Origin of the sequence: Kitasatospora sp. NPDC057940, assembly GCF_042887425.1 — a bacterium.
Lineage (GTDB): Bacteria > Actinomycetota > Actinomycetes > Streptomycetales > Streptomycetaceae > Kitasatospora.
Genome location: NZ_JBHVPH010000008.1, coordinates 113,863 through 171,533 on the forward strand (window position 1 = coordinate 113,863; position 57,671 = coordinate 171,533).

Here is a 57,671-nt window from a genome sequence, read left to right on the forward strand (position 1 = left end):
GCGGCCAGCAGGCCGGGGCCGTCGTCCCGGACCGCCGCCCGCAGCGTGTCACCGGTGAACCGCCAGCTCACGTGCAGCCTGGTCACGGCGTCCTGCTCCAGCATCACGAGGACGGCCGCCCGGACGGCGTCCCGGGCGGCGTGCGCGGTGTCCGCCGGCACGGACCGGTCGGCCTCCGCCGGCGGCGCCACGTCCAGCCGCACCCGGGTGTGCCGCAGCAGCGGGCGCAACTGCTGGTCGAGCCGGGCGAACGCGGCGTCGGCGGGCTCCTCGCTGAGCGCCCGGTCCAGGTCGGCGCCCCGGCGCAGGTCGAGCAGCGCCGTCACGGCCAGTTCGGTGGCGGCGCGGCGGGCGGTGGCGTCGTCCAGTGCGGCGGAGCGCAGCGGGGCGAGGATCGCGGTGAGCGCCGCGCCGTGGGAGCCGGTGAACTCGGCGATCGCCCGGGCCCGGGCGTTGGCGGAGGCCCGGGAGGCCACCGCGTGGGTGGGGCCGGCGTCGGTGGCGCGGTGGTGCGAGTGGGTGGTGACCAAGTCCCACAGCTGCTGGAGGACGGCGAGTGCCCCGGCCGCCACCGGGTCGGCGCCGCCGTCCCGGACCAGCACCAGCACCGCGGTGGTGGCGTCCGACGCCGACGCCGTGACCACCACGACGGACCTCGCCCGCCCGGCCAGCTGCGCCTCGCCCTGCCAGGCCCGGCCGTCGGCCGTCGCCGGGGTGGTCGTCTCGGCCAGCTTGGCGAGCTCCAGGCCGCTGACGGCGGCGGTCAGCTCGGGCGGGCCGTAGGCGAGCGTGGGGGAGTAGGTGCAGATGCCGCTGAGCTGGGCGATCGCGACGTGCGGGACGAGGGTGGCGACCACCTCGGAGAGCCGGTCCATCAGGTGCGGCCGGGGGGTGCGCAGCACCTCGACGGCCCGCGCCAGCGCCTCCTCGGGGCGGCCCCAGTGCTGCCGCCACCGCTCGTCCGCGCCGTCCCCGTTCCCGCCGTCCCCGTTCCCGGAGTCCAGGTCCCCGCCGTCCACGTCCACGTCCTCGCCCGTCTCGTCGCGCACGCCCTTGTCGGCGCCGGTGCCGTCGCCCATGCCGGCCAGCCTAGCCCGGGGGCCGCGGTGGCGGCCTGGCCGTTCGGACAGGTGGAACCGTCCGAACGGCGGGCCTGGCGCTCACCCCGGACGATCCAGGATGGAGCCGTCGGAAGAAACAACTCACCGAACCCGCAAGGACATTCCATGACCAAGGCGATCGCCTTCTCCGAGTACGGCGGCACGGACGTGCTGCGCCCGACCGACGTCGAGCTGCCCGCCCCGGGCCCCGGCCAGGTGCGGGTCGCGGTCCGCACGGTGGGCGTCAACCCGCTGGACCACAAGGTGCGCAGCGGCTCGATGGTGGCGGCCTTCCCGGTCTCCTTCCCGCACGTCGGCGGCTACGAGCTGGCCGGCGTGGTGGAGGCCGTCGGCCCGGACGTGACCGCGTGGGCGCCCGGCGACGAGGTGTTCGGCGCCGTCATGGGCGGCGCGTACGCCGAGCAGGCGCTCGTGGACGCCGACCTGCTGGCCCGCAAGCCCGCCTCGCTGAGCTGGGAGGAGGCCGCGGCGATCCCGGTGGCGGCCGAGACCGCCGAGCGGGTGCTCGGCGTCCTGGGCGTGCGGGCCGGCGAGACGCTGCTGGTGCACGGCGCGGCCGGCGGGGTCGGCACCCTGCTGCTGCAACTGGCCCGGGCACGCGGGATCACCGTGGTCGGCACCGCCGGCGAGGCCAACCACGGCTACCTGCGCGAGCTGGGCGCGATCCCGGTGGCCTACGGCGACGGCCTGGCGGACCGGGTGCGGGCCGCCGCCCCGGGCGGGGTGGACCGGGCGCTGGACGCGGCAGGCAAGGGCGGGGTGCTGCCGCTCTCCATCGAGCTGACCGGCTCCGCGGACCGGGTGGTGACGATCGTCGACTTCGCCGGCTCGGCCGAGTACGGCGTCCGCTTCAGCGGTGGGGTGGAGGGCGTCGAGCCCTACCACCAGCGCGCCTACGCCGCCGTGCTGGCGCTGCACGAGGCGGGCACCCTGCGGCTGCCGTTGCACCAGGTGCTGCCGCTGGCGGAGGCGGCCGAGGCGCACCGGGTCAGCGAGCACGGGCACCTGCGCGGCAAGATCGTGCTCACGGTCTGAGGCCGTCGGAGCCGTGAGTCGTCGGAGCCGTGAGCCGTCGGCGACCGGGCGGTCGGCCCGGTGTGTTGATCAACTGGTCGATGCACCGGGCTTCCTGACGCGGAATCGGTAGAGTCCGGTGGCATGGTGACTGAGAACGCAGCAGGGGAGTCGGCGGGCCGCCTGGCCGGGCGGTCCTGCGTGGTGACGGGCGCGGCCAACGGCATCGGCCGGGCCGTCGCCGAACGCTTCGTGCGCGAGGGCGCGTCGGTGGTCGGCACCGACATCGACGCGGAGGGCCTGCGCCGGCTGGCCGACCGGTTCCCGCACGCCGTCAGCACGGTGGTCGGCGACGTGGCCAGCGACGAGGACGCCCGCCGGATGGTCGACGCCGCCGTCGAACGGCACGGCCGCCTCGACGTCCTGGTGGCCAACGCCGGGGTGATCCCGCTCATGGAGGTCACCGAGGCCACCGCCGAGGAGTGGGACCAGGTCATGGCGGTCGACGGCCGCGGCATGTTCCTCACCTGCAAGTACGGCATCCAGGCGATGGCCGCCCAGGAGCGGCCCGGTGGGGCGATCGTCTGCGTCTCCTCCATCTCCGGCGAGGCCGGCCAGCGCGGCCAGGCGGTCTACGGGCCCGCCAAGTTCGTCGCCTCCGGCCTCACCCGGCACCTCGCCGTCGAATGGGCCGACCGCGGCATCCGGATCAACGCCGTCGCCCCCGGCACCATCGCCACCGACCGCGTCGCCCGCCTGTACGACGAACCCGGCGGGACGGAGTACCTCGCCGCGATCGAGAAGCGCCACCCCATGGGCCGCCTCGGGGCCCCGGCGGAGGTCGCGGCGGCCGTCCTGTTCCTCGCCTCCGACGACGCCTCCTTCATCACCGGCGCGGTGCTGCCCGTCGACGGCGGCTACCTCGCGCAGTAGCCGTCGGCCCTCGGCGTTCCCGACCGGGCGGGCGAGCCGGGGGAGCCAGGGGAGCCGGGGGGCTAGGGAAGCCGCTCGACGATGACCATCGCCGCGTCGTCGTCCAGCCGGCCGCCGACGTGGGCGAGCAGGTCGCGGCGCAGGTGGTGGAGCAGGGCGGTCGGGCGTTCGTCCTGCCAGGCGGTGACGCGGTCGGTGAGCGGGTAGAAGCGCCGGTCGGCGTCGCGGGCCTCGATCACGCCGTCGGTGTAGATCAGCAGCCGGTCGCCCGGGTGGAACGGGAAGGTCTCCACCTTGTACCGGACCGGGGCGAGCTCGCCCAGGCCCAGCGGCGGCGCCGGGTGGCGGGCGGCGAGCGTGGTGATGCCGTCGGGGCGCAGCAGCAGCGGGGGCGGGTGGCCGCAGTCGATCAGCCGGACGGCCGTGCCGTCGTCGGGGATGTCGAGCAGGACGGCGGTGATGAAGGACTCGCCGCTGTCCTCCGGCGGGGCCGCCTCGTCCGGGGCCTCGCCGCTCAGGCGGCGCCGGCGGGCCTGTTCGCCGAGCTGGGCGAGGTCCCAGCAGACGCTGCCGTCCAGGTAGGCGGCGAGCCCGGGCAGGTCGGCGTGCAGGTGGGCGGCGGCGCGGAAGGCGCCGAGCAGCAGGGCCGCGTCGCCGAGCGAGGACAGGCCCTTGCCGCGGACGTCGCCGACCAGCAGCCGGGTGCCGGTGGCGGTGCGGGCGGCCGCGTACAGGTCGCCGCCGACCTGTGCCTCGGCCTCGGCGGCGAGGTAGACGGAGGCCAGGTGCAGCGGCCCGATCCGGTCCGGCAGCGGGCGCAGCAGAACCCGCTGGGCGGCCTCGGACACCGAGCGGACCTGGGCCAGCTCGCGCTCGTACCGTTCGCGCAGCGCCCGCAGTCCGATGATCAGGGCGGAGACGACGACCTGCGCGCCCAGCTGGGTCTCGATGTTGGCGCTGGTGAGGCCGTCCCGGGTGATGCCGATGACGGTGAGCGCGGCGAGGGCCAGCAGGGCGACGCCGGCGGTGGCCCGGGCGCCGGCGTAGGAGGCGGTGAGCGCGGGGGCGACGATCAGCAGCGGGCCGAGGTGGATCTGCGCGGGGGAGAGGATGTCGACGACGGTGATCACGACGATCAGCGCGAGCGACAGCGCCGTCAGCGCGCGGCGGTCGGGCCGCCGGGGGCGGCGGCGGTCGCGCGGGCGGTCGCGGGGCTGCGGGTCACGGGGACGCTGCCGGAGTGGCACCTTTCCTCTGTACACCGTCGGGGCGGTGGGGCGCACCCCGGGCGCTCCTCGGGTGCACCCCGGAGGCCCCCGGCCGCACCCCGTACAGGGGGTCTCAGACCTCTTCGCCGTAGCGGGCCAGGTAGGCGGCGAAGCGGGCGACGTCCTCGTCGGACCAGTCGGTGAAGCGGGCGGTGAAGGCCAGCCGGCGCTGCTCGTTGGCGTCCTGCAGCAGGGCGAGCCCGGCCTCGGTGGCGCGCAGGATCTGGCCGCGCTGGTCGTCCGGGTCGGCCTCGCGCCGCAGCAGGCCGAGCTTCTCCAAGGCGGTGACCTGGCGGCTGACGGTCGACTTGTCGAGCATGAAATGGGCGGCCACGTCGGCGGCCCGGCAGCCGCCGCGCTCGGTGATCAGGTCGAGGATGCTGTAGGTGACCAGGGAGAGGTCGGGGTGCAGCTGGGAGGCCTTGTGCCGGGCGCGCCGGGCGAAGGCGGTCAGCTCGCGCTGGATGGCGTCGATGGACGACTGGCGGCCGGGCACGGGCGTTCCTACCTCCTCGATATTTGTTGCACTATACAACGGATTCCCTCGGGTCCGCGCGCCGCTCCGGGCCTCCCTGTCCCTGAGTGGCCTGCCAGGCGCGGGCGGCGGCAATCCGGCGGGTCGCACTCGGGTGAGTGGCGAACAGTAGCTCAAGCGCCCTCGGCGGGTCGACATCGGAGACGTTCGCCAAGGCCAGTCTGCGTTGCATCGCGACGAACTGCTCGGCGTCCGAGGTCAGTTCGAGCGCGTGCCGGTCCGCCCTGGCCTCGATCCGGCGGCTCACCGCGCACTGGGCCGGCCCCGACAGCGCCCCCAGCAGCGCCGCGCACGCCGCCAGCAGCGGCAGCGCCCGCGGATCGGCCGCATCCGTCGCCCCCGCCGCCGACAGCAGCGGCTGCCAGGATCCCAGCACCCCCAGCACGGCCACCGCCACCGCCGCGCCCACCGCGCCCAGCAGGGTGCCGAACGGCACGTCCCGGTGCTTCACGTGGCCCAGCTCGTGCGCCACCACCAGTTCCACTTCGCGCGGGGTGGCCGTCGACAGCAGCGTGTCGTACGCGACGATCCGGCGGGTCGCGCCCAGCCCCGACACGTACGCGTTGAGCGCGGTGGTCCGCCGCGAGGCGTCCGCCACCAGGACGTCCCGCACCCGTACGCCGTCCCGCTCGGCCAGCGCCAGCAGGGCGCTGCGCAGCGGGCCCGGCGGCATCGGAGCGAAGCGGTTGAACACCGGCTCGATCAGCAGCGGGTGCAGGAAGGACAGCGCCCCCGTCAGCACCGCCGCCGCGCCCGCCGCCGGCAGCCACCAGTGCCGCGGCGACCAGGCGGTCAGCGCGAACAGCCCGAGCGCGAGCGGAAGGACCAGTACGAGGGCCAGGCCCAGGCCGCGCAGCGCGTCCACCGCCCAGCCGGCCCAGCCCTGCGTCACCAGCCCGTACCGGGCCCGGACCACCCGCAGCCGGGCGCCGAAGGGCAGCTGCAACGCCTGGCCGAGCACCACCAGGGCCGCCGCGCCCGCCAGCACCCCGGCCGTCCGGGAGCCGCCGAACCAGCCGCCGACGGCCGAGACCAGGCCGGCCCCGGCCGGGGTCAGGCCGAGCAGCAGGGTGAGCGCCAGGCCCGCCAGCCGACCGCCCAGTGCCCAGGGCAGCTGGGCGCGGCGCAGCGCGCGGCCGCGGGCGCGCTCGGCGGGGGTGAAGTCGGCGGGCGGGCGGCCGGTGGGGCCGGCGGAGGCGGTGGTGTCGGTGTCGTCCATGGGGTGGGTGCGGCTCCGGGATCTGGCGGACGGGGGCGGTTCAGCATCTCCTACCGCGCGGGGGCGGCGCTCAGTCCTCGGCGCCCGGTGCTCCAGCCTTTGGTGTCCGGCCGCGGGTGTTCGGTCGCGGGTGTTCGGTGCCTGGTGCCCGGTGGTGGGGGTTCGGTGGTGGGGGTTCGGTGGCTGCTGGTGTTCGGGAGGGGGTGTTCGGGGGCGGGTGTCCGGCCCGCCGGTTTTGTGCTCGGAATGTTGCGGAACCGAGGCGGATGGGTGCGGAAGCCGTGCCGTAGGCTGACCGCTTCTGGATCGACCCGGGGGGAACCACTCATGCGCCGTGCCGCGGCCGCCGTCGCGCTGTTCGTCGGCCTGACCGCCGTCGCCGCCTGCGGGCCCGACGACCCCGCCCCGGCGCCGGCCGCCGCGCCAGGCTCGGCCGCGGCCTCCTCGGGCGGGGCGGCGGGCACCTCCACCAGCCCGGGCGCGACGCCGTCCGGAACCGCCGCCGGGAAGAACGCCGCGCCCCGGCCCGACGGCAGCATCACCGTCGCGTTCGCCGGAGACGTCCACTTCGAGGGCCGCACCGAGGCCCGGCTCGCCGTCCAGCCGCCCGAGCAGGCCCTCGGCCCGCTCTCCCGGACGCTCGCCGACGCGGACCTGTCCGTCCTCAACCTGGAGACGGCGATCACCGGGCGCGGCGCCCCCGAGCCGAAGACCTACACCTTCCGCACCTCGCCCAAGGCGCTCTCGGCGCTCAAGGACTCCGGCGTCGACGTCGTCTCCATGGCCAACAACCACGCCGTCGACTTCGGCGCCGACGGCCTCACCGACACCCTCGCCGCCAAGGACTCCTCGCCGATCCCGGTCGTCGGCGTCGGCCGCAACGCCAAGGAGGCGTACGCCCCGTACGTCACCACCGTGCGCGGTGTGAAGGTCGCCGTCGTCGCCGCCAGCCAGGTCGAGGACCTCACCAACCAGAAGTGGCGGGCCGGCGCAAACAAGCCGGGCATCGCCTCCGCGCTGGACGTCCCCGCGCTGGTCAAGGCGGTCGAGGCGGCCAAGCAGCAGGCGCCCGTCGTCCTCGTCTACCTGCACTGGGGCGACGAGGGCAAGGCCTGCCCCACCGGCCCGCAGACCGCCATCGCCAAGAAGCTCGCCACCGCCGGCGCCACCGCCGTGGTCGGCACCCACGCCCACACCATGGTCGGCTCGGGCATGCTCGGCAACACGTACATCGGCTACGGCTTCGGCAACTTCCTCTGGTACGGCACCTCCAACTACGCCTTCTCCAACGAGACCGGCGTCACCACCCTCACCCTCACCCGCGACGGCAAGGTCACCGGCGAGGCCTTCGCCCCGGCGACCATCGACGACAAGGGCGTTCCCGTCCCCGTCACCGGCGCCACCGCCGAGGCGGCCCGCAAGCGCCGCGACGGCCTCCGGGGCTGCACCGGCCTCGCCCCGGCCCCGGCGGCGCCGTCGGCTCCGGTGACGGGCGCTACGGGCGCGACGGGCTGAGTCGCCTCCGGGGGCCCGTGGCCCTCTCGTGATCCACCGGGAGCCGCCATCAGCTCCCGGTCGCCGTCCGGCAGTTCTCCGGCCTCCGGCCGCCGCGGCACCGCGGCTCCAAGAGGTTCGGCCTGCCGTCTCGGCGAGACGAAACGTCTCGTCCTGCTGTGCCCGGAAACGGCGGCGATCGGACCGGGGCCGAGGGGGTGGCGGTGAGTTGACGGCGACACAGGGAATCGGCGCAGCCGAACATATGTGTTAGGTTAGGCTTACCTAATATTGCTGGTCGGAGGGGATGTCCGTGCAGAAGTCCGAATTCGCCGGTGCCGTCGCGATGGTCACCGGGGCCGGGCAGGGCATCGGTGCGGCCGTGGCCCGGGCGCTCGTCGCCGAGGGTGCCGTCGTCGCCGCGGTGGACCGCAACCCCGGCCCGCTCGCCGCCCTCGCGGCGGAGTCGCCCGCCGTGCACCCGTACGTCCTGGACGTCGCCGACGGCCGGGCGGTGGACGACACGGTCGACCTGATCGAGCGCCGACTCGGGCCGATCGCCGCGCTGGTGAACGTCGCCGGGATCCTGCGCACCGCACCCGTCGTCGAACTCACCGACCAGGACTGGGCGGAGACCTTCGCGGTCAACACCACCGGCGTCTTCCACACCGGCCGCGCGGTCGGCCGCCGGATGGCCGACCGCGGCCGCGGCGCCGTGGTCACCGTCGGCTCCAACGCCGCCGGGGTGCCGCGCGCCGGCATGGCCGCGTACGCGGCGTCCAAGGCGGCGGCCACCATGTTCACCCGCTGCCTCGGGCTGGAACTCGCCCGCTCCGGCGTGCGGTGCAACATCGTCTCGCCCGGCTCGACCGACACCGAGATGCAGCGCGCGCTCTGGGCCGAGGACGCCGAGGCCGCCGAACGGCGGGTCATCGACGGCGACTTGGGCGCCTGGCGGGTCGGCATCCCGCTCGGGCGGATCGCCGCACCCGCCGACATCGCCGAGGCGGTGGTCTTCCTGGCCTCCGACCGGGCCCGGCACATCACCATGCACGACCTCTACGTCGACGGCGGCGCGACCCTGCGCGCCTGAGCGCCCTCGCCGTCCCCACGCCTTCCTCGCCGCTTCCCTCCGCTCCCTTCCGCGCCCCGGGCAACCCCCGGGCGTCGGCCATGCCCTGACCGCCCTCCCCGTCCTTCCACCCCGCCCTTTCACCCTGTCCTTCCGCCCCGACGCCCAGACCGTCCAGACCGTCCCAGACTGGAGACTTCACGGTGACCACGGTGCACCACGCCCCCGCCGGGGGTGTCGTCGAGCACGCCGCTCCCGCCCCCGCCGCCCCGGCCCCCGCCGCCCCGGCCCCCGCCGGGCCGGCCGACGCTTCCGCCCCGGCCCCCGACCACGCCGTCATCGGCGCGGCCAGCGGCCTGCTCGGCCAGTACCGGGCCGCGGCCGACGAGGCGTTCTTCGCCTCGCCGACCCGCACCCTGCTCACCGCCGGGGTGCACGCCCGTGTCCCGCAGGACGAGCGCCCGCTGCCCGTCCGGGTCGCCGCGACGCTGGCCGAGGCCCGTCGCGCCGGGGTCGAACGGCCGCTGGTGGTCGGCGCGGTGGCGTTCGACCACGACAGCCGGGTCGAACTCGCCGTCCCCGAGAGAGTCCGCAGAGCCGGGGCGCTGCGCGACGACCCGCTGATCGCGCTGCCCGCGCCGCCGGCCGAGCCGGTCGACTGGCAGGTGCGTCCGATCCCCGAGCCGGACGCGTACGGCGCGGGCGTCGCGGCGGCCGTCGAGCGGCTGCGCGGCGGCGAGTTGAGCAAGGTCGTGCTGGCCCGCACGCTGGAACTGACCGCCGACCGCCCGCTGGACCTGCCCGCGATCCTCCAGCGGCTCGGCCGCCGCGACCCGGGCGGCTACACCTTCGCCGTCCCCGCCGGCGGCGGGCGGACGCTGATCGGCGCCAGCCCCGAACTCCTGCTCTCCCGGAGCGGAACGGCCGTCCTGGCCAACCCGCTGGCCGGTTCGGTGCCGCGCAGCGCCGACCTCGGCGAGGACGTCCGGCGCGCCGCCGCGCTGCTGGAATCGCCCAAGGACCTGCACGAGCACGCCGTCGTGGTGGACGCGATCCGCGTCGCGCTGGAGCCGTACTGCCGCACCCTGGACGTGCCGGCGCGGCCGACCCTGGTGCGCACCGCCGCGATGTGGCACCTGGCCACCACCATCACCGGCGAACTGGCCGATCCGGCGGTCTCCGCCCTGGAGCTGGCCACCGCCCTGCACCCGACCCCTGCGGTCTGCGGCACGCCGACGGCCGTCGCCCGGCGGGTGATCGGCGAGGTCGAGCCCTTCGACCGGGGCCTGTACACCGGCATGGTCGGCTGGGGCGACGCGGACGGCGACGGCGAGTGGGTCGTCACCATCCGCTGCGCGGAGGCGGACGAGCGGACCCTGCGGGTGTACGCGGGTGCGGGCGTCGTCGACCGGTCCCGGCCCGAGGACGAACTCGCCGAGACCAGTGCCAAGTTCCGCACCTTCCTGGACGCCGCGGGGGTGTCGCAGTGACGGCGCCGACGAGCTTTCCGATGCAGGACCAGGGTGTCGTCGTGGACCAGGCCTCCGTCCAGGACGCCGCGTTCACCCCGTACCCCGCCGAGTTCGCCGAGCGCTACCGGGCCGCCGGGTACTGGCGCGGCGAGACCTTCGGGCGGATGCTGCGCGAGCGCGCCGCCGCGCACGGCGAGCGGATCGCCATCGTCGACCCGGCGGGGGAGGGGCGGCGCTGGACGTACGCCGAACTCGACCGCCGCGCCGACCGGATGGCCGCCGGGCTGCTCGCCCGGGGGATCGGGCGCGGCGACCGCGTGGTGGTCCAACTGCCCAACGTGGCCGAGTTCTTCGAGGTGGTCTTCGCACTGTTCCGGATCGGCGCGCTGCCGGTCTTCGCGCTGCCCGCCCACCGCTCCACCGAGATCGGCTACTTCTGCTCCTTCACCGGGGCGGCCGGCTACGTCGTCGCGGCCGTCGACAACGGCTTCGACTACCGCGAACTGGCCTCCAAGGTCAAGGCGGAGAGCCCGGCACTGCGGCTGGTCCTGGTGGCCGGGGACGACCCGGGCGAGCACCTCCGGCTGGCGGACGTGCCCTGCGACGGGCCTGGGCCGGCCGAGGAGCCGGAGCCCGGGAGCGTCGCCTTCCTCCAGCTCTCCGGCGGCAGCACCGGCGTGCCCAAGCTGATCCCGCGCACCCACGACGACTACATCTACTCGCTGCGCGGCTCGGTCGAGCTGTGCGCGCTCGACGAGGACAGCGTCTACCTGTGCGCGCTGCCCGCCGCCCACAACTTCCCGCTCAGCTCGCCCGGTTCGCTCGGCACGCTGTACGCGGGCGGCCGGGTGGTGCTGTGCCCGCGGCCCAACCCGGAGACGGCCTTCCCGCTGATCGAGCGCGAGGGCGTGACGATCACCGGCCTGGTGCCGCCGCTGGCCCTGCTCTGGCTGGACGCCGCCGAGCGCGACGCGGGCGGCCCCGGCGCGGGTGACCTGGACAGCCTGGAGGTGCTGCTGGTCGGCGGTGCCAAGTTCAGCGCCGAGGCCGCCCGGAGGGTGGGCCCGGTGCTCGGCTGCACGCTCCAGCAGGTGTTCGGGATGGCGGAGGGGCTGGTCAACTACACCCGCCTGGACGACCCGGAGGAGCTGATCACCACCACCCAGGGCCGGCCGATCTCCCCGGACGACGAGGTCCGGGTGGTCGACGACCAGGACCGCGACCTGCCCGACGGCGTCACCGGCCACCTGCTCACCCGCGGCCCGTACACCATCCGCGGCTACTGGAACGCGCCCGAGCACAACGCCAGCTCCTTCACGGCCGACGGCTTCTACCGCACCGGCGACCTCGTCCGCCGCACCCCCACCGGCCACCTGGTGGTCGAGGGCCGGGCCAAGGACCAGATCAACCGGGGCGGCGAGAAGGTCGCCGCCGAGGAGATCGAGAACCACCTGCTCGCCCACCCCGCCGTGCACGACGCGGCGGTGGTGTCGATGCCCGACCCCTACCTCGGCGAACGCACCTGCGCCTACGTCGTCCTGCGTACCGAGCACCGCGAACAGCCGCCGAAGAGCATCGAGTTGAAGCGCTTCGTACGGCAGCGCGGACTGGCCGAGTACAAGGTGCCGGACCGGGTCGAGTTCGTCGACGCCTTCCCCGCCACCGGGATCGGCAAGGTCAGCAAGAAGGACCTGCGCGCCGCCATCGCGGCCGCACTCCCTACTCACTGAAGGAAAGACCACCGTGGGCCTGCCCCGCATTCCCTCCTATCCCCTGCCCGCCGCCACCGAACTGCCCGCCAACCGGGTCGAGTGGACGGTCGATCCGGACCGCGCCGTGCTGCTGGTGCACGACCTGCAGAACCACTTCCTGGACGCCTTCGACGCCGCCGCCGCGCCGGTGCCCGAACTCCTCGGGAACGTCGGCCGGTTGGCCGAGGCGGCGCGCGCCCACGGCATGCCGGTGCTCTACTCGGCCCAGCCCGGCGGGCAGAGCCCGGCCGAGCGCGGCCTCCAGCAGGACTTCTGGGGCCCGGGCATCCCGGACGACCCGCGCGCGACGGCGATCGCCGATGCCGTCGCCCCCGCACCGGGCGACACGCTGCTCACCAAGTGGAAGTACAGCGCCTTCGTGCGCACCGATCTGGACCGGCTGCTGCGCGAGCACGGCCGCGACCAGCTGGTGATCACCGGCGTGTACGCGCACATCGGGGTGCAGGCCACCGCCTGCGACGCCTGGATGCGCGACCTGCCGGCCTTCGTGGTGGCCGACGCGGTCGCCGACTTCGGCCCGGACGAGCACCGCGCGGCGCTGTCCTGGGTGGCCGGCCGCTGCGGGCAGGTCACCACCACCGACGCCGTCCTCGCGATGCTGGAAGGGAAGTGACGGGCATGGCCTTCACCGTGGAGCGGATCCGGGCCGAGGTCGCCGACCTGCTCGGCGAGGACCCGGCGGACGTCCCGCTGGACGAGAACCTGGCCGACTGGGGCCTGGACTCGGTCCGGCTGATGGCGCTCGCCGAGCGCTGGCGGGCCGAGGGCGCCGAGGTGGCGTTCGTGCAACTGGCCGAGCGCCCGGCCGTCGAGGCCTGGGCCGCACTGCTCGGCGCGGCCTGATGGAGACCGTGCTGCTGGAGGCCGCCGGGCCGCAGGCGCCCCCGAGCACGGACCGGGCGGCGAAGTACCCGCCGACCACCGTCGTCGGGCCGGTCGAGGCGCAGGCCGCCCGGACCCCGGACGCCCCCGCCGTGCTGCTCGCGGGCGGCGCGGTCGTCACCTACCGGGACCTGAACGCCGCGGCCAACCGGCTGGCGCGCGCCCTGGCCGCGCGCGGCGCCCGGCCGGGGGCGGTGGTCGGCCTGGCGCCGGCCCGCCACCCGGCGCAGCTGCTCACCGCGCTGCTCGCGGTGGTCAAGTCCGGCGCGGCGTACCTGCCGCTGGACCCGGCGGACGCACCCGGGCGCCGGGAGCGGCTGCTCGCGGAGACCGCGCCGGTCTGCGTGCTGGGGGAGGGGGTGCCGGAGGCGCTGACCGGGCTGGACGTGGACGGCGAGCTGGCCACCGACCCGCCCCGGGCGCTCACGCCGCAGCACCTGCTGTGCGTCGGGTACGGCCCGGGCGGGCGCCCGGACGCCGTCCGGCTCACCCACGCCGAGGCCGACCGCCGGGTGCGCGAGCTCCAGGCGGCCCACCCGCTCGGCCCGGGCGACCGGGTGCTGCAACTGGGCCTGCCGCTCTGGGAGTTCCTCTGGCCGCTGCGGACCGGCGCCGCCGTGGTGCTGGCCGACCCGCAGCGGCCGGGCGAGGTCGGGGAGCTGGTGCGGGAGCTGGGCGTCACGGCGGTGCGGGCGTCGCCGGCCGCGCTGCTGGGCGGCTGACGGCGGCGGGGGCGGGGGCGGGGCTGGGGCGGCGAACAGGTGACGACGTTCAGCGAACAACTTTCAGATGACAGATGATGAAATCTGTTATCTGAAAGTTGTCATCTGTCAGCCGTCAGCCGTCAGCCGCCAGGTCCGCCGCCGTCCAGGCCATGGCGACCGCTCCGTCCAGCACCGCCCGGTCGGCCTCCGCCCCCACCGCGGCCTCGGCGAACGCGGCCTCGTGCGGGGCGCAGGCGCCGCCGGTGATGTCCAGCACCGGGTGGATGGCGGGCACGGCGTGGGAGACGTTCCCCATGTCGGTGCACGCGAACGGCCCGCTCTCGACCGGTTCCGGCCGGCCGAGCGCCGCCGCGTTGGCCCGCCAGAGGTCGAGCAGGGCGGGGTCGGAGCGCATGTCCAGGTAGTCCGGTTCGGGCCGGTCGAGCGTCACCTCGCAGCCGGTGGCGAGCGCCCCGGCCCGGAAGCAGTCCTCGACCCGGGCGCGCAGCTGCGCGAGGTCCTCGGCCGCCGAGGCGCGGATCTCGTACTCCGCGCTCGCGCTGTCGGGGATCAGGTTGGGTGCGGTGCCGGCGGCGGTGGTGATGCCGTGCACCCGCCACTGCGGCGGCAGGTGCTGGCGCAGCAGCCCGAGGGCGACCTGGGCGACGGTGAGGGCGTCGGCGGCGTTGCGTCCCTGGTGCGGGTTGAGGCTCGGGTGGGCGGCGCGGCCGGTGTAGCGGACGGAGAGGGTGCCGAGCGCGAAGGAGCGGAAGTCGGCGACCTCGACCGGGCAGGGGTGCACCATCATCGCCGCGTCCACGCCGTCGAAGGCGCCCGCCTCCAGCAGCAGTGCCTTTCCGGCTCCGCGCTCTTCGGCCGGTGCGCCGATCACCCGTACGGTGAGCCCGAGTTGGTCGGCGTACGGGGCGAGGCCGAGCGCCGCGCCGAGGCCGGCGGCGGCGATCAGGTTGTGCCCGCAGGCGTGCCCGAGGCCGGGCAGCGCGTCGTACTCGCAGACGAGGGCGACGGTGACCGGCCCGCTGCCGAGGCTCGCGGTGAACGCGGTGTCGAGTCCGTGCGCGGGCGCGGTGACGGCGTAGCCGTGGGCGCGCAGGAGTTCGGCGCACCAGGCGGCCGCGCGGTGCTCCTCGAACGCGGTCTCGGGGTGGGCGTGGATGCGGTGGCTGAGTGCGAGCAGTTCCGCGCGGTGCGCGTGGATGCGTTCGCGGACGGCCTGTTTGGTCGCGGTCAGGGGCATGGGCGGCGCCTCCGTGGTGTCAGGGCCCCCGCACTGGGGGGCCGTTGACCAGATCATATGAAGTTAGATTAGGCTAACCTAACTAGGCGTTTCGTTCGCCGGACCCCGAGGAGCACCCCGAACCATGCCTGCCGTCGAAACCCAGGCCGTCGATGTCCCGCTGCTCGCCGCCCAGGCCGCCATCTGGTACGCGCAGTCACTCGACCCCGACAGCCCGGTCTACAACACCGGCGACGCCGTCGAGATCACCGGCCCGCTCGACGAGGCCCGGTTCGAGGACGCGCTGCGGCAGGCGGTCGACGAGGCCGAGGCGCTGAGCGCCGTCGTCGTCACCGACCCGGACGGCACGCCCCGCCAGCAGCCGCGCCCCGGCCGCCGCTGGCCGCTGCACCACCTCGACCTGCGCGCCGCGCACGACCCGGCCGCCGAGGCCGAGGCCTGGATGCGCGCCGACCTCGCCCGCCCGGCCGACCTCGCCGAGGGCCCGCTGTTCACCCACGCGCTGATCCGCCTCGCCGACGACCGGTACCAGTGGTACCGGCGGATCCACCACCTCGCCGTCGACGCCTACGCGTTGAACCTCCTCGGCGAGCGCCTCGCCGAGTTGTACACCGCGCACGCCACCGGCACCGAGCCCGCCGCGCGCCCGTTCGCCACCCTCGCCGAGGTCGCCGCCGAGGAGGCCGCCTACCGGGACGGCGAGGAGTACCCGGCCGACCGCGCCTACTGGGCCGACCGCCTGGCCGGCGCCGACACCCCGGCGACCCTGCCGGGCAGCCCGGTGCCCGCGCCGTCCGCGACCCCGTCCCAGGCCCCCCTGCGCCTCACCGCCGAGCTGCCCGCCGGCACCCGCGACCGCCTGGAGCGCGCCGCCGCCACCGCCCGCGCCACCTGGGCCGAACTGCTCCTCGCCGCCACCGCCGGCTACCTGCACCGCCTGGCCGGCACCGAGGACGTCGTGCTCGGCCTGCCGCTCGCCAACCGCCGCGGACCGGCCGCCCTGCGCACCCCCGTCGCCGCCGCCAACGTCCTCCCGCTGCGCCTGGCCGTCCGCCCCGCCGACAGCGCCGAGGCGCTGCTGCGCCGGGTGGTCCGCGAACTGCGCGCCGTCCGCCGCCACCAGCGCTACCCGCTGGAGGACCTGCGCCGCGACCTCGGGCTGACCGGCGAGCGGCGCGCCCTGTTCGGCCCGATGGTCAACATCAAGGCCTTCGAGGGCGATCTCGACCTGGCCGGCCTGCCCGGCGTCGTCCGCAACCTCGCCGCCGGGCCCGTCGACGACCTCGCCGTCGGCGTCTCGCCCGCCCCCGGCGGCGCGCTGCGCCTCGTCCTGGACGCCGACCCCGCCCGCCACGACGCCACCTCGCTCGCCGCCCACCGGGACGGGCTGCTGCGCTACCTCGACGCCCTCGCCGACCTGCTGCTCACCGCCCCACAGACGCCCATCGCCCGGATCGACCTGCTCGACCCGGACGGCCTGCGCCGCGCCACCGCCGGCCGCGCGGAGCCGCCGCTCGACCGCACGCTGCCCGAGCTGTTCGCCGCGCAGGCCGCCCGCACCCCGGCCGCCGTCGCCGTCCGCAGCGGCAAAGTCGCCCTCACCTTCGCCGAGTTGGACGCCGCCGCCAACCGCCTCGGCCACCGCCTGATCGCCCTCGGCGTGCGCGCCGGTGCGCCGGTCGCGCTCGCCCTGCCGCGCGGCGTGGACACCCTGGTCGCGATGCTCGGCGTGCTCAAGGCCGGCGGCGCCTGCGTCTCCCTCGACCTCGCCCACCCCCGGCAGCGCCTGGCCGCCGTCCTGGACGACGCCCGCCCGGTCTGCGCGGTCGGCACCGCCGAGGCCCTCGCCCAACTGGACCTGCCGGCCGGCCTGCCCGCCGTTCTTCCCGGGGACGCGGACGCCGAGCCCGCCACCGCGCCCCCGGCCCCCCGGCCCCACCACGCCGCCTACGTGCTGCACACCTCCGGCTCCACCGGCCGCCCCAAGGGCGTCGTCGTCACCCACGCCTCGCTGGCCAACCTGTACGCGGGCCACGGCGAGGACCACATCGCCCCGGCCGTGCGCCGCACCGGCCGCGAGCGCCTGCGCGTCGCCCACAGCGCCTCGTTCGCCTTCGACGCCTCCTGGGACCCGGTGCTGTGGATGGTCCACGGCCACGAGCTGCACCTGCTCGACGATGCCACCTACCGCGACCCGGCCGCCCTGGCCGGCCACCTGCACCGGGAGCGCGTCGACTACCTCGACGTCACCCCCTCCTACCTCGAAGTCCTGCTCTCCGAAGGCATCCTGGACGAGGAGTGGCACCGCCCGGCGGTCATCGCGGTCGGCGGCGAGGCCACCCCGCCCGCCCTCTGGCAGCGCCTCACCGCCGCACCCGGCCTGCACCCGATCGACCTCTACGGCCCGACCGAGACGACCGTCGACGCCTACGCCTGGACGCCCGGCCCGGACGGCGCCCCGGTCGGCCGGGTGGTGCGCGGTTCCCGCGCCTACGTCCTCGACGGCTCGCTGCGCCCCGCGCCCGACGGCGTCGCCGGCGAACTGTACGTCGCCGGGGCCTGCCTGGCCCGCGGCTACCTCGGCCGCCCCGACCTCACCGCCGAGCGCTTCCTCGCCGACCCGTTCGGCCCGCCCGGCGACCGGATGTACCGCACCGGCGACCTCGCCCGCCGCCGACCGGACGGCACCCTGGAATTCCTCGGCCGCGCCGACGACCAGGTGAAGATCCGCGGCTTCCGGATCGAGCCCGGCGAGATCGCCGCCGTCCTCGCCGAACTGCCGGGCGTCGCCCAGGCCGTGGTGATCGCCCGCTCCGGTCCGCAGGGCAAGCGGCTGCTCGGGTACGTCGTCCCGGAGGCCCTTCCCGAGGCGGCTCCCGAGTCCGAGGCCGTCCCCGAGACCGTCACCGGGGGCGCAGCCGAGCCCGCCCCCGCCCCCCGCGTCGCCCTCGACCCGGCCGCGCTGCGGGCCGCCCTCGCCGCCCGGCTGCCCGGACACATGGTCCCGGCCGCCGTCCTGGTCCTCGACGAACTGCCGCGCACCGCCCACGACAAGCTCGACCACCGCGCCCTGCCCGAGCCCGCCGCCGCCGAGCCCGGCACGGCCCCGGCCACGCCGCAGGAGGAACTGGTCTGCGGGCTGTTCGCCGACGTCCTCGACCTGCCGCAGGCACCCGGGCGGGACGCCTCCTTCTTCGACCTCGGCGGCCACTCGCTGCTGGCCGGCCGCCTCGCGGCCCGGCTGCGCGAGACCTTCGCCGCCGCCGTCGGGTTCGCCGACGTCTTCCGCCACCCGACCCCGGCCGCCCTCGCCGCCCTGCTCGACACGCACCCCGGCGGCGAGCCCGAGGCCCGCCCCGCGCTGGTGCCCGTGCCGCGCACCGAACGGATGCCGCTGTCGCCCGCCCAGCGCGGCCTGTGGTTCCTGCACCGGCTCCAGGGCCCCAGCCCCACCTACAACATCCCGCTCGCCCTCACCCTCACCGGCCCGCTCGACCGGACCGCCCTCACCCTCGCCCTCGGCGACCTCACCGCCCGGCACGAGGTGCTGCGCACGGTCTACGGCGAGGAGCCGGACGGCACGCCGTACCAGCGGGTGCTGCCCGCCGCGCCCGTCGACCTGCACGACGGCACCGAGCTCGCCGAAGCCGTCCGGCACGCCTTCGACCTCACCGGTCGGCCGCCGCTGCGCGCCACCCTGTTCACCCACGGCCCGGCCGAACACACCCTGCTCCTGCTGCTCCACCACATCGCGAGCGACGGCGCCTCCACCACCCCGCTGGTCCGCGACCTTGCCGCCGCCTACACCGCCCGGCTGGCCGGCCGCGCACCGGAACTCCCGGCGCCCGCTGTGCAGTTCGCCGACCACACGGCCTGGCAGCGGCAGCTGCTCGGCACCACCGAGGCGCCCAGCCCGCTCGCCGCGCGGCAGTCGGAGTACTGGCGCACCGCCCTGGCCGGCCTGCCCGACCAGCTGGAACTGCCCACCGACCGCCCGCGCCCCGCCGTCGCCGGCCACCACGGCGCCACCGTGCCCTTCACCCTCGACGCCGAGGCGCACGCCGCCCTCGCCGAGCTCGCCCGGTCGGCCGGCGGCACCGTCTTCATGGCCGTCCAGGCCGGACTCGCCGCCCTGCTCACCCGGCACGGCTGCGGCACCGACATCCCCGTCGGCACCCCGGTCGCCGGCCGCGACGACCCCGAGACCGCCGACCTGGTCGGCTACTTCGTCAACTCCGTGGTCCTGCGCACCGACACCTCGGGCGACCCGACCTTCCGCGAGCTGCTCGGCAAGGTCCGCGGCACCGTCCTCGCCGCCCACGAGCACGCCGACCTGCCCTTCGACCGCCTGGTCGAGGAGCTCAACCCGCCGCGCTCCCTCGCCCGCCACCCGCTGTTCCAGGTGATGCTCGCCTGGCAGAGCCGCCCCGACGAGCCCCACCCGCTGGGCGGCGGCCTCACCGCCCGGATCGCCGCCGTCCCCAGCGGCACCGCCAAGTTCGACCTCACCCTCAACGCGGGCGAGCTCCCCGGCGGCGGCATCGGCGGCTTCCTGGAGTACCGCACCGACCTCTTCGACGCCGCCACCGTCGAAGGGCTCGCCACCCGTCTCGCCCGGCTGCTCACCGCCGCCGCCACCGCCCCCGACACCGCGATCGGCCGGCTCCCGCTGATCGGCGAGGAGGAGCGGCTGCGCGCCCTCGTCGAGTGGAACGGCACCCCGCACACGTCGGCGCCGCACGTCCTGACTCCGGACACCTCGGCCGCGCACACTTCGGCTCCGCACACCTCGACTCCGCACACCTCGGCCCCGGACGCCACCCTGGCCGAGCTGTTCGAGGCCGCGGCCGCCGCCAACCCGCGGGCCGTCGCCGTCAGTTGCGCTGACGAGCAGCTCGACTACACCGAGCTCGCCGCCCGCGCCGACCGCCTGGCCCGGCTGCTGGCCGCCAACGGCATCGGCCCCGGCACCATCGTCGCCCTCGCCCTGCCGCGCTCGCTCGAACTCGTCGTCGCCCTCCTCGCGGTGGCCAAGTCCGGCGCCGCCTACCTGCCGCTCGACCCCGACTACCCGGCCGACCGCCTCGCCTACATGCTGGCCGACGCCACCCCCGCCGCCCTGCTCACCGACCGCGCCACCGCGCCCCGGCTGCCCGCCCACCAGGTGCCCCAACTGCTCGTCGACGGCCCGGAGTCGGCCGCCCACCCGGCCACCCCGCTGGCCCGGCACGAGCGCACCCGCCCGCTGCGCGCCGAGGACACCGCCTACGTCATCTACACCTCCGGCTCCACCGGCCGGCCCAAGGGCGTCCCCGTCACCCACCACAACGTGGTCCGGCTGTTCAGCTCCACCGACCACTGGTTCGGCTTCGGCGCCGACGACGTCTGGACCCTCTTCCACTCCTACGCCTTCGACTTCTCCGTCTGGGAGCTGTGGGGAGCCCTGCTGCACGGCGGCCGCCTGGTCGTCGTCCCGCACCTGGTCAGCCGCGACCCGGCGGCCTTCCTCGACCTGCTCGCCCGCGAACGCGTCACCGTGCTCAACCAGACCCCGTCCGCCTTCTACCAGCTCAGCGCCGCCGACCGGGACCGCCCCGGCTCCGAACTCGCCCTGCGCTACGTGGTGTTCGGCGGCGAGGCGCTCGAACTGGCCCGGCTCGACGACTGGTACGCCCGCCACCCGGAGGACGCGCCCACCCTGGTCAACATGTACGGCATCACCGAGACCACCGTGCACGTCTCCTACATCGCCCTCGACCGGGCCACCGCCGCCGCCGGAAGCAGCAGCACCATCGGCGTCAACATCCCCGACCTGCGGGTCTACGTCCTGGACCAGCACCTCCAGCCCGTCCCGCCCGGCGTCACCGGCGAGATGTACGTCGCCGGGGCCGGCCTGGCCCGCGGCTACCTCGGCCGCCCCGACCTCACCGCCGGACGCTTCGTCGCCGACCCGTACGCCGAACTGTTCGGCGAACGCGGCACCCGGATGTACCGCTCCGGCGACCTCGCCCGCCGCCGTGCCGACGGCGTCCTGGAGTACTTCGGCCGCGCCGACCAGCAGGTGAAGCTGCGCGGCTTCCGGATCGAACTCGGCGAGATCGAGGCCGTGCTGGCCGCCCACCCGGGCGTCGCCGACGCCGCCGTGGTCGTCCGCGAGGACGCCCCGGGCGACAAGCGACTGGTCGGCTACGCCGTCACCACGGCGGGCCCCGAGGAGTCGAACGGCGCCGCCGCCCCCACCCCCGAGGACCTGCGCGCCCACGCCGCCGCCGAGCTGCCCGCCCACATGGTGCCCTCCGCCGTCGTCCTGCTCGACCGGCTGCCGCTCACCGCCAACGGCAAGCTCGACCGCCGCGCCCTGCCCGCCCCCGACGCGCCCGCCACCGGCGCCGGACGCCCGCCGCGCACCCCGCGCGAACAGCAGCTGTGCGAACTCTTCGCCGAGGTGCTGGGCGTCGCGACGGTCGGCGTCGACGACGACTTCTTCGCCCTCGGCGGCCACTCGCTGCTGGTCGTCCGCCTCGCCGGGCGGATCCGCGAACTGCTCGGCCTGGACGTCGGCATCGGCACCCTGTTCCAGTCGCCCACCGTCGCCGCCCTCGACACGGCCCTGGCGGCCGGCTCGCAGGACGCCGACGCGCTGGACGTCCTGCTCCCGCTGCGGCCCGCCGCGCCCGGACGCCGTACCCCGCTGTTCGCCGTCCACCCCGCCGGCGGCCTCAGCTGGTGCTACACCGGCCTGATCCGCCACCTGCCCGCCGACCTGCCGATCTACGGCCTCCAGGCCCAGGGCGTCGGCGCCGCCACGGCGGCCCGGCCCCTGCCGCAGACCCTGGACGAACTGGCCGCGCACTACGTCGACCGGCTGCGCGAGGTCCAGCCCGAGGGCCCGTACCGGCTGCTCGGCTGGTCCACCGGCGGGATCATCGCGCACGCCGTCGCCGTCCGGCTCCAGGACCTCGGCCACGCCGTCGAACTGCTCGCGATCCTGGACGCCTACCCCGCCGAGGGCTTCCGCGACCTGCCCGTCCCCGACCAGGCCGAGGCGCTGGAGGCGCTGCTCACCATGGGCGGCTACGGCCCCGAGGACCTCGCCGGGCGGCCGCTCGAACTCGCCGCCGTCACCGAGCTGCTGCGCCGCGAGGGCAGCCCGCTGGCCGGACTCGACGACGCCACCGTGGCCGCCCTCAACCGGATCTACCTCAACACCAACCACCTCGTCCGGGGCCACGACCACCGCCCCTTCGACGGCGACGTGCTGTTCTTCCGCGCCACCGTCGACACCATCGACGAGACCCTGGTGCCCGAACTCTGGACCCCGTACGTGTCCGGCCGCATCGACAACACCGACGTCGCCTGCTCGCACAAGGACATGACCCTGCCCGCCCCGATCGCGCACATCGCCCGCGTGATCACCGACCACCTGGAGAAGTCCTCCGATGAGTGACGCCCCCGCCAACCCCTTCGACGGCGAGGGCGAGTTCCTCGCCCTCGTCAACGACCAGGGCCAGCACTCGCTCTGGCCGGCCTTCGCCGCCGTCCCGGCCGGCTGGAACGTCTCCCACGGCCCGTGCGAGCGCGCCGACGCCGTGCAGTGGATCACCGCCCACTGGACCGACCTGTGACCCCTCCGGCCGTCGAGGCCGCCCCGGCGCGCCCCCTGCTCGCGGGGCGCGCCGCGGTGGTCGTGGTCTACACCGCCGCGATGTGCATGAACGGCCTGGACTCGACCATCGTCAACCCCGCGCTGTTCACCATCGCCGAGGACTTCGGGCGGCCCGTCTCGGCCGCCAACGCCGTCGAGACGGCCTTCCTGGTCGGCCTCGCCGTCGGCCTGCCGGTGGCGGGCTGGCTCGGCGACCGGTTCGGCGTGAAACGGGTCTTCCTCGGCTCGCTGGCCGCGTTCACCCTCGCCTCCGCCCTGTGCGCCGCCGCGCCCGGCCTCGGCTCGCTCGCCGCCGCGCGGGCCGTCCAGGGCGTGGCCGGCGGGCTGCTCACCCCCGTCGGGATGACCCTGCTGTTCCGGGCCTTCGCCCCGCACGAACGGGCCGGCCTGAGCCGGATCCTGATCGTCCCGACCGCCCTGATGCCCGCCCTCGGCCCGCCGCTCGGCGGCCTCCTGACCGAACACCTCTCCTGGCACTGGCTGTTCCTGGTCAACGTGCCGATCGGGGTCGCGGCCGTCGTGACCGGGCTCGTCGGCCTGCGCGCGGCGGACGAGCCCCCGGCCGGCCGCTTCGACACCACCGGCTTCCTGCTCGCCACCCCCGGCCTCGGACTGCTCACCTACGCGCTCGGCTTCGGCCCGGCGCACGGCTGGTCCTCGCCGGGAGTGGCGCTCAGCGGCGTGGCCGGCCTCGTCCTGCTCGGCATCGCCGTGCGCCACCAACTCCGCGCCGCCGAACCGCTGGTGGACCTGCGGCAGCTCGCCGACCGCACCTTCGGCACCGCCACCTGGCTGGCCCTGCTCACCTCGGCCGGCCTGATGGGCGCGCTGTTCGTCCTCCCGCTGCTCTACCAGGCCGCCCTCGGGGCCTCGGCCCTCGACGCCGGGCTGAGCGTCTTCCCCGAGGCGATCGGCCTGATGGCCGCCTCCCAGGTGGTCGACCGCCTGCTGCCCCGGTTCGGCCCCCGCCGCCTCGCGCTGCCCGCGCTGCTGCTCGCCGCCCTCGTCCTGGCCGCCCTCGGCTTCGCCGAGAACCCCTGGGCCGTACGGGCGCTGATGTTCGCGGTCGGGCTCGTCCTGGGCACCGCCGTGCTCACCGTCCAGATCGCCGGCTTCGCCGACGTCCCCGGGCCCGCGATGGGCCGCGCCATGGGCCTGTTCACCATCGTCCGAACCCTCGGCGGCGCCCTCGGCATCGCCGCCACCGCCGCCCTCATCGGCGCCCTGGACACCGACGGCGGCTCACCCGGCCCCTACCGCCTCGCCCTCCTGCTCACCGCCGCCCTGGTCGCGGCCGGCACCCTCCTCACCACCCGCCTCCCCCGGGAGGCGCCGGGACCCTGAATCGGCTCCGGCTGCCGTACGGTGGCCGGAGCACTGGAGGAGAGCCCATGAACCCCGAGCACTACCGTCTTCTCGAAGAGGCCCGGCGCAGTCTCCCGGACGGCTACAAGGTGGAGTTGTCCGGCGACATCATCGTCATGCAGGCGTCACCGTCGTCGGTCCACCAGCTGAACCTCGCGCTGGTCCAACGCCAGTTCGAGGCGCACTGCCCTCCCGGCTACTTCCCCACCGGGAACAGTGACCTCTCCTCACCCGAGGTCGGCTCCGTGCGCAATCCCGACCTCACCTACCTGCCCGAGGACGTCATCGACCTGGCCGGCCACGACATCCCCGCCGAGCTGGCCCTGATCGCGGTCGAGATCGTCTCCCCGTCCAATCCCGAGAACGACTGGACGGGGAAGGTCCGCGACTACCCGCGCATGGGCTTCCCGCTCTACCTGATCGTGGACCCGCGGCAGCAGACGGTCACGCTGTTCTCCGAGCCGAACCACGACCGGTACCACACGAGGACCGAGCGGGAGTTCGGCGGGACGATCAGGGTTCCCGATCCGTTCGGCTTCGAACTGGACCTCTCGCGGCTCGTCCCGTACAAGGACTGATCACCGGGCGCCCGGCCGATGGGCTCAGGCGCTCGGCCAGAGGATCAGGTCGGGCAGGGCGTGCCGGCGCGGCCGGTCGCCGAGGTCGGCGAGTGCGGTGCGGATGGCCCGGAGGTGTCCGACGGTCAGCTGCAGGGGCGGCTCGTCGGGCTGGTGGGTCGTGCGGATGGGGTAGTCGACGCCGGGGGTGCGGGTCATCTCGATGTGGCAGCCGAGCAGGTGCGTCACCGGGCGGCGTTCGGCGAAGTCGATCAGCCGGTCGACGGTGCGGGTGAAGGCCGGCCAGTCGTCGATGTAGAGGCGGCCCGGGTAGACGGTGTCGCCGGTGAGCAGCAGGCCCGTCCACGGGTCGTAGTAGGTGACGGCCGCCGGGTGGTGGCCCGGGGTGGCCAGGCATTCGAGCACCCGGCCGCCGCCCAGGTCCACCCGCGCGACGGCGTCCGGGTCCTGGTCGAAGCCGAAGTACGGCCAGGCCGTGGCCGGGTCGGCGCCGACCAGGGTCGTCGCGGGCCGGTCGGCGAACTGTCCGTCGCCCGCGACGTGGTCGCCGTGCGGGTGGGTGTGCAGGACGAGCAGTCCGTAGCCGTCGCGGGGGTGGTCGGCGAGCCACCGGTCGATGAGCCCGTCGACCACGGTGCGCAGCGGGAAGTACGCGGCGGAGGCGGTGGCCCCGGTGTCGATCAGGACGGCCCGCTCGCCCCCGAACAGCAGGAACAGGAACGGCGCCTCGTAGTTGACCGCCTTGTTCTGCCGCAGGATGACGGTGTGCTCGTCGTACGCGTGGACCTGGATGTCCGGGTCCGCGTTGTGCTTCGCGGACGGGGACCCGTGGATCCACCGCACGTCGAGCGGACGGGCGATCGGGGCACCGGCGGCCATGACGTCTCCTTCGGTGCGTCGTCTTGGCGGGCCGGGTACGGCGCACATCTCGTCCGGGGCGGTCACCGGCGCGCCGCCACCGGGACGCTAGCACGCCCCCGTCGCCGCGCGCCGGTCCGCCGATCCGGTGGGGACCGTCAGGCAGCCCCGAGCAGGTGCGCCAGTCCGTCCGCCAGCCCGCCGCGCCAACAGGCGTAGTCGTGGCCGCCGTTGAACTCGCGGTACGCGAGGTCGTAGCCGCGGGCGGTGAGGACGTCGCGCAGGTGGCGGTTCTGCGGGAGCAGCATCCACTCCTGGAGGCCGACCTCGACGTAGAACCGGGCCTCCCGCCGCTGCTCGCGGGCGAATTGGCGGGTCAGCCACTCACTGCCCTCGTCGAACTCGGTCTCGTCCGGCCACCAGAAGGAACCGGACTGGCAGAGCGCGCCGCCGAAGCGGTCGGGGCGCCGGAACGCGGCGAAGGCGGCGGTGAGGCCGCCCGCGCTCTGGCCGGCGATGACGGTGTCGGCCGGGTCGGTGGTGGTGCCGAACTCCGCCGCCGCCCAGGGGAGGAGGCGGTCGGCGAGGAGGTCGACGAAGGCCGGGTTGCAGCTGAGGTCGTCGGGCCGGCAGGGGCCCATGGTGTGGACGAGCAGGGCGACGGTGGGCGGGATGGCGCCGTCCGCCGTCAGGTTGTCGAGGGTGTCGCCGACCGACAGCACCTCGCCCCACATCTCGCCGTCCAGCAGCACGGCCACCGCGAACGGCCCGCCGCCGGCGGAGGGCCCGCCCCCGGCGGGGAGGTGGACGTCCACCCGCCGCCCGGCCACCTCGTGGGCCACCGTCCGCCCGCGCGGCACGCCGTCGCGCCGCCGGACGTACGGCTGGGCGGGGGCGTCGGGCAGGCTGAGCACGGACGACGGGTGGCGCCCGTCGCGGGCGGGCAGCCGGGGGGCGGCGTCGTGCGGGTCGGGGCGGGCGTGGTCGAGGACGCGCAGCCAGTCCGCCCGGGCGGTGCCGGGGGCGTCCCCCCGGAACGGGTACAGCTGGTAGGACGCCCGGTGGTCGGCGCGCAGCCGGTAGGTGATCGACCAGCGGCCGTCGTCGCGGCGGGTCATCAGGTGCGGGGCGAGGTCGCCGGCGTGCCGGTCCTTGTCGGTGACGGTGTGCAGGAGGGCGAGCACGCCGTCGCACGACGCGTCCTCGTGCACGAAGGTGACCAGGCGGTAGGCGGGGTCGGCCGGATCGGGCTCGACGAGGGGAAGGGTTTCCATCTGCGGGACTCCTCGGGGAGGTTAGGCGGGGGTGCCCTTGCGGCCGAGCAGCACCCAGAGCAGGAAGGGGCCGCCGAGGACGGTGGTGACGATGCCGACGGGGATCTCCACCCCGCCGATCAGCACCCGCCCCACGGTGTCGGCGAGCACGACGAGGACGGCGCCGGTCAGCGCCGAGCCGAGGACCGGCACGCGCGCCGGCCCGGCCAGCCGCCCGGCGATCACGGGCGCGGCCAGCGCGACGAAGCCGACCGGCCCGCACACGCCGACGGCCAGCCCGGCCAGCGCGACGGCCAGCAGCAGGCAGCCGAGCCGGACCCGGCCCGGGTCGACGCCCAGCGAGGCGGCCACGCTGTCGTCGAAGCGCAGCACCGCCAGCCGCCGGGCCACCGCCAGGGCGAGCGGCACGAGCACGGCCAGCCCGATCAGGACCGGGGTGGCGATGGCGTAGTCCCGCCCGTTGAGGCTGCCGGAGGTCCAGACGTACAGCGAGCCGGCCGAGTTGAGCGAGCGGCGGGCGAGCGCGACCTGGATGACGGCCGAGGCGAGCGCGGACATCGCGAGGCCGACGACCAGCACCCGGTAGCCCTGCGCGCCGAGCCCGCCGGAGACCAGGGTGACGACCAGGACGGCGGCCAGCGCGCCGAGCGGGCCGGCCCACCAGGCGCCGAAGGTACCGGAGACGGTGGCGGAGATCAGGACGGCGGCGGTGGCGCCGTCGTTGACGCCGAGCAGTTCGGGGGTGGCGAGGCGGTTGCGGGCGAGGGTCTGGGTGAGGCAGCCGGCCAGGCCGAGGGCGGCGCCGGCGGCGAGCCCTGCGACGATCCGGCCGAGCCGGAACTTCTGCACCAGCAGCACGTCCAGCCGGTCGCCGTAGCCGAACACGGCCTGGAGGGTGCGGCCGAGGCCGAGTTCGCTCTGCCCGGCGTGGGCGGACACGACGACGACGGCGAGCAGCGCCGCGGCCAGGGCGAGCGAGGCGAGCAGTGCCCGGCGGGGGAGCAGCAGCGACCAGGCGCCGCGCCGCACCACCAGGTCGGGTTTGGGCGCGGGCGGCTCGGACCGCCGGACGGGGGCGGCCTCGGCCGGGTCGGCCATGCCGAGCGCGGCGGTCCGGCGGGAGCGGACGATCGCGATCAGCGCGGGGGCGCCGACCAGGGAGACGATCACCGACACCGGCGCCTCGAACGGGCGGGCCACCACCCGGGCCAGCACATCGGCCCCGGTGAGCACGGCGGCGCCGAACAGTCCGGCGAGCACGGTGAGTTGCCCGACCCTGGGGCCGGCGACGGCCCGCGCCAGGAACCCGGCGAGCAGGCCGAGGAAGGAGATCGGGCCGGCCAGCGCGACGGCCGAGGCGGTCAGCAGGGTGACGGCGAAGGCGACGGCGGCCCGGGTGGCGCCGGGCCGGTGGCCGAGGCCGCGGGCGAGGTCGTCGCCGAGCGCGAGCGCGGTGAGCGGCCGGGTGGCGAGCAGGGCGAGCAGGAAGCCCACGCCGAGCACCGGGGCGAGCTGGCGCAGCGTCGTCCAGCCCTCCACCCCGGCCAGCGAGCCCAGCACCCACACCCGGTACCGGTCGTACGCCTCGGGCGAGTTGACGATCAGCACGCCGGTGAGCCCGCCGAAGGTGGCGCCGACCGCGGAGCCGCCGAGCACCAGCCGCATCGGGGACCCGCCCCGGGCGCCCGCGATGAGCAGCACCAGCGTGCTGGCGAGCACGGCGCCGCCGAAGGCGAAGGCCAGGTACCCGTACGAGGTCTGGACGCCGAGCACGGCGATGCCGAGCACGACTCCCAGCGAGGCGCCGGCGTTGACGCCGAGCAGTCCGGTCTCGGCGAGCGGGTTGCGGGTGACGGACTGCAACTGCGCCCCGGCGACCCCGAGCGCGGCGCCGACCAGCAGGGCGGTGGCCGTGCGGGGCAGGCGCAGGTCGCCGACGACGAGGGCGAGCCGGCCGTCCGCGCGGGCGCCGTGGCGGTCCAACAGGTAGTCCAGCACCCGCCCGGGGCCGACCTCTCCGGCGCCGACGGACAGCGAGAGCGCGGCGAGGGCGAGCAGGACCGCGACCGCGCCGAGGGCGATCGGCCAGGCGGCGCGGCGGCCGTCCCCGCGCGGTGGCGTCGGTGGCGGCGGGGCGTCCGGCTCGGTGCGGGACTCCCGAGGGGCGCCCACTTGCGACAATGTCATAAGGTAAGGCTAACCTAATGAGCGCATCGTCCTGTGGGCACCGTCATCGTGCCGGGTCGCCCGGACGCCGCCCAACCCCCGTACCACCGCTGCCCGGAGGCACCCATGCCGTTCGCCCAGAGCCCGCTCCACCCCGTCCGCCGCCGTGCGGCCCGGGCGCTGGCCGTCACCGGGGCGGCCGCCCTCCTGCTCGCCGGGTGCGGCTCCTCCGGGTCCTCCTCGGGCTCCGCGGGCTCCTCCTCCGCCGCCGGCAGCCCGGCTGCGGACGCGGCCGGTGGCAAGCGCACCGTCAAGGACGCGACCGGCAAGGCCGTCGAGATCCCCGCCGCGCCCCAGCGGATCGTCACCCTCACCCAGGAGGACCTCGACGCGGTGCTCGCCCTCGGCGTCAAGCCCGTCGGCATCACCAACGGCCAGGGGCTCAACGAGCCGCCCGCCTACCTCAAGGACAAGGTCCAGGGCGTCCCGGTGGTCGGCAACCTGCTGCAGCCCGTGATGGACAAGGTCATCGCCGCCAAGCCCGACCTCATCCTGGCCGGCGACATGCAGGACGAGCAGATGCTCAAGCAGCTGCGCGAGATCACCCCCGCCACCCTCGTCACCATGGCGCCCACCGACGACTGGAAGCTCGCCTTCCGCGGCATCGGAAACGCCGTCAACAAGCTCGACCAGAGCAACAAGGTGATCGCCGACTACGAGGCCAAGGCCGCCAAGGCCGGCGGAGACCTCGGCAAGAACAAGGGCGCGGCCGTCTCCATCGTCCGCTGGAACCCGACCGGGCCGAGCTGGATGGAGAAGAAGCAGTTCGCCAGCGGCGTCGCCCTCGACATGGGCCTCACCCGCCCGGCCGCGCAGGACAAGGACGGCAACGCGCACAGCCCGGCGCTCAGCCTGGAGAAGCTCGCCGAGATCGACGGCGACTGGCTGTTCCTGTCCACCCTCACCGACGACGGCAAGACCGCGCTCAAGGACGTCCAGTCCAAGCCCGCCTACCAGGAGCTGGGCGCGGTGAAGAACAAGCACGCCGTCACCGTGGACGGTTCGGTCTGGTCCACCCGCGGCGGGCCGCTCGCGGCCGACGTGGTCATCGGCGACATCGGCAAGGCGCTCGCCGCCTCCTGACCGGTCCGCGTTCGCTGTCGGGCCCTCGTCCGGGCCCGTGCCCGGCCGGCCGGCACCTCGCCGGCCGGCCCGCAGCCCCCTCCAACCGAAGGAAACCGCGATGGAGTTGACGATCCAGGGCCTCACCGCCGGCTACGGCCCCGGCCGCCCGGTGCTCGCCGGCGTCGACCTCACCGTCCCGGCCGGCCGGGTGGTGGCCGTCGTCGGCCCGAACGGCTGCGGCAAGTCCACCCTGCTGCGGGCCGTCGCCCGGCTGCACCGGCCGGAGGGCGGGCGGGTGCTGGTCGGCGGCGAGGACGTCTGGCGGCTGCGGCCGCGCCAGGCCGCGCACCGGGTCGCGCTGCTCCCGCAGAGCCCGCAGGCCCCCGAGGCGGTCACCGTCGCCGGACTCGTCCGCTACGGCCGCCACCCGCACCAGGGGCTCTTCCGCCAGTGGTCGGCCGACGACGAGCGGCTCACCGCCGGGGCGCTGCGCGCCACCGGCGTCGAGGAACTCGCCGACCGCCGGCTGGACCGCCTCTCCGGCGGCCAGCGGCAGCGCTGCTGGCTCGCCATGGTGCTCGCCCAGGACGCGCCCGTCGTGCTGCTCGACGAACCCACCAGCGCGCTCGACCTCGGGCACGCCGTCGAGGTGCTGGAGCTGGTCCGGGAGGTCGCCGCCGGCGGGCGGACGGTCGTCATGGTGCTGCACGACCTCGCGGCGGCGGCCCGCTACGCCGACCTGGTCGTCGCCCTGCGCGACGGCTCGGTGGTGGCCTGCGGCCCGCCCCGCGAGGTGGTCGACGCGCCGCTCGTGCGCGCGCTGTACGACATCGACAGCGACGTGCTCGCCGCCCCCGGCGACGGCGCGCCGGTGATCGTTCCCCGGGCGGCGCCAGTGAGTTGACGCTACGTCAGGCCCGACCTGACGGGCGACGGGAGACGGGTGGCGGGGCAGGCGGCGGGTCGCCTGCCCCGTTCACTCGTTCGACGGGTTTGCGCCCCGGAGGCCGCGGAACGGCCTCCGCGGGCGCCGCTTTGTCAGTGGGCCTCGCTACGTTCCTCGCATCGCAAACCGGCAGGTGGGAGGAGACGTCCGTGGCATGGGTGGAAACAGGCGCGGGAGGGTACCGCGTCGCGCTCGACGGGGAGGGCAAGGTGGTCTGCCGCAACGCGGCGGGCCGCGAGTTGAAGTCCCTGCCGTCGAAGCTCGGTGACGATCCGGTGGTCGTCCAGCTCAGGCAGCTCACCGAGTGGCTGGCCGCGCACGAGCGGCGCTGCCAGGAGGACGTCGAGCGGTGGATGGTCCGCTCGCTGCCGGTGCCCGCCGCCGTGCTGACCGCGGTCTGGGCGGACGAGGCCTGGCAGGCCGTCCTGCGCGACCTGGTGGTCACCGGCCCGGACGGCGCCGTCGCCGGCTTCCTGCGCGGTGCGGACGCCGAGCGCGGGATCGGCCTGGTGGACCTGGACGGCGACACCGTCCGGCTCACCGACGGCGAGATCCTGATACCCCACCCCGTGCTGCTCCCGGACCTCGACGACCTGCGCGAGTTCGCCGTCGAGATCGGCGTCTCCCAGCGCGTGCCGCAGCTCTACCGGGAGGTCTGGCACCGGCCGGACGAACTGCCGGCCGGCACCGAGGTCGCCACCTACGCCGGCGGCCGCTACCGGGAGCTGCGCGAGCTGCTCGGGCGCTGCGCCCGGCTCGGCCACCGGGTGCGCGGCGGCTCCGCCGTCCAGCCCGTGGTGGAGGCGGGGCGCACCGTCGAGGCCCGCGTCTGGGTGGGCGACTACTACGAGTACGACGCCTGCGAGACGGGCGCGCTCAGCTGGGCGGGCCCGGACGGCCGGGTGCTGCCGCTCGCCGAGGTCGGCCCGATCGCCTGGTCCGAGGGCATGCGGATGGCCGCCGCACTGTACGCAGGCCGCACCATCGAAGGGGAGGACGCCGCATGACCGCCACCGGACTCGACCAGAGGGCCGTTCAGGACGCCGACCGGGCGGCCGCCCAGGGCACCGGGCCGCACGAGCGGCTGCTCGACGCGGGGGCCGTGCTCCCGCCCGGCACCCTGCCCGGCGCCGGCCGCCCCGACAGCGCCGCCGACGTGCTCACCGCCCGCGCCTACACCCACCCCGCGCTCGACGGGCGCCGGATCGTCCGGCTGGTCCCCGGCGCGCTCGGACCGGCCGAGGACCTCGCCGTCGACTTCCTCGGGCTGGTCCCCGACGGCGCGCCCGCCGAGGTCGGCCAGGTCCGCCAGGAGGCGCTCGGCTTCCCCGCCTGGGCGCTGGTCCACGACCCGGCCAACGGGCACCACGCGCTCGCCCTGGTCAAGGAGATGGAACGGCTCTCCCGCCAGGCCCGGTCCAAGCCCGGCACCGCCAAGGACGGGTTCGAGGAGCTGGCCGCCCGTCTCGGCCGCGCCGTGCCGCACTTCCTGCCCACCTTCTGCGAGGAGGTCGGCCGGATCTTCCTCGCCCACGGCAACCAGACCTACGCCGCCAGCTACTTCGGCAAGGCCCGCGAGGCCGAGCGCACCTACCGCCTGACGGTCGACGAGGAACGGCTGCGCGCCGTCTTCCTGGAGTTCGCCCTGGCCGGCGCGCTCACCGTCAAGTCCCTGCGCCAGTACGTCAAGGAGCTCGCCGGGCGGCTCGACGCGCTGACCGCCTGGCAGCGCTTCCGCCAGCTGTGCACCGAGCGCTCCGCCGCCGGCATGGCCCCCTACGCCGGGGTCGCCGAGGACGCCCGCGCGCTGATCAAGGCCGCCGGGCTGGACCGCGCCGAGCACGAACAGGCGCTGCTCGCCGAACTGCTGGCCGCCCCGGGCGTCAACCGGGCGCCCGGCGCGTTCTGGAAGTCCTGGCACGGCTCCCTGACCGAACTCGGCCGGCGCGACCCGGCGGTCCGGGCCCGCCTGCTGGAGCTGATGCCCGACCCGGCCGGCACCGACACCGCCCTGAACGACACCGCCTGGCTCGACCTGCTCGCCGAGACCGGAGCCGAACAGCTGCTCACCGGCCCGCGCACCGAGGGCGCCGAGCCTGCCGCCGCGTGGCTCCAGCGCTGGTGCCACCACCTCGGGCGCGGCTGGCGCTCCCGGCCCAGCTGCGCCGCCACCGTCGCCCTGGCCGGCCGGATGGCCGAGCGGCTGCGGGCCGACGGGGTCCCGGTGGACCTGTACACCGACGTCCGCCGCAGCCGGACGCAGCTCGACCTGCTGGACCAGCTGCTCGCCGACGGCGTGCCCGTCGCCGACCCGTCGGCCACCCACCGGTTCGACCTCAAGGACTGGGTCGACCAGTGCGGCGCCGACAGCACCGGCCTCGCGGCCGTCGCCGCCGACCCGCGCTTCCGGCCCGCCCTGCTCGCCGCCACCCCGCCCGCCTGGGACACCGCCGTCAAGCGGCAGGTGCCCGCCCTGCCGCTGCTGCGCCGCCTGTTCGAGGAGTGGGCCGAACTCCGGGCCGACGAGCTGACCGCCGCCCGCGGCCTGGCCGCCGCCGCCGACCTGGTGCAGTCGCTGAGCCCGTACCGCACCGCCGTGCGGGCCGTCGCCCCGGCCGCCGCCGAGCGGATCGCCGCCCTCGACGTCACCGGCCTGCTCGCCGGGGCGCTCGGCGCCGGCATCCTCGACGAACTCGGCTGGCCCGCCCTGGAAGAGGCCGTGGCCAAGCTCACCGACCCGGCCGACCCCGCCAAGCCCGCGGACCCCGCGGACCCTGCGGACACCGCGGACCCCGACTCCGCCGGACCGGACTCCGAGTCGCCCGCCGCCCCCGGCCTCAACGGCGGGCGCCTCACCGGCCTGATCGTCGAGGACGCCTGGCCGCACCTGATCCTCGCCCGCCACGACCAGGCCGTCGTGGTCGGCCCGCAGGGCGTCCTGCTGGAGCACACCCTGCGCCTGCCCCCGGCGAAGGAGCGCTGGAACCAGCCCCGGCTGCGCTTCGTCGACGGCGAACTCCTCGTCGCCTGGTACCAGGACGGAAAGCAGCACGCCTACTGGTCCAGCCGGCCCGACGAGGTCATCGAACTCACCGGCGAGTCCATCGCCGGCTACTACTACGGCGACCGGGATCCCGAGCCCCCCTCCCTCCCGCTGCCCGGCGGCGGCCGCACCACCGGCGAACGCCCGCTGCACCCCGGCGACACCCGGATGCCCGGCGAACACCGGGTCCTCAGCGACGGCACCGGCCACTGGACGCTGCGCTACGGCCAGGGCGGCGCCGTCCTGCGCGAACTCGACCCGCACACCGGCGCCCTCGGCCGCGCCGCCGAACCACCGGTGATCGCCGCCACCGCGGCCGCCGGCTGGCTGCCCGCCGCTCGCGCCCGACTGCTGCCGCTCCAGCCCGGACTGGAGCAGACGCCGCTCGGCACCGACGGCACCGTGCTCGGCAGCTGGGTCCGGATCGACCCCGGCCGCGCCGTCACCACCACGACCGCCGACGGACAGGCCATCGTCCTGCCGATCACCGACGGCCACCCGGACCACGTCCCGGTCGGCCGCCTCACCCTCCCCGGCCAGGCCCGACCGGTCGTCACCGAGGCGCAGCGCGGCGGCCTCGCCCTCACCCTGCCCGACCTGGCCACGGACACCGACCGCAGCATCGACCTGCGCCCCTGCCGCCCGGGGGACTTCGCCGCCGCCGGCACCGCGCTCGTCCCCCCGCTCGACCACTGGCACGCCCTGCGGCCCCGCGACGAGGCGGGCTCCCGCGTCCTGCGGGGCGTCGACACCGAGCAGGCCGCCCGCCTGATCGACGCCGCCTGGCCGACCGACAGCCGGCCCGCGCCCGAGGAGGAGCAGCGCTGGATCACCGCCCAGGGCGTCCGGCGCCCGCTCGCCCGCTCCGGCGGCGCCCGCCGCGCCCTGCCCGTTCAGGCGGTCGGCACCGTCCTGCCCGGCATCAGCCACCCGCTGCTGCTCGCCGGGGTCGCCGGGCTCGCCCGCACCGCCGCCGACCTGCTCGACCGGACCGCCCGGTTCGTCCCGCAGCCGGAGGCCGAGAAGCCGTCCAAGGCCGAGGCCGCCGAGTACCGGCCCGAGCACGGCCGTGACCACGAACTGCGCGAGGCCGTCACCACCCTCCTGCCCGACGTCGCCTGCTTCGGCCCCAACTGGGGCGACGGAGACCGGTGGCGGGTGCTCAACAACCTGCGCGCCGTCACCGCCGTCCTGGCCGACCCGCCGACCGCCACCGGCGAGGGCTGGAGCACCCCGGCCACCGTCACCCTGCAACACGGCGACACCCACCACGGCTGGCTCCACCTGCTCGGCCGTCTCGACACCCTCGCCTACGCGGTGGCCGCCCCGCTCACCGAACCGGCCCACCGCTCCAGCCTCGTGCTGCTCCTCGGAGAACTGACCGAGGGAGTGCTCGCGGACCGCGGCGCCGCCCTGCGCGAGATCGTCCTCGGCGAACCCGCCGACCGCACCGACCGCCGCCAGCCCGCCGTCCCCCGCGAGGGGCAGGTGCTGCGCCACGGCGACCGCACCGTCGTCATCCTCGGCCACCGCCGGCACCACGAGGGCACGGAGCAGTGGTACGCCGTCGACCACGACCCGAGCGGCGCGTTCGGCCCCGTCGCCCACTTCACCACCGTCAAGGAACGCGGCACCGAGGAGCGGGTCAGCGCCGCCTGGATCGCCAAGTTCTGGCGGGTGGCCGCGCTGAGGGGCAGCGTCCCCTGGCAGCCCGCCCGTGCCACCGCCTTCGGCGGGCTCACCGGGATCGGCGCCGCCCGCGCCGCCCTGCTGCTCAGCCCGCCGCCCGGGCTCTTCCAGTGGCACAGCGCCGTGCTGTCCGCCGACCGTCTCGCCGAGTACGGCCTCAAGTCCACCGAGGCCAGGGCCGCCCGGGACTGGCTGCGCGGCCGCGACCGGAGCGCCCTCGCCGACGTCTGGGGCGCTCTGCTGCCCGCCGACCCCAAGACCCTCTGGACGGAGGGCCCCGACGTCGACGCCGGCGCCGCCGCCTGGATCCGGCACTTCGGCCGGCTCGTCACCCTCCCCGAGGCCGCCCAGGCCACCGTCACGGGCGCGCGGATCGAACACATCGAGGCGGTGCTCAACCCCGCACAGACCCCCTGGCTGACCGGCACCACGGGCTTCCGGCTCAGCGACGACGGCGGCTCCACCCCTCAGCTGCTCGCCGAGGACCAGAGCGCCGCACCCGCCCCCGGCGACCTCGGCCGCGCCGTCGACGCCCTGCGCTGGCTCGCCTACCACCTGCCCGCCGACAGCCCGCTGCGCCCGTTGCTGCCCGCGCCCGCCGCCGCGCTGCGAAGCCGCCTCGCCGATCCGGAGCTGCTGCTCGACCTCCACCTCGTCCACACCACCAAGGGCGCCTCGATGTCGGCCGTCCTGCGCACCCACTTCGGCCTGCCGGCCGTGGGCGGAGCCGGCCCGACCGGGCTGGTCGACTGCGGCCCGGCCCTCGTCCTGACGCCGTACCACGACGAGTACGAGCGGGTCTGGCTGCGCCCGGCCGGGCTCACCGGCCCCGACGACCCGGTGCTCGAACTGCTCGGCGGGCTGGGCGCCGGCTACTGGCTGGACTCCGAGCGGGGCGCCATCGAGGCCGTCCTGCGCGGCGAAGTGGAGCGCCTGGCGGCCGCCGCGGGCCCCGCTGCCGTCAGCCCCGCCGTCAGTTCCGCCGCCGCGTCCGGTGACGCCGCGGCCTGGCTGCAGCATCCGCAGCTCACCGTCCCCGACCTGGTCGCCGAGGCGGCCCGGGCCCACGGCCTCGGCGAGGACGCCGCGGTGCTCTACCTCCAACTGCTGGCCCTGCCCGACCCCACCGACCGCAACGTCGCCCGCTGGACGGGCTGGAAGCCGGCCAGGCTCAAGCGTGCCCGCGCCGAACTCGCCGCCACCGACCTGGTGCTGGAGGCCAAGCGGGCCCGGGCCGGCCGCACCCTCTTCCTGCCCGGCGGCTGGCAGGAGGCCAAGTCCCCCGCCCTGCCCGCCGAGACGTGGAAGGCCGCGCTCTACGAACTGCCCACCCACCGCGTCTCGCTGCCCCACCTGCCCGTCCCGGAGCTGTTCGCCCGGGCCTGGCAGCGGACCCTCGACGGCGACGCCCCCGGCTACGAAGAGCTCCAGACCAGCAAGCGCAGGAAGGCCCGCCGATGAGCGCCACACCGCCGAACAGCACGCCGCTGAGTGCCGACACCGCCGCCGCGAGCCGGCAGATCATCCCGCCCGAGGAGAAGCACGCCGCCGAACTGGAGTTCCTGGCCGCGTACGACACCGGCCCGCGCCCGCCCGGCTGGCGGCTCACCCCGCGCGCCGTCGTCACCTTCGTCATGGGCAGCGACGGCGAGAAGCTCAAGGCCGGCCGCCGCGGCCTCGCCGTCGAGCAGAAGTTCGTCGGCGAGCGCGCCCTCGTCGAACGCTGCGTCGTCACCCTCGCCGGGGAGCGCGGCCTGCTGCTCGTCGGCGAGCCCGGCACCGCCAAGTCCATGCTCTCCGAACTGCTCGCCGCCGCCGTCTGCGGCACCAGCGCGCTCACCGTCCAGGGCACCGCCGGCACCACCGAGGACCAGCTCAAGTACGGCTGGAACTACGCCCTCCTGCTCGCCAAGGGGCCCAGCCGGGACGCTCTGGTGCCCTCCCCGGTGCTCACCGCGATGACCACCGGGGCGGTGGCCCGCGTCGAGGAGGTGACCCGCTGCCTGCCCGAGGTGCAGGACGCGCTGGTCTCCCTGCTCTCCGAACGGCGGGTCGCCGTGCCCGAGTTGGCCGGCACCCCGGACGGACAGCTGCACGCCGCCGCCGGCTTCACCCTGATCGCCACCGCCAACCTGAGGGACAAGGGCGTCAGCGAGATGTCCGCGGCGCTCAAGCGGCGGTTCAACTTCGAGACGGTCGGCCCGATCGCCAGCCTCGCCGCCGAGGTCGAACTCGTCCGCCGGCAGTCGACCGTCGCCGTCGCCCGGGCCGGAGCCGCCTACGCGGTGGACGACGCCGTCCTGGAGGCCCTCGTCACCGCCTTCCGTGACCTGCGCACCGGCCGCTCCACCGAAGGCTGGGACGTCGAGCGCCCGTCCACCGTGATGAGCACCGCGGAAGCCGTCTCGGTCGCCACCGCGCTCGGCGTCACCGCCGCCTACCTGCCCGACGGCGGAGACCTGCTCGGCCGCCTCCCCGGCCAGCTCATCGGCGTCGTGCGCAAGGACGACCCGGCCGACGCCGCCCGACTGCTCGGCTACTGGGACGGACCGGTCCGTCGGCGCGCCGAACAGGGCGCCGGCACCTGGCGCACCCTGTGGGACCTCCGTTCGGCCCTGGAGGCATGAGGCGATGACCAGCACGGTGACGCCCGCCCCGGCCGGCCCTGATCGCCAGGCCGGCCGCGACCACCAGGACGGCCCCGCCCGTCCGCTCGGCCCTGACCACCTGGACGGCCCGGACGGCTTGGACGGCCTGGGCGACCCGCGCCAGGCCGTCCGGGCCGCGGCCGACCACCTGGCGGACTCCGGCACAGGCCGGCCCGGGCCCTATCTGATCGGCGTGCGGCACCACGCGCCGTCGCTCAGCGCGGTCCTCCCCGCGCTGCTCGACGCCGCCGAACCCGAGGTGGTGCTGGTCGAACTCCCCGCCGAGTTCCAGCCCTGGCTCGGCTGGCTGGCGGACGAGGCCACCCAGGCCCCCGTCGCCCTCGCGGCCGCCCCGGCCGGCCGTGAGGGCGGCCGGGGCCCCGCCGCCGACTCCGGCCCCGGCGGGCTCGCCTTCTACCCGTTCGCCGACTTCTCCCCGGAGCTGGTCGCCCTGCGCTGGGCCCGGCGCAACGGCGTCGAGACACTCGCCTGCGACCTCCCGCTCGCCCACCGCACCACGCCCCACGAGGAACAACAGCCCGTCGCCGGTGCCCCAGGCGCCCCCGGCGTCGCCGACGCGCTGCGCCACCGCCTCACCGGGCGCGATTCCGACGACGACCTGTGGGACCGCCTCGTCGAGACCGCAGCCCCCGGCTCCACCCCCGACGCCGTCCGGCGCGCCGCCCTGCTGGTCGGCTGGGCACTGCGCCGCGACGCCGAGACCGGCCCCGGCGTCGACCCGTACGACCTGCGGCGCGAAGCCTGGATGCGGGCCCGGATCCGGGCCGCGGCGGCCGGCGGGCGTCGGGTCGCCGCCGTCGTCGGCGCCTTCCACGCGCCCGCCCTGCTGGACGGGCCCGCCGCCACCGAGGAACCGCCGCACCCGGACGACCTCGGGCACGCCCTCTCCCTGATCCCCTACACCTACCCGCTGCTCGACGCCCGCTCCGGCTATCCGGCGGGCATCCGCGATCCCGAGTGGCAGCACACCGTCCTCGACGCCGGCGGCGACCCCGACCGCCTCACCCGGGCCCTCACCACCACCGCCGTCCGGATCTGCGAAGCGCTGCGCAGCCAGGACCACCCCTCCGGCCCGGCCGACGCCCGCGAGATCGTCCGCCTCGCCGGAGACCTCGCCCGCCTGCGCGGCCACGCCGCCCCCGGCCGCGGCGAACTCGTCGAAGCCGTCCAGACCGTCCTCGCCCAAGGCGAACCCCTCGGCCGCGGCCGGGCCGTCGCCCGGGCCCTCGAACGCGTCCTGGTCGGCACCCGAACCGGCCGCGCCACCCCCGCGGCCCCGCGCAGCGGGCTCGCCCCCGCCGTCGAAACCCTCCTCGCCGACCTCGGCCTCCCCGGCCCCGCCGACCCCGAGCCCCGCGAACTCCGCCTCGACCCGCTGCGCACCCCCCTCGACCGCCGCCGCGAGATCCTCCTCCACCGCCTCACCACCTGCGGGGTCTCCTACGCCGACCCCGTCACCACCACCGGCGCGGGCGGCACCGAAACCATCGGCACGCGCTGGAACCTCCACTGGACCCCGGCCACCGCCGCGATGCTCACCGTCGCGGGCACCCGAGGCGTCACTCCCGCGCAGGCCGCCGAAGGCACCCTGCGCGAACGCCTCCGCCGAGAAGAGCAGGCCGACGGCCCCACCGCCCGCGAGGTCCTCCAAGGCCTCACCGACGCGGCCGCCTGCGGCCTCCCGGCCCTCGCCGACACCCGCCTCACCCAACTCGCCGCCGTCCTCCCGTCCTCCGGCACCCTCCCCGAACTCCTCGACGCCCTGGCCCTTCTCGACCGCCTCGCCGCCGGCCACCTCCCGGGGTATCCCTCACCCGACGCCCTCGACGGCTCCGACGGCTCCGAACTGCTGCCCGATGCGCCCGACGCGCCCGATGCGGGCGGGGCGTCGGTCGGGCCCGCGGGGCGGTTGGGGGCGGTGGGCGAGATGTTGACCGTGGCGGCCGTGCGCCAGCTGGAGGGGCTGGGCGGGTCGGACGATCCGGCCGATGCGCGGGCGCTGGTGGAGCTGGCGCGGCGGGCGGACCTGGACGGCGGGTTGCGGCTGGGGCACGTGCTGGCCGAACTCGCGGACCGGGGGAGCCCGTTGGTGCGAGGTGCGGCCGGTGCGGTGCGGGTACTGCTGGGCCGGGAGCGGGCGGAGGTGCTGGGCGGGCGGGCGGCTTCGTGGGTGGACGGGGCGACCGGTCCGGAGGCCCGGCACGCGCTCGGTCGGGGGCTGGTCGGCCTGCTGACGGCGGCGGAGGGGCTGTTCGCCGCCGCGCCGGAGGCGCTGGAGCCCGTGCTGGAGCGGGTCACCTCGCTGCCCGACGCCGCCTTCCTGGACCGGCTGCCGGCGTTGCGCGGCGGCTTCGACACGCTCAGCCCGGCCGCCCGGGACCGGTTGCTGGTCCTGGTCGAGGAACGCCTGGGTGCCCGGCTCGCGAGCCTGCCCGAGGACGTCCCACCGGCGGTGGTGGCCGGCTGGGTCCGCGCGGATCTGGCCGCCCGCGCGGCGCTGGCCCGGCGCGGACTGCTGCCGGCGCCCGGGGGCGATCCGGTGCCCGAGCCACCGCACCACGCCGGCCCTCTTCCTTCCGTGCCCGTCGCGACGCGGCACGCCCTCGCCCCGGCCGAGCGCTGGCGGCTGCTCCTCGGTCGCCCCGGCAGCGGTGGCCTGAGCGGGCGTTGCGCCCGACTCGCCACCGCCCTGGACGAGTTGTACGGCGGCGGGCGAGGCGAGGGCTCCGGCCCGGGCCTGGACGGGCGGTCCGGGCGGGGCGGCCGCGAGGCGCCCTTCCCGGGGGTGCGGGAGTGGGCGGAGGAACTGTCGGCGCTGTTCGGGCCGGGCGTCCGGGAGGAGGTGCTGGCGGCCGCCGTGGCGCAGGGCCGGACGGACGTCCTGGAGGCGATCGAGCCGGGGGCCGTCCGCCCGTCGGTCGACTTGCTGCGCGCGGTGCTGGAGCACGCGGGCGGCCTGCCGGAGGCGAGGGTGGCGCGACTGCGTCCGCTGGTGCGGCGTCTGGTGGACGAGCTGACGCGCGCGTTGGCGACCAGGCTGCGTCCGGCGCTGACCGGGATCAGCGTGCCGCGTCCGACGCGTCGGCCGGGTGGCGGACTGGACCTGGACCGGACCATTCGCGCCAATCTCGCCACGGCCCGCCCGTCGGGCGGCGGCGGCACCCTCATCGTGCCCGAGCGCCCGGTGTTCCGGACCAGGGCCCGGCAGTCGGCCGACTGGCGGCTGATCCTGGTCGTGGACGTCTCCGGGTCGATGGAGGCGTCGACGGTCTGGGCGGCGCTGACGGCGTCGATCCTGGCCGGGGTGCCTTCGCTGAGCACCCACTTCGTGGCGTTCTCCACCGAGATCGTCGACCTGACCGAGCGGGTCGAGGATCCGCTGAGTGTGCTGCTGGAGGTGCGGATCGGTGGCGGCACCAGCATCGCGGGCGGCCTGCGGTACGCGCGGAAGCTGGTGACGGTGCCGTCCCGGACGCTGGTCGTGGTGGTCAGCGACTTCGAGGAGGGCGGTCCGGTGGGCGGGCTGCTGGCCCAGACCCGGGCACTGGTGGATTCCGGAGTGCACCTGCTCGGTTGCGCGGCGCTGGACGACACGGGGACGGCCCGCTATTCGAAGGCGGTCGCGGGCCAGCTGGTCGCGGCCGGCATGCCCGTGGCGGCGTTGAGTCCGCTGGAACTGGCCCGCTGGGTGGGGGAGAAGGTGCGATGAGTGTGGCGGAGCGGACGAGCGGCTGGCCGACGGTCCGGCCTGAGGTGGTCGCGGAGGTGGTGGCCGGGTTGAGTGCCCGGTTGCAGAAGCGGCTGGACGGCGCGGCGGCGAAGCTCGCGGAGCGGCCGGTGACCCGTTGCGGTGACGAGTGGCGGGTGGAGGTGGACGAGGAGACGGCGCTCGTGCTGCACGCCCCGGGCGCGGTGGTCGCGGATGCGGACGATGTGCGCTGCGGCTGCCTGCTGGCCCCGGCCTGCGTGCACCGGGCCGCTGCGGTCACGCTCTGCCCGCTGGCCGAGCTGGCTGATCTGGCCGAGCAGGCCGAGGAGACCGAGGAGGCCACACCGGTCGAGGCCGCCCCAGCGTCCTCGGCGGAGGCGCAGTCCGAGGCCGGGCCCACCCCGGTGGAGCTGGCGGCGGCCCGCCACCTCCACCGGGCCGGGTGCGCGGTGCTGGCCGCCGGGGTGAGCGGAGCGGGGGCGGTCGCGCAGGCCGAGCTGCTGCGGGCGGCCCACCGGGCGCGGCTGGCGGGGTTGTACCGCCCGGCCGCGGCGGCGGTCGCGGTGGTGACGAGGGTGCGCGCGGCCCGGTCCGGGGCGCCGGACCACCGACTGGCGGACCTGGTGGCCGGTCTGCGTGAACTGCTGGACCTGACCACCGCTCTGAGCACCGGCTGCGGCCCGGTCGCCGAGCTGCGCGGCACCGCCCGCCAGGCGTACGGCGAGGAGGGCGGGTTGCGGCTGTACGGGCTGTTCACCGAGCCGGTGCTGACGGCCACGCATGCGGGAGTGGTGAGTTGGGCGGTGGACGCCGGGGGCCGGCTCAGCACGGTGGCCGAGGTGATGCCGCACGGTGACGCGGCCGCCGCGGCCCCGCAGGCGGTCGGGGCGGGCAACCGGACGGTCCGGCTGGGGGAGGCTCCGCTCAGCCACCGGGAGTTCAGCCGTGCCGGGCTGGCCGTCCAGGGCGCCACCCGGTCCGCCGCCGGGCGGCTGGGTGCGGGTGCTTCCGTCCGGGCGGTCCGGGCGGCGGGCGCGGCGTGGACGGTGGAGCCGGTGGCCGCGCTCTGGGCCGAACCGGTGGCCGCCCAGGTGGCGCGGGCGCTCGCGGCGGAGTCGCTGCCGTACGAGGGCCGCCCGGCCGGGAGCGACCTGCTGTTCCTGGACGTGACCCTGCTGGGCCCGGCTCCGGCCGGCCCGGGCGGGTCGCTGCGGCTGCTGGGACGCTGCGAGGGCGGTACCGACGGCGCCGACGGCGGCTTGGTGGTCGGTCTGTGCGCGGGGCACGAGCACCCGGGGCTGGCCTTCCGGGCGAACCTCGCACTGCTCGCCACCGCGCCCGGCTTGCGGCTGCGGGTGATCGGCCGTCTGGAGCGATCGGACCGCCCGGAGCTCCGTCTGCTCGCGGTCGGCACACCCCCGGAGTCCCCGACGGCCCCCGCGACCCCCGGCCTTCCCTCGCTCGCCGTCCCCGCGGACCGGGCCGACCGGGTCAATCTCGGCCTCGAACGCCTCCAGACCGCCGACCTCCGGACCGCCGACCAGCGGATTGCCGACCAGCCGACCACCGCCCCCGCCGATGCCGCCCCAGCCGATGCCGGGCCCGGCCTCCCGGTCGGTCTCCCGAACGAGGCCCCGTACGGTCCACCCGTCCACGTGCTCGGCCGCCGGGTCGAGCAGGCGGTCACCACCGGGCGCCACGCCCTGGCCCCGAGCGCGGCCACGGCGGCCGCGGACGGGAGCCTGCTGCGCGCCGCCGGGCTGGTGACGGCCGCCGAGCTCCTGGACGCCCTGCGGGCCGCCGCGGCCGACCGGCGCCGCGACGTGTTCGGCCGGGTGGTCCCGGACGACCACGACGCCTTCGCCGGGTCCTGGCTGGCAGCCGCCTGCTACACGGAGGAGCTGGCCGCCGCGCTCTGTGCCGCCGCCTGGGCCGGGGAGCCCGCTCTGTACCGGCATCGGGGGGAGGTATAAGGAAAACTATTTGCATAGACAGCTAATCCGCGTCGGCTGGCATACTTGTCGCAGGGAAGACGTCGTGAGACGTGCGGGGAAGTGGAAGGGAAGGCGAGCTATGGGTATCCGCGACGACGCGGCCGAGGTCCGGGCGGGTGGCTGGCGGACTCTCGCCGCGCTGCACGGGCTGATCGACGCGGCGCTGGAGAAGGCGCTGCAGGCGGAGCACCGGCTCTCGGTGGTCGAGTACACGGTGCTGGACGCCCTGTCGCGCCAGGACGGGTGGCACATGCGGATGCAGCAGCTGGCCCGCGCCGCCGCCCTGAGCAGCAGCGCGACGACCCGCCTGGTGACCAGGCTGGAGGATCGTGGGCTGCTCAGCCGCTACCTCTGCGCCGACGACCGGCGCGGGATCTACACCGAGCTGACGCCGGAGGGCCGCACCCTGCTGACGGCCGCCCGCCCGGTGCACGACGCCACCCTGGAGGCGACGCTGGCGCAGGCCGCCGAGGTGCCCGAGCTGGCACCGCTGGTCCACGCGCTCTCCGGACTCGACGGTCCGGCCGGGCTCACCGACCGCACCCCGGCCAACGCCTGAACCCCGGCCCCGACCTGACCCGGCCCTGACCTGACCCGGCCCTGACCTGCCCTCGACCCCGACACCAAGACCGGGTCCGGTCCCGGCCCCCGGCAAGCCGGCAAGTCACCAAGCCAGTACGGCCCGCACGGCCTGGACGCTCAACGCCCCCCGGCGGACAGGGCGTTGCGGTGCACCTGGTCGAGCAGGGCGAGCAGCAGCTCCTTGCTGGACGCCCGTTCCCGCACGTCGCAGAGCACGATCGGGACTTCGGGGCCGAGGTCGAGGGCGCGCCGGACGTCCTCGGGGCTGGCGTCGCGGCGGCCGTGGAAGCAGTTGACGCCGATCGCGAACGGGATGCCGCGCTGCTCGAAGAAGTCCACGGCGGCGAAGCTGGATTCGAGCCGCCGGGTGTCGGCGAGGACGATCGCCCCGAGGGCGCCGAGCGCGAGGTCGTCCCACATGAACCAGAACCGGAACTGGCCGGGTGTGCCGAACAGGTAGAGCACCAGGTCCTCGCGGACGGTGATCCGCCCGAAGTCCATCGCCACGGTGGTGGTGGACTTGCCCTGGACGCCGTCGAGGCTGTCGACCCCGATGCTGGCGCGGGTCATCCGCTCCTCGGTCTGCAGCGGTTCGATCTCGCTGACCGAGCCGACCATGGTGGTCTTGCCGACGCCGAAGCCGCCGGCGACGAGGATCTTGACCGCGCCCGGCACCAGGCTCTGGGTCGTCAATTCGGGTCTCCTGGAGTGGGGCTGAGAGGTGCGGGGCGGTCGGGTCCGCGGGGTCAGAGCCGGCGGACGCCCTCGATCACGGCCTGGATCAGCGAGATGTCCGGCGCCTCGGCGAGCTGGACCGGGGCGCGGGTGAGGATCAGCCGGGCCTCGGCGAGGTCGTCGAGCAGCACCTTGACGACGCTGACCGGCAGGTCGAGGGTGGCCGCGATCTCGGCCACGGCCAGCGGGCGTTCGCGGCACAGGTCGAGGATCGCGGCCGGTTCGGGCGTGAGCCGGCTGGTGTCGGTGCGCGGGTCGGAGGTGACGACCAGGGTGATCAGCGCGAATCCGTCACGGACCGGGCCGGTGCGCCCGTTGGTGATCGCGTAGGGGCGGACCAGATGGCCTGCGTCCTTGTCGTAGAACCAGGCCTCGTCGGCGTCGGCGGTCACGCACCGCCGCCCGCGCCGGCCTGGCCTGCGTCGCTGCGCGGTGCCGCGGTGAGGTACTGGCCGACCTGCTTGACCAGCATGTTGATCTCGTAGGCCATCAGCCCGGCGTCCACCTGCTCGCTGGTGAGGACGGCGAGCCGGGCGCCCTGCCCGGCGGTGGTGACGAACAGGAACAGCTGGTCCATCTCGACCACGGTCTGCCGGACCCGGCCGCCGTTGAAGCGGTGGCCGGCGCCGCGGGCGAGGCTCTGCAGGCCGGAGGCGACGGCGGAGAGGTGTTCGGCGTCGGCCCGGTCGAGCCCCTGGGACATGCCGACCAGCAGGCCGTCCTCGGAGAGGACGATGGCGTGCCGGGTCTCGGGTACCCGCGCCACCAGCTGGTCCAGCAGCCAGTTGAGGTCGCGCTGGGTGTCGGTGTGCTGCGTCATCACTGCTGTTCCTTGGCTTCCTGAACGGCGGAGGCTTCCCGGGCGGCGGCAGGTGCGGCCGGGAAGTGGGGCGCGGCGGGCGCCTGGGGGGCGGTGGGGGTGGTCGGCGCGCCGGGGTCGGCCGCGCGGGCGGTCCGGGTGCCGCGCTGGATGGCGGCCATGGTGGTGCGGGAGCGCTGCGGCGACGGGTCGTCGGCCCTGGCGGCCCAGGTTTCTCCGGTGGCCCCGGTCTGTCCGGCGGCCCCGGCGGCTCCGTGCCACGGCCCGGCCTGGGGCGGCGGGCCGACCACGGGGGGCGGCATGGCGCCGGGAGCGTGGGCCTCGCGGAGCTGCTCGGCGAGGCTGGCGTTGCGGACCCGCTGGGGCAGGACCCGCGGGGTGCGCAGTTCGCCGTCCGGGCCACGGTCCGAGTGCCCCTCCGGGGAGCGTTCGTGGGCGGGCGCGGAGGGCTCGGCGGTGGCGCCGTCGACGGGCCCGGCCGTGGTCCCGGCCGGCACGTCCGCAGCACGGCCGTCGGACGACGGCTCACCGGGCGAACCGTCGGACGGGACTTCGTACGGGCGCGGGAAGGCGGGCCGGGGGACGACCACGGCCCCGGGCAGGCCGGGTATCTCGGCACCGACCGGCAGACCGCCGTTGGCCGGGCCGGGGGCGGCTCCTCCGACGGGGCCGCCGTCCAGGGGGTACTGGGCGAGTAGTTCGCCGATGATCACACCGCTACCACCCGCACCGGGAACACCACCCGAACCGGGAGCACCAGGCACGCCGGGAACACCGGGCACGCCGGGCACACCAGGCACCGCCGGGCCACCGGCCACACCGCCAGCCCTGGGCCCGCCGGGCGCACCCGGCTCGGCCCCGGGCGCCGGAGTGCCCGGCCCGGTGCCGATCAGCCCGCCGAGCACTCCGCCGAGCGCGCCGGTCAGCCCCCCGTCCGGACCGCCGGTGCCGTTACCGCCCGCCGCCCGCAGGGGCTCGGGGACAGGGGTCCGGGTGACCCGCGCGCCGGACGGCAGCCCGGCCATGGCGGCCGGCTGGTCGGCCTGCTCCAGCAGCACCGACGGCACCAGCACCACGGCCCGGGTGCCGCCGTAGGGCGAGGGCCGCAGGGTGACCTGGATGTCGTGCCGGGCGGCCAGCCGCGCGACGACGAACAGGCCGAGGCGCAGGTCGTCGCCGAGGGCGGAGACGTCCAGCTCGGGCGGGTTGGCCAGGTAGTCGTTGAGCCGTTCGTACTCGTCCTCGCCCATGCCGAGGCCGCGGTCCTCGACCTCGACCGCCAGGCCCTTGGGGACTTCCTGCGCGGAGACCTGCACCTGGGTGTACGGGGGGGAGAAGGTGGTGCCGTTCTCGATGAGTTCGGCGATCAGGTGGATGACGTCGGCGACGGCCTGTCCGCTGAGTGAGGCGCGCGGCACGCCCTGGACGACGACGCGGGCGTAGTTCTCGGTCTCGGAGACGGCGCTGCGCAGCACGTTGACCATGGGCACGGCGTTGCGCCAGCGCCGGGCGGGCAGGGCGCCGCCGAGGATGACGAGGTTCTCGGCGTTGCGCCGCATCCGGGTGGCGAGGTGGTCGACCGCGAACAGTTCGCGCAGCAGCTCGGGTTCCTCGTGCTCGCGCTCCAGGGCGTCGAGCATGCTGATCTGTCGGTGGATCAGGATCTGGGTGCGGCGGGCGATGTTGAGGAAGACCTTCTTCGTCCCCTCGCGGCCCTGGGCCTGGTGGATGATGGCGGCGACGGCTGCCTGGCGGACGGCGGCGAGGCCGTCGGAGGTCTGCTGGACCTCGTCGCCGGTCCGGCGGGACGGCGACCAGGCGGGCGGTGTGGGCACGGGCTCCCCGGCGCGCAGCCGCCCGACGACCTCGGGGATCTCGTCCCGGGCGAGCGCGAGGGTGTCGGCGCGCAGTGCGCCGAGGCGGGCGGACAGGGTTCGCGCGGTCCGGATGCCGTGGACCAGGCTGATCAGCAGGACCAGGGCGACGACGGCGCTTCCGGCGATCACGGCGGTGCGGTGTTCGGCACCGCGCAGCAGGTAGGCGGCGTAGGCCCAGGCGGCGGCGAGGCCCAGGCCGGGGACCAGGACGAGGGCGAGGAGCGAGCTGCGGAGCGAGCCGGACCGGCCGGCGCGGTGGGCCGTGCGGGGAGCCGATATGCCTGGCATCTGATTCCTTGTTGCAGGGCCGAGTCGCTGGGCCGAACGGCGGGCCGACCTGTACGCGGTCCGTCCGGGGCTTCAGGGCGCCACGGCCGGGGTGGCCGGACGGGGTGACGCGGTGTCATCGCCCGGGCGGGGGTGCAGCACGGCCGCCGACGGCAGGAACGGTATCAGTCCCAAGTGCCCTCATCGCAACATCAACTGACGATATGTGGACGGGTTATAACAATGACGGAGGCGTCCGAAAGGAGTGTCCGCCGGCGGAAAGTCGCAGCTCACGTCGGTCGCGCGCGGCGCGTGGACGGTGCGCGGACGGCTCTCCGGGGGTCGGGAGAACCTCCCGGAGAGTCGTCAGGAACAGGTCAATTCACCGCCGCGCCGAACGTTCGCCCTCGTCCGACAGCCCGACAGTCCGGCAGCCCGGTCCGCCGGTGCGTGGGTCCGACGGTGAGTAGGTCCGCTGGTCCGCCGGTGGGCAGCTCCCACCGGTGCGTCGGCGCGCGGTGCCGGTTCAGCCCGCCAGCGGTATCGGTACCACCTGCCCGCCGCCGAAGGCCTGCAGCTCCACCGCGGCCTCCCGCTGGGACAGTTCGGTCCACGCCCAGCTCGCCAGGTCGGACAGCTCCGCCGACCACTGCTTGCCGTAGGTGCCGCAGGCGACCTGGCCGAGCCGCAGCCGCTGGACGTCCGAGGTCCCGGCCGGCGGGTAGACGTGGGTGGCGTCGCGCAGGTAGCGCTCGATGCTGAACTCGGTCTGCAGGCCCCGGGCGGCGTGGATCTCCATGGCGTTGCGCGCGGAGTCCAGCGCGTACTCGGTGTTGATGAGCTTGGCGTTCATCAGCTCGGCGTCGCAGGCCCTGCCGTGGTCGAGGAGGTGCGAGGCGTGGTAGGCGGCCAGCTTGGCGGTCATCAGCCTGGACTGCATCTCGCCGAGCTTCAGCGCGATGTTGGGCAGGCGGTTGATCGGTTTGCCGTAGAGCACCCGTCCCTCGGCGAAGCGCGCGGTGTCCTCGACGATCGCGGTGTGGATCCCGAGTGCGACGGCGGCGAGGTTGAGCCGGCCGTAGAGGGTGGAGGAGGAGTAGGCGACGTCCAGGCCCTGGCCCTCCAGGCCCAGCCGGTTGCCGACGGGGATGCGGCAGTCCTCGAAGACGATCTCGCCGAAGCTGAAGCCGTGCAGGCCGCTCTGCGAACCGAGTTCGCCGACGCGGAAGCCGGGGCGCTCGCTCTCGACCAGGAACGCGGACAGGCCCCTGCTGCCCTCGCCGGTGCGGAGGACCACGCCGTGCACGTCGCCGATGTGGGAGTTGCCGACGAACCACTTGCGGCCGTTGAGCACGTACTGGTCGCCCTCGCGGCGGGCGGTGCCGGACATGCCGAGCACGTGGCCGCCGCACTCCGGCTCCGTGACGGCGATGGTCGGCAGCGACTCGCCGGAGGCGAACCTCGGCAGCCACTTGCGCCGCTGGACGTCCGAGCCGAAGTGGATGACCTTGGCGACGCCGAGCTGTGAGGCCTGTGCCACCGCGCCCATGGCGCCGCTGACGCGGGCGAGTTCCTCCACGATGACGGTCTTGGCGAGGTGCCCCAGCCCCAGTCCGCCGAATTCGCGCGGAATGGTCACCCCGATCCAGCCCCGCCGGGCGATCTCCCGCGACAGTTCGAACTCGACGGTCCGTTCGGCCTCCATTCGGGCCACGTGCGGGCGTACCTCCTTCTCCGCGAACTCCCGGACCTCCGCTCGGAGACTCTCGTGGCGCTCGTCGGTGAAGTAGTCCATCGCCATGCTGGGGTCCTCTCGTGTCAGTGGATGTGCCGTGCCTCCGTCCGTGCTGTCGAAGTCGCTCCAGCCGCTCCCCGGAGATGAGTGGGGGTTCGAGGTGGTGGCGGCCGACTGCCCCGTCGCAATCGGTGCATGCGGAACTCGGGGCGGCTTCCCAGGGGTTGGGAATGCCGCCCGTGTCTTCGGCAGGGCTCATTGTCGTATGGGCCTCCTGTGCTGACCCAGAGTCGATCTTGAATTGGCGGAAATCGGCCCGTCCTTACGCTGAGGAGTTTTGCCATGGCTCTGAGTGGGAAGTGATCTTGACCCGCCGCGGCAACCTGCTGAGCGGCCGCTCACATGCGGCTTTGACTGTCCATCAGCAACGGTGATGAGCCGGACCGGGAGCACCGAACCGCCCGGATGTCTGATTACATGTGCGCCATGACTGATGTGATGAGCACTCAAGGCCAGTTCCCGGGTGCCGCCGGGGAGTCCGAGCGGACCCGCAGGCTGCGCAGCCTTGGTCTCAACGAACCGTCCGCGGACGAGGCCTTCGACCGCTTCGCCCACCTGGCCGCCAGCATCACCCGCGCTCCCATCGCGATGGTCAACTTCATCAACGACGAGCGCCAGATGTTCCGGGGGCTCTACATTCCGCCAAACTCGAACGACGTCGCGGTCGACGACGGCGCTTCCTGGGCCGATCGGGGCATCGCCTTCGACCTGCCCACCCGTCAGATGCCGCTGAGTCACGGTTTCTGCCCGCACGTCGTCGCCCAGCGCTCCCCCCTCGCGCTCGACGACATCCTCGCCTACCCCCGGTTCTCCGGGAACCCGGTCGTCGACGAACTGGGTGTGCGCGCCTACCTCGGCGCCCCGCTCGTCGACGACACCAACACCGTCATCGGCACCGTCTGCGTCCTCGACCGGGAACCCCGGCAGTGGGGGCGCGAGCGGCTGCGCGACATCCAGCACCTCGCCGAGGCGCTGCTCTCCGAGATCCGGCTGCGCGACAACCTGCTCGCCCAGCAGCAGGAGATGTTCGCCGCCTTCGACGGCTCCCCGTTCCCCATCATGCTGACCGACGGCCCCGGTCAGGAGATCCGCTACGCCAACGCCCAGCACGCCGACACCTTCGGCGCCCCGGTGGCGTACGGCGCGATCGGCCTGGCCTACCCGCAGCTCGGCGCCGCCGGCCTCCAGCAGGCCATCGTCGAGGCCTACCACACCGGGCGCAGCACCGTCCTCAACGACGTCCGGATCCAGTCAGGCCGCCCCGACGTCCAGCGCGGCCAGCAGGTCTTCAGCTTCACCTGCACCCCGCTGCGGGCCGCGCGCACCGGCCAGGTCAACGGTGTCCTCACCGTCGGCATGGACGTCACCGCGCAGTCCCGCACGGAGGAGGAACTCGGCACGCTGGCCGCCCTGCTGGTCGACCGGCTCCAACAGAGCGGCGCCACCCCCGCCGGCCGCCCGGGCATCGCCGGGGAGTCCGGACTCGTCCTGCCGAACTGAGCCGCCGACCCGCCGTCCGCGCGCGGCGTCGCCGTCCCCTTCCGCACCACCGCTCGTCGAACCGCACCACCGCGCACCACCCACCACCGTGGCGGGGCGCCTCTCACCCCCGAGGAGAGGCTCCCCGCCACGGTGCCGTCCGGGGGCGGGCCCGTGCGGGTGAACCGCCTCCGCCCGCACCCCGACCGTGACCCGCCCGGCGGCCGCCGATGGTAGGCATGGGCCGCATGGACTGGATGGACTGGTTCGCCGCCCCCGACTACTGGCTGAGCCGACTGCTCGTCCAACGCCTGCTCGCCGGCCTCTACCTGATCGGATTCCTCGCCGCCGCCGCACAGTTCCGCGCCCTCATCGGCAGCGACGGCATGCTGCCGGTGCCCCGCTTCACCGCCCGGGTCCCGTTCCGCCACGCGCCCGGACTGTTCCACCTCCACTACAGCGACCGCTTCTTCGCCGCCGTCGCCTGGAGCGGCGCCGCGCTCGCCGCCGCCGTGACCGCCGGACTCGGCGACGCCGTCCCGCTCTGGGCGTCCGTCCTGCTGTGGGCGGTGCTCTGGGGGCTCTACCTCTCGATCGTCAACGTCGGACAGACCTGGTACTCCTTCGGCTGGGAGTCGCTGCTGCTCGAAGCGGGCTTCCTCGCCGCCTTCCTCGGCAACGCCGACACCGCCCCGCCCACCCTGGTGCTCTGGCTGATGCGCTGGCTGGTCTTCCGGGTCGAGTTCGGCGCCGGACTGATCAAACTGCGCGGCGACCGCTGCTGGCGCGACCTCACCTGCCTGCGCTACCACCACGAGACCCAGCCCATGCCCGGACCGCTCAGCTGGTTCTTCCACCACCTGCCCGACCCGCTGCACCGCGTCGAGGTCGCCGCCAACCACTTCGTCCAACTCGTCGTCCCCGTCGGCCTCCTCCTCCCGCAGCCGGTCGCGAGCTACGCCGCCTGCGCCGTCGTCGCCACCCAGCTGTGGCTGATCGCCTCGGGCAACTTCGCCTGGCTCAACTGGCTCACGATCACGCTCGCCCTCGCCGCCGTCGACCCGGCCCGCGTCGGACTGCCCGTCCACGCCCGCGTCCACCCCGCCGCGCCCGTCTGGTTCGAGGCGCTGGTGATCGCCCTGACCGCGGCCGTCGCCGTCCTGAGCTACTGGCCGGTCCGCAACCTCGTCTCGCGCGGCCAGGCCATGAACCGCTCCTTCAACCGGCTGCACCTCGTCAACACCTACGGCGCCTTCGGCAGCATCAGCCGCGTCCGCCAGGAGGTCGTCGTCGAAGGCACCGACGAACCGACCCTCACCCCGCACACCGTCTGGCACGAGTACGGCTTCAAGGGCAAACCCGGCGACGTGCGCCGTCTCCCGCGCCAGTACGCCCCCTACCACCTGCGACTCGACTGGCTGATGTGGTTCGCCGGCATCTCACCCGCCTACGCCCGCCCCTGGTTCCTGCCCTTCGTCGCCCGCCTGCTCGCCGGCGATCCCGCCACCCTCCGCCTGCTGCGCCACAACCCCTTCCCCGGCACCCCGCCGACCCACGTCCGGGCGACCCTCTACCTCTACCGGTTCACCAGTTGGCGCGAACTGCGGGAAACCGGCGCATGGTGGCACCGCACCGCGCTCCACGAGTACCTCGCGCCGGTCGACCTCACCTCCCTCGGCCGCGCCGGGTACCGCCCACCCCTCGGCCGGCGGCTCCGCGCCGTCCCGCTGGACCGGCCGCGGCGGCCCGGGGCCCGCCCGGGGGCCCCGCCCGCCCGGCCCGACGGCCGCGGGCCCCAGCACCCGTCCGGCCCAACGTCCCACCACCCGTGCGGCCCTCCCGGGTAGCGGCCAGGCGGGGGGTATGGCACACGACACCGGCCCGTCGGGCGGTGGGTGCGTGCAAGGCTCGAACGGGCACCCGTATTCTGGGCGTCCACAACCGGCGGCCCTCCCGCGCGCCCCCCAGCCCCGCCCCCGGGGCACCCCGCGCAACCGGTCCGCCGCCCCCTCGCCGCCAGCCCCGCCGTCGTCGCCCAGAACCGGACCTCACATGACAGTGCTTCACTCGCGCAACGCCGACGCAGCCGACCCGGCGGACGTCGCCGACGCCGCAGACGTCAAGGACCCCCAGGACGCCAAGGCCACCACGGCGGAGACCGACCTCCGCGAGGACCTCGGCCGCTACGCCGAACTCGGGGCCTTCACCCTCACCGCCGACACCCACGCCTGGTACGCGGCCGTCGACACCGTCGCCACCCCCGAGGACGCCCGGGCCGCCTCCACCGCCCTCGCCGAACTGCGCGGCCGCGACCTCCACCAGACCTGGGACGCCGTCGCCGTACTCGCCGCCGACGCCAAGCTCGACGAGCCCGACACCGTCGCCAAGGCCGCACTCCTCGTCGAGATGCTCCAGCGCGTCCACCGCACCTCCGCCACCCTCACCACCGCCGCCTACGACGCCGACCTCGGCGCCCTCGCCGCCGCCACCGCCGACGGCACCTGGCGCCGCGAGAACGGCGTCAAGCTCTCCTGGCTGCGCGCCCGCTCCCTGCGCAAGCAGGCCACGGCCCTCGCCACCGACCGCCGCATCCGCCGCGAGGACCTGCACGAGGCACTCGCCTCCGCCGAGGTCGAGCGCCGCGCCTGGGCCGCCCTCGCCCCCGCCGGCACCCTGCCGGTCGTCCCCGCCGACGGCGCCCTGGTCGAGCGGACCGCCCAGGCCTTCGAGGCGATCAACACCGGACTGCGCGGCCTCGCCCGACTGCTCCCCGACCACGACCTCGACGGGCTGGCCTTCGCCGAGCTCGTCGACCTCGTCGAGCGGCTCGCCGCGGACGAGGGCACGCTCTACCGCCTGCCCACCATCCGCGGGCTGCGCACCACCCTGGAGGAAGCCGGCCTCGGCGACCTGCTCACCGAACTCGCCGCCGCCCGGGCCGACCGCCGCGCCGCCGAAGCCGCGTTCGCCGCCCGCCAGGCCCTGGCCGGCGGCCAGCGCGACGGGCTCGCGGGGGAGGGCAGCGCCGTCGAGGCTCCGGCTCCGGCTCCGGCTTCGGCCGAGGAGACGGTGACCGACGCGGACGCGGACGCGGGCTCGGAAGCCGGCTCGGGCGAGGCTGAGGCCGAGGCCGTGGTCGAGACGGCCGAGGCAGCCGAGGAAGAGGTGACGGAGGAAGCTCCGTCCGCTGTCGTGGTCTCCCTCCCGGCGCCGTCCCCGGCCGCCGACGACCTGGTGGCCGCCGCGACCGCCGCCCTGGCGGAGACCACGGAAACCATGGAGGCCGAGGCCGCCGTCGAGGTTCCCGCTGTCGAGGCCGTGGCCGAGGTCGAGCTCGCGGAGGAGACGCCGGTCCTGGAGGACACGCCCGTCGTCGAGCAGGAGACGACCGAGGAGGCTGCGGAGCCCGAGACGGTTGCCGAGGCTGCCGAGGTCGAGGCTTCTGTGGCCGAGGTCGAGCCGGTTGTTGAGCCTGCCGCTGTCGTGGAGCCGGTGGCCGAGGTTGAGGTCGTCGAGGTCGTCGAGCCCGCGCCCGCCGTCGCCGTCGTCGAGCCGGTGGCTGAGCCGGTTACTGAGGCCGCCGCTGTCGTGGAGCCGGTGGCCGAGGTTGAGGTCGTCGAGGTCGTCGAGCCCGCGCCCGCCGTCGAGCCGGTGGCCGAGGTGGAGCCGGCTGTGGAGCCCGAGGCGGTTGTCGAGGTTCCCGTGGCCGAGGTCGAGCCGGTTGCCGTCGTCGAGCCGGTGGCTGAGGCTGAGCCGGTTGCTGAGTCCGCTGCTGTCGTCGAGCCGGTGGCTGAGGTTGAGGCCGTCGAGGAAGCGCCCGCCGCTGTTGTCGTGGAGTCGGTCGAAAAAACCGAGGCCATTGAGGACGTGCAGCCGGTGACTGAGGTCGAGCCCGAGACGGTTGCCGAGGCCGTTGTGGTCGAGGCTCCTGTGGCAGAGGCCGACGAGCCGGTGGCTGAGCCCGCCGCCGTTGCGGAGCCGGTGGCCGAGGCTGAGGTGGTCGAGGTCGTCGAGGAGGCGCCCGCCGTCGAGCCCGCGCCCGCGCCCGTTGCCGCCGGTCGGCCCGAGAAGCCGGACTTCACGCCCGGCCGGCCCGTGACCGCCTACTCGGCCGACGAGCTGCTCGCCGTCGTCCGGTGGGTGGACGGTGACGGTGTGAAGCGCACGGAGGAGGAACTGCTGCGGGCGGCGATGAAGGAGCTGGGCTTCGCCCGCCTCGGGCCGCGGATCAAGGAGGCGCTGGGCGCCGCCGTCACCGCCGCGCGGGGCTGACGTACCAGCGGGGAACAACGGTGAAGGGCCCGGGACGCGAGACCGCGTTCCGGGCCCTTCCGCTGTCCGCGCGGGTTCGGGGGTTCGTCAGCCGGTTTTGGTCCACGGCTGGCCGGTCATCAGCGCCTTGACGTTGGCCACGTACCCCGGGTTGGGGATGACCAGGCTGCCGACGACCTGGCCGGTGGCCGGGTCGGTGACGGTGTTGTAGTGCACGTTGCCCGCTCCGGCGTTGTACGCGGAGATGACGAGGTCGAGCAGCGGCGTCTTGCCGGTGGCCGGGTCGGGGGAGAGGTCGTACTTGCCGTCGAAGGAGGAGTCGCCGTAGTAGGCGACCAGCCAGTCGAGCAGCTGGGTGCCGAGCTGGACGTTCCCGGGGAGGGTCTTCGCGTCGGAGGTGGTGCCGAACTTGCTGTTCATCCAGCTGATCGTGTTCGGCATGATCTGCATGGTGCCGATCCCGCCGTCGCAGGCGAGGATGCCGGACTGCCAGCCGCTCTCCTGCCAGGCGATCGCCTTGACCAGGTTGACGGGCAGCGGCGGGAGCTTGTCGGTGCCGCCGCTGCTGAGGTTGAGCGTGCGGGCCTGGCCGGCGACGGTGGCGAGGGCCGCGCCGACGGTCTCCTTGGGCTCGTCGGGCTGGGGCTTGCTGGGCTGGCAGCTGCTCTGCAGCGGCGGGACGTGCGGGGTCGGCGGCGCGGGCGGCGGCGGGGGAGCGACCGGGCCGGGCTTGGCGACGGGCACGGGGGCCACGACGGCGGGCTTGGCGACCGGGGGCTGTGTGGTGGGAGCGGCGGGCGGGCTGCTCGGCGCGCCGGGCTTGGTGGTGGTCGGGGCCGGGGTGGTCGGGGCGGGCTTGCTGGACTTGCTCGCGGACGGGGTCGGGCTGTGGGAGGCACTGGCCGTCGGGGTGGCGGTCGGCGTCGGGGTGGCGGTCGCGGACGGGCTCGCGCTCGGCGTCTCGGTCGGCGTCCCGGTGGCGGCGACCGCCGTGGTGTCCGGCGCGCTGTTCTGGTGGTTGTCGGCGTGCTTGGTGCCGCAGCCGGCCAGGACGGCCGTCGAGACTGCTGCGGCCGACACCATGACCAGTGCTCTCCGGGATGCGCTGACTGCCACTGTGGTTCCCCCCACTCGTCACCGGCGGTCCCGGTGAGTGGCGGTCATCCTACGATGTGCTGTTCGAGCCCCGTACGAACGGGTGGTCCAACGCGTGCGCGAGGACCGTCGGCGCCGTCACCAGGGACGGTCCGTACCAGGTCAGGTGGCGTCCGCTGACCAGCGCCGCCGGGACGCCGGGGAACGCCTCGGGGCCGTCCTGTGCCGTGAAGCGGTACGGCTCGTCCGGGAGGACCACCAACCCGGGGCGGCAGGCGAGCAGTTCGGGCAGCGGGATGGCCGGGTAGCGCTCGGCGTGCCCGGCGTGGACGAGCCGGAGGCCGAGGCGGCTCAGCAGGTCCCCGGCGAAGGTGTCGCGGCCCAGGACCATCCACGGGCGGCGCCAGACCGGAACGATCGCCCGCGGGCCGTCCGGCGGGCGCCGGACCGGGGCCCACGCCGCCTCGGCCCGGTCCAGCCAGTCCGGGCGCGGGAGCGCGCAGGCGGCGGTGAGCAGCCGGTCGAGCGAGCGGAACGCGTCGTCCAGGGTGCGGATGTCGGTGACCCAGACCGGCAGGCCGGCCGCCCGCAGCGCGTCCAGGTCGGGGCGCCGGTTCTCCTCGTCGTTGGCGAGGACGAGGTCCGGGGCGAGGGCGAGGATGCCCGGTACGTCCGGGTTCTTGGTGCCGCCGATCCTGGTGACCGCCAGGTCGGCCGGATGGCTGCACCAGTCGGTGGCGCCGACCAGCAGCCCGGGTGCGGTGGCGGCGACCGCCTCGGTCAGCGACGGCACCAACGACACCACCCGGCGCGGCGGGCGCGGGCCGAACCGGACGGGCAGGTCGAGATCGTCCCGCAGGACGGTGGGATCGGCCATCCGGCCACCCTACGCCGGGGGTTCACGGACGGGCAGCGGACAGGCA

39 protein-coding genes and 1 riboswitch (1 of these 40 running past the window's edge) are annotated in these 57,671 nt (G+C 75.5%); of the genes, 24 read left to right on the top strand and 15 right to left on the bottom strand.

Going from position 1 to position 57,671, the window contains the following annotated elements; translation table 11 throughout:
- Positions 1-1,079, bottom strand: the 5' portion of a protein-coding gene (locus ACFVTF_RS15570) for a LuxR C-terminal-related transcriptional regulator (RefSeq protein ID WP_387813875.1). 367 nt of this gene lie to the left of the window's left edge; only the first 1,079 of its 1,446 coding nucleotides appear in the window; the start codon lies at positions 1,077-1,079; its stop codon lies off the left edge, out of view.
- A gap of 147 nt (positions 1,080-1,226) precedes the next feature.
- On the opposite strand from ACFVTF_RS15570, the gene ACFVTF_RS15575 reads away from it, so the two are divergent.
- Together ACFVTF_RS15575 and ACFVTF_RS15580 are read left to right on the top strand one after the other, a co-directional pair.
- Positions 1,227-2,156, top strand: a complete 930-nt coding sequence (locus tag ACFVTF_RS15575; RefSeq protein ID WP_387813877.1) for an NADP-dependent oxidoreductase — start codon at positions 1,227-1,229, stop codon at positions 2,154-2,156.
- A gap of 123 nt (positions 2,157-2,279) precedes the next feature.
- Positions 2,280-3,068 (top strand): SDR family NAD(P)-dependent oxidoreductase, encoded by a 789-nt coding sequence (locus ACFVTF_RS15580; RefSeq protein ID WP_387813879.1) that lies wholly within the window; start codon positions 2,280-2,282, stop codon positions 3,066-3,068.
- Between the two features lie 62 nt (positions 3,069-3,130).
- Here ACFVTF_RS15580 and ACFVTF_RS15585 read toward each other — a convergent pair whose 3' ends face one another.
- The 3 genes from ACFVTF_RS15585 to ACFVTF_RS15595 form a co-directional block, all read right to left on the bottom strand.
- Positions 3,131-4,315 (bottom strand): PP2C family protein-serine/threonine phosphatase, encoded by a 1,185-nt coding sequence (locus ACFVTF_RS15585; RefSeq protein WP_387813881.1) that lies wholly within the window; start codon positions 4,313-4,315, stop codon positions 3,131-3,133.
- A 94-nt stretch (positions 4,316-4,409) separates the two neighbouring features.
- Complete coding sequence (locus tag ACFVTF_RS15590; protein ID WP_371520172.1) at positions 4,410-4,832, bottom strand: MarR family winged helix-turn-helix transcriptional regulator; 423 nt, start codon at positions 4,830-4,832, stop codon at positions 4,410-4,412.
- 31 nt (positions 4,833-4,863) lie between these two features.
- On the bottom strand, positions 4,864-6,090 hold the full coding sequence (locus ACFVTF_RS15595) for a M48 family metalloprotease (RefSeq protein ID WP_387813883.1): 1,227 nt from the start codon (positions 6,088-6,090) through the stop codon (positions 4,864-4,866).
- A gap of 327 nt (positions 6,091-6,417) precedes the next feature.
- Here ACFVTF_RS15595 and ACFVTF_RS15600 point away from each other — a divergent pair, with 327 nt between their 5' ends.
- The 7 genes from ACFVTF_RS15600 to ACFVTF_RS15630 all read left to right on the top strand — a co-directional run bounded on the left by ACFVTF_RS15600 (position 6,418) and on the right by ACFVTF_RS15630 (position 13,504).
- Entirely contained in the window at positions 6,418-7,605 is a 1,188-nt protein-coding gene (locus ACFVTF_RS15600) for a CapA family protein (RefSeq protein WP_387813885.1), read from the top strand.
- Between the two features lie 286 nt (positions 7,606-7,891).
- Positions 7,892-8,677: a 2,3-dihydro-2,3-dihydroxybenzoate dehydrogenase gene (locus ACFVTF_RS15605; RefSeq protein WP_387813887.1), complete on the top strand. Its 786-nt coding sequence runs from the start codon at positions 7,892-7,894 to the stop codon at positions 8,675-8,677.
- A gap of 317 nt (positions 8,678-8,994) precedes the next feature.
- Complete coding sequence (gene dhbC / locus ACFVTF_RS15610) at positions 8,995-10,146, top strand: isochorismate synthase DhbC (RefSeq protein WP_387814120.1); 1,152 nt, start codon at positions 8,995-8,997, stop codon at positions 10,144-10,146.
- Between the two features lie 20 nt (positions 10,147-10,166).
- Positions 10,167-11,858 carry a (2,3-dihydroxybenzoyl)adenylate synthase gene (locus ACFVTF_RS15615; protein ID WP_387813889.1) on the top strand — a complete coding sequence of 564 codons (1,692 nt, stop codon included), beginning with the start codon at positions 10,167-10,169 and terminating at the stop codon, positions 11,856-11,858.
- 13 nt (positions 11,859-11,871) lie between these two features.
- A complete protein-coding gene (locus ACFVTF_RS15620; RefSeq protein ID WP_371520185.1) occupies positions 11,872-12,513 on the top strand; it encodes an isochorismatase family protein in 642 nt (213 codons plus the stop codon).
- Positions 12,514-12,518: 5 nt separating this feature from the next.
- Positions 12,519-12,743, top strand: a complete 225-nt coding sequence (locus tag ACFVTF_RS15625; protein ID WP_063349844.1) for a phosphopantetheine-binding protein — start codon at positions 12,519-12,521, stop codon at positions 12,741-12,743.
- A complete protein-coding gene (locus ACFVTF_RS15630) occupies positions 12,743-13,504 on the top strand; it encodes an AMP-binding protein (protein WP_387813891.1) in 762 nt (253 codons plus the stop codon). The genes ACFVTF_RS15625 and ACFVTF_RS15630 overlap by 1 nt, the downstream gene beginning before the upstream one ends.
- A gap of 115 nt (positions 13,505-13,619) precedes the next feature.
- Here the strand turns inward: ACFVTF_RS15630 and ACFVTF_RS15635 are convergent, their stop codons facing one another.
- Complete coding sequence (locus tag ACFVTF_RS15635) at positions 13,620-14,744, bottom strand: amidohydrolase (protein WP_387813893.1); 1,125 nt, start codon at positions 14,742-14,744, stop codon at positions 13,620-13,622.
- Between the two features lie 124 nt (positions 14,745-14,868).
- On the opposite strand from ACFVTF_RS15635, the gene ACFVTF_RS15640 reads away from it, so the two are divergent.
- The 4 genes from ACFVTF_RS15640 to ACFVTF_RS15655 are packed head-to-tail and all read left to right on the top strand — an operon-like array spanning position 14,869 to position 24,353.
- Entirely contained in the window at positions 14,869-22,191 is a 7,323-nt protein-coding gene (locus ACFVTF_RS15640) for an amino acid adenylation domain-containing protein (protein ID WP_387813895.1), read from the top strand.
- On the top strand, positions 22,184-22,369 hold the full coding sequence (locus ACFVTF_RS15645; RefSeq protein WP_387813897.1) for an MbtH family protein: 186 nt from the start codon (positions 22,184-22,186) through the stop codon (positions 22,367-22,369). The genes ACFVTF_RS15640 and ACFVTF_RS15645 overlap by 8 nt, the downstream gene beginning before the upstream one ends.
- Complete coding sequence (locus ACFVTF_RS15650; RefSeq protein WP_387813899.1) at positions 22,366-23,754, top strand: DHA2 family efflux MFS transporter permease subunit; 1,389 nt, start codon at positions 22,366-22,368, stop codon at positions 23,752-23,754. The genes ACFVTF_RS15645 and ACFVTF_RS15650 overlap by 4 nt, the downstream gene beginning before the upstream one ends.
- A gap of 47 nt (positions 23,755-23,801) precedes the next feature.
- Positions 23,802-24,353, top strand: coding sequence for a Uma2 family endonuclease (locus tag ACFVTF_RS15655; protein WP_387813901.1), 552 nt, complete (start codon positions 23,802-23,804; stop codon positions 24,351-24,353).
- Positions 24,354-24,377: 24 nt separating this feature from the next.
- On the opposite strand, the gene ACFVTF_RS15660 is transcribed toward ACFVTF_RS15655, so the two are convergent.
- The 3 genes from ACFVTF_RS15660 to fhuB all read right to left on the bottom strand — a co-directional run bounded on the left by ACFVTF_RS15660 (position 24,378) and on the right by fhuB (position 28,672).
- On the bottom strand, positions 24,378-25,232 hold the full coding sequence (locus ACFVTF_RS15660) for an MBL fold metallo-hydrolase (protein WP_387813903.1): 855 nt from the start codon (positions 25,230-25,232) through the stop codon (positions 24,378-24,380).
- A gap of 12 nt (positions 25,233-25,244) precedes the next feature.
- Positions 25,245-25,305, bottom strand: a riboswitch (guanidine-III (ykkC-III) riboswitch).
- A 64-nt stretch (positions 25,306-25,369) separates the two neighbouring features.
- On the bottom strand, positions 25,370-26,485 hold the full coding sequence (gene fes, locus ACFVTF_RS15665; protein WP_387813905.1) for an enterochelin esterase: 1,116 nt from the start codon (positions 26,483-26,485) through the stop codon (positions 25,370-25,372).
- Between the two features lie 21 nt (positions 26,486-26,506).
- On the bottom strand, positions 26,507-28,672 hold the full coding sequence (fhuB, locus tag ACFVTF_RS15670) for a Fe(3+)-hydroxamate ABC transporter permease FhuB (protein ID WP_387813907.1): 2,166 nt from the start codon (positions 28,670-28,672) through the stop codon (positions 26,507-26,509).
- 105 nt (positions 28,673-28,777) lie between these two features.
- On the opposite strand from fhuB, the gene ACFVTF_RS15675 reads away from it, so the two are divergent.
- From ACFVTF_RS15675 to ACFVTF_RS15710, 8 genes are all read left to right on the top strand, one after another.
- The gene (locus tag ACFVTF_RS15675) at positions 28,778-29,794 is read left to right on the top strand and encodes an ABC transporter substrate-binding protein (RefSeq protein WP_387813909.1); all 1,017 of its coding nucleotides are present in this window, start codon (positions 28,778-28,780) and stop codon (positions 29,792-29,794) included.
- Between the two features lie 100 nt (positions 29,795-29,894).
- On the top strand, positions 29,895-30,680 hold the full coding sequence (locus ACFVTF_RS15680; protein WP_387813911.1) for an ABC transporter ATP-binding protein: 786 nt from the start codon (positions 29,895-29,897) through the stop codon (positions 30,678-30,680).
- Positions 30,681-30,871: 191 nt separating this feature from the next.
- Entirely contained in the window at positions 30,872-31,729 is an 858-nt protein-coding gene (locus ACFVTF_RS15685; protein WP_387813913.1) for a DUF4132 domain-containing protein, read from the top strand.
- On the top strand, positions 31,726-36,915 hold the full coding sequence (locus ACFVTF_RS15690) for a hypothetical protein (protein WP_387813915.1): 5,190 nt from the start codon (positions 31,726-31,728) through the stop codon (positions 36,913-36,915). The genes ACFVTF_RS15685 and ACFVTF_RS15690 overlap by 4 nt, the downstream gene beginning before the upstream one ends.
- Positions 36,912-38,081 carry an AAA family ATPase gene (locus ACFVTF_RS15695; RefSeq protein WP_387813917.1) on the top strand — a complete coding sequence of 390 codons (1,170 nt, stop codon included), beginning with the start codon at positions 36,912-36,914 and terminating at the stop codon, positions 38,079-38,081. Before ACFVTF_RS15690 ends, ACFVTF_RS15695 begins: the two co-directional genes overlap by 4 nt.
- A 4-nt stretch (positions 38,082-38,085) precedes the next feature.
- Entirely contained in the window at positions 38,086-41,832 is a 3,747-nt protein-coding gene (locus ACFVTF_RS15700) for a DUF5682 family protein (RefSeq protein WP_387813919.1), read from the top strand.
- Positions 41,829-43,805 carry a hypothetical protein gene (locus ACFVTF_RS15705; protein ID WP_387813921.1) on the top strand — a complete coding sequence of 659 codons (1,977 nt, stop codon included), beginning with the start codon at positions 41,829-41,831 and terminating at the stop codon, positions 43,803-43,805. Before ACFVTF_RS15700 ends, ACFVTF_RS15705 begins: the two co-directional genes overlap by 4 nt.
- A gap of 100 nt (positions 43,806-43,905) precedes the next feature.
- Positions 43,906-44,385 carry a MarR family winged helix-turn-helix transcriptional regulator gene (locus ACFVTF_RS15710; RefSeq protein ID WP_387813922.1) on the top strand — a complete coding sequence of 160 codons (480 nt, stop codon included), beginning with the start codon at positions 43,906-43,908 and terminating at the stop codon, positions 44,383-44,385.
- Positions 44,386-44,525: 140 nt separating this feature from the next.
- Here ACFVTF_RS15710 and ACFVTF_RS15715 read toward each other — a convergent pair whose 3' ends face one another.
- The 5 genes from ACFVTF_RS15715 to ACFVTF_RS15735 form a co-directional block, all read right to left on the bottom strand.
- On the bottom strand, positions 44,526-45,101 hold the full coding sequence (locus ACFVTF_RS15715) for an ATP/GTP-binding protein (RefSeq protein ID WP_371520233.1): 576 nt from the start codon (positions 45,099-45,101) through the stop codon (positions 44,526-44,528).
- 53 nt (positions 45,102-45,154) lie between these two features.
- Positions 45,155-45,535 (bottom strand): DUF742 domain-containing protein, encoded by a 381-nt coding sequence (locus tag ACFVTF_RS15720; protein WP_363579557.1) that lies wholly within the window; start codon positions 45,533-45,535, stop codon positions 45,155-45,157.
- Positions 45,532-45,963 (bottom strand): roadblock/LC7 domain-containing protein, encoded by a 432-nt coding sequence (locus ACFVTF_RS15725; protein WP_360205186.1) that lies wholly within the window; start codon positions 45,961-45,963, stop codon positions 45,532-45,534. Before ACFVTF_RS15725 ends, ACFVTF_RS15720 begins: the two co-directional genes overlap by 4 nt.
- The gene (locus tag ACFVTF_RS15730) at positions 45,963-48,128 is read right to left on the bottom strand and encodes an ATP-binding protein (RefSeq protein ID WP_387813925.1); all 2,166 of its coding nucleotides are present in this window, start codon (positions 48,126-48,128) and stop codon (positions 45,963-45,965) included. Before ACFVTF_RS15730 ends, ACFVTF_RS15725 begins: the two co-directional genes overlap by 1 nt.
- 505 nt (positions 48,129-48,633) lie before the next feature.
- Positions 48,634-49,908 (bottom strand): acyl-CoA dehydrogenase family protein, encoded by a 1,275-nt coding sequence (locus ACFVTF_RS15735; RefSeq protein ID WP_387813927.1) that lies wholly within the window; start codon positions 49,906-49,908, stop codon positions 48,634-48,636.
- A 420-nt stretch (positions 49,909-50,328) separates the two neighbouring features.
- Here ACFVTF_RS15735 and ACFVTF_RS15740 point away from each other — a divergent pair, with 420 nt between their 5' ends.
- From ACFVTF_RS15740 to ACFVTF_RS15750, 3 genes are all read left to right on the top strand, one after another.
- Positions 50,329-51,402, top strand: a complete 1,074-nt coding sequence (locus tag ACFVTF_RS15740; protein ID WP_371520243.1) for a GAF domain-containing protein — start codon at positions 50,329-50,331, stop codon at positions 51,400-51,402.
- A gap of 236 nt (positions 51,403-51,638) precedes the next feature.
- A complete protein-coding gene (locus tag ACFVTF_RS15745) occupies positions 51,639-53,228 on the top strand; it encodes a lipase maturation factor family protein (RefSeq protein ID WP_387814122.1) in 1,590 nt (529 codons plus the stop codon).
- Positions 53,229-53,433: 205 nt separating this feature from the next.
- Positions 53,434-55,653, top strand: coding sequence for a hypothetical protein (locus tag ACFVTF_RS15750; protein WP_387813929.1), 2,220 nt, complete (start codon positions 53,434-53,436; stop codon positions 55,651-55,653).
- Between the two features lie 87 nt (positions 55,654-55,740).
- Here ACFVTF_RS15750 and ACFVTF_RS15755 read toward each other — a convergent pair whose 3' ends face one another.
- Together ACFVTF_RS15755 and ACFVTF_RS15760 are read right to left on the bottom strand one after the other, a co-directional pair.
- Positions 55,741-56,736: a transglycosylase SLT domain-containing protein gene (locus tag ACFVTF_RS15755; RefSeq protein WP_387813931.1), complete on the bottom strand. Its 996-nt coding sequence runs from the start codon at positions 56,734-56,736 to the stop codon at positions 55,741-55,743.
- A gap of 82 nt (positions 56,737-56,818) precedes the next feature.
- Positions 56,819-57,625, bottom strand: coding sequence for a helical backbone metal receptor (locus ACFVTF_RS15760; RefSeq protein WP_387813933.1), 807 nt, complete (start codon positions 57,623-57,625; stop codon positions 56,819-56,821).
- Positions 57,626-57,671: the final 46 nt, after the last annotated feature.

Excerpts from the sequence above, each read along its gene's own strand:
- ACFVTF_RS15600 (WP_387813885.1), top strand. The coding sequence starts at position 6,418 with ATGCGCCGTGCCGCGGCCGCCGTCGCGCTGTTCGTCGGCCTGACCGCC.
- ACFVTF_RS15660 (WP_387813903.1), bottom strand. The coding sequence starts at position 25,232 with ATGGCCGCCGGTGCCCCGATCGCCCGTCCGCTCGACGTGCGGTGGATC.
- ACFVTF_RS15690 (WP_387813915.1), top strand. The coding sequence starts at position 31,726 with ATGACCGCCACCGGACTCGACCAGAGGGCCGTTCAGGACGCCGACCGG.
- ACFVTF_RS15700 (WP_387813919.1), top strand. The coding sequence starts at position 38,086 with ATGACCAGCACGGTGACGCCCGCCCCGGCCGGCCCTGATCGCCAGGCC.
- ACFVTF_RS15595 (WP_387813883.1), bottom strand. The coding sequence starts at position 6,090 with ATGGACGACACCGACACCACCGCCTCCGCCGGCCCCACCGGCCGCCCG.
- ACFVTF_RS15640 (WP_387813895.1), top strand. The coding sequence starts at position 14,869 with ATGCCTGCCGTCGAAACCCAGGCCGTCGATGTCCCGCTGCTCGCCGCC.
- ACFVTF_RS15730 (WP_387813925.1), bottom strand. The coding sequence starts at position 48,128 with ATGCCAGGCATATCGGCTCCCCGCACGGCCCACCGCGCCGGCCGGTCC.
- ACFVTF_RS15735 (WP_387813927.1), bottom strand. The coding sequence starts at position 49,908 with ATGGCGATGGACTACTTCACCGACGAGCGCCACGAGAGTCTCCGAGCG.
- ACFVTF_RS15710 (WP_387813922.1), top strand. The coding sequence starts at position 43,906 with ATGGGTATCCGCGACGACGCGGCCGAGGTCCGGGCGGGTGGCTGGCGG.
- ACFVTF_RS15755 (WP_387813931.1), bottom strand. The coding sequence starts at position 56,736 with ATGGTGTCGGCCGCAGCAGTCTCGACGGCCGTCCTGGCCGGCTGCGGC.
- ACFVTF_RS15645 (WP_387813897.1), top strand. The coding sequence starts at position 22,184 with ATGAGTGACGCCCCCGCCAACCCCTTCGACGGCGAGGGCGAGTTCCTC.
- ACFVTF_RS15760 (WP_387813933.1), bottom strand. The coding sequence starts at position 57,625 with ATGGCCGATCCCACCGTCCTGCGGGACGATCTCGACCTGCCCGTCCGG.
- ACFVTF_RS15725 (WP_360205186.1), bottom strand. The coding sequence starts at position 45,963 with ATGACGCAGCACACCGACACCCAGCGCGACCTCAACTGGCTGCTGGAC.
- ACFVTF_RS15630 (WP_387813891.1), top strand. The coding sequence starts at position 12,743 with ATGGAGACCGTGCTGCTGGAGGCCGCCGGGCCGCAGGCGCCCCCGAGC.
- ACFVTF_RS15695 (WP_387813917.1), top strand. The coding sequence starts at position 36,912 with ATGAGCGCCACACCGCCGAACAGCACGCCGCTGAGTGCCGACACCGCC.
- ACFVTF_RS15655 (WP_387813901.1), top strand. The coding sequence starts at position 23,802 with ATGAACCCCGAGCACTACCGTCTTCTCGAAGAGGCCCGGCGCAGTCTC.
- ACFVTF_RS15740 (WP_371520243.1), top strand. The coding sequence starts at position 50,329 with ATGACTGATGTGATGAGCACTCAAGGCCAGTTCCCGGGTGCCGCCGGG.
- ACFVTF_RS15635 (WP_387813893.1), bottom strand. The coding sequence starts at position 14,744 with ATGCCCCTGACCGCGACCAAACAGGCCGTCCGCGAACGCATCCACGCG.
- ACFVTF_RS15625 (WP_063349844.1), top strand. The coding sequence starts at position 12,519 with ATGGCCTTCACCGTGGAGCGGATCCGGGCCGAGGTCGCCGACCTGCTC.
- fhuB (WP_387813907.1), bottom strand. The coding sequence starts at position 28,672 with ATGACATTGTCGCAAGTGGGCGCCCCTCGGGAGTCCCGCACCGAGCCG.
- ACFVTF_RS15745 (WP_387814122.1), top strand. The coding sequence starts at position 51,639 with ATGGACTGGTTCGCCGCCCCCGACTACTGGCTGAGCCGACTGCTCGTC.
- ACFVTF_RS15680 (WP_387813911.1), top strand. The coding sequence starts at position 29,895 with ATGGAGTTGACGATCCAGGGCCTCACCGCCGGCTACGGCCCCGGCCGC.
- ACFVTF_RS15605 (WP_387813887.1), top strand. The coding sequence starts at position 7,892 with ATGTCCGTGCAGAAGTCCGAATTCGCCGGTGCCGTCGCGATGGTCACC.
- ACFVTF_RS15750 (WP_387813929.1), top strand. The coding sequence starts at position 53,434 with ATGACAGTGCTTCACTCGCGCAACGCCGACGCAGCCGACCCGGCGGAC.
- ACFVTF_RS15705 (WP_387813921.1), top strand. The coding sequence starts at position 41,829 with ATGAGTGTGGCGGAGCGGACGAGCGGCTGGCCGACGGTCCGGCCTGAG.
- ACFVTF_RS15580 (WP_387813879.1), top strand. The coding sequence starts at position 2,280 with ATGGTGACTGAGAACGCAGCAGGGGAGTCGGCGGGCCGCCTGGCCGGG.
- ACFVTF_RS15675 (WP_387813909.1), top strand. The coding sequence starts at position 28,778 with ATGCCGTTCGCCCAGAGCCCGCTCCACCCCGTCCGCCGCCGTGCGGCC.
- ACFVTF_RS15575 (WP_387813877.1), top strand. The coding sequence starts at position 1,227 with ATGACCAAGGCGATCGCCTTCTCCGAGTACGGCGGCACGGACGTGCTG.
- ACFVTF_RS15615 (WP_387813889.1), top strand. The coding sequence starts at position 10,167 with ATGCAGGACCAGGGTGTCGTCGTGGACCAGGCCTCCGTCCAGGACGCC.
- fes (WP_387813905.1), bottom strand. The coding sequence starts at position 26,485 with ATGGAAACCCTTCCCCTCGTCGAGCCCGATCCGGCCGACCCCGCCTAC.